The organism is Streptomyces sp. 130 (assembly GCF_007096885.1).
Classification (GTDB): domain Bacteria; phylum Actinomycetota; class Actinomycetes; order Streptomycetales; family Streptomycetaceae; genus Streptomyces.
On sequence record NZ_VJNO01000038.1, the window covers coordinates 1 to 55,418 of the forward strand.

General features: G+C 72.2%; 53 protein-coding genes and 2 pseudogenes (1 of these 55 running past the window's edge). 23 read left to right on the plus strand and 32 right to left on the minus strand.

Annotated elements, in window-relative coordinates; genetic code table 11:
* Positions 1-277: 277 nt before the first annotated feature.
* On the minus strand, positions 278-1,546 hold the full coding sequence (locus FKN01_RS25975) for an acetyl-CoA C-acetyltransferase (RefSeq protein WP_185992988.1): 1,269 nt from the start codon (positions 1,544-1,546) through the stop codon (positions 278-280).
* An 85-nt stretch (positions 1,547-1,631) separates the two neighbouring features.
* On the opposite strand from FKN01_RS25975, the gene FKN01_RS25980 reads away from it, so the two are divergent.
* A complete protein-coding gene (locus tag FKN01_RS25980) occupies positions 1,632-2,951 on the plus strand; it encodes a 3-oxoacyl-ACP reductase (RefSeq protein WP_143624709.1) in 1,320 nt (439 codons plus the stop codon).
* 4 nt (positions 2,952-2,955) lie between these two features.
* Positions 2,956-3,834: a MaoC/PaaZ C-terminal domain-containing protein gene (locus tag FKN01_RS25985; protein ID WP_143624711.1), complete on the plus strand. Its 879-nt coding sequence runs from the start codon at positions 2,956-2,958 to the stop codon at positions 3,832-3,834.
* On the opposite strand, the gene FKN01_RS25990 is transcribed toward FKN01_RS25985, so the two are convergent.
* The 6 genes from FKN01_RS25990 to FKN01_RS26015 form a co-directional block, all read right to left on the minus strand.
* Positions 3,824-4,444: a TetR/AcrR family transcriptional regulator gene (locus tag FKN01_RS25990; protein ID WP_143624812.1), complete on the minus strand. Its 621-nt coding sequence runs from the start codon at positions 4,442-4,444 to the stop codon at positions 3,824-3,826. The two genes, FKN01_RS25985 and FKN01_RS25990, sit on opposite strands and share 11 nt — an antisense overlap.
* Before the next feature lie 170 nt (positions 4,445-4,614).
* Positions 4,615-5,961, minus strand: coding sequence for a dicarboxylate/amino acid:cation symporter (locus FKN01_RS25995; protein ID WP_143624713.1), 1,347 nt, complete (start codon positions 5,959-5,961; stop codon positions 4,615-4,617).
* Between the two features lie 410 nt (positions 5,962-6,371).
* Entirely contained in the window at positions 6,372-6,626 is a 255-nt protein-coding gene (locus FKN01_RS26000; RefSeq protein WP_143624715.1) for a DUF4229 domain-containing protein, read from the minus strand.
* Between the two features lie 132 nt (positions 6,627-6,758).
* Positions 6,759-7,283: a GNAT family N-acetyltransferase gene (locus FKN01_RS26005; RefSeq protein ID WP_185992989.1), complete on the minus strand. Its 525-nt coding sequence runs from the start codon at positions 7,281-7,283 to the stop codon at positions 6,759-6,761.
* A gap of 130 nt (positions 7,284-7,413) precedes the next feature.
* Positions 7,414-8,577 carry an aminofutalosine synthase MqnE gene (gene mqnE / locus FKN01_RS26010; RefSeq protein WP_143624717.1) on the minus strand — a complete coding sequence of 388 codons (1,164 nt, stop codon included), beginning with the start codon at positions 8,575-8,577 and terminating at the stop codon, positions 7,414-7,416.
* A gap of 47 nt (positions 8,578-8,624) precedes the next feature.
* The gene (locus FKN01_RS26015; RefSeq protein ID WP_143624719.1) at positions 8,625-9,080 is read right to left on the minus strand and encodes an Lrp/AsnC family transcriptional regulator; all 456 of its coding nucleotides are present in this window, start codon (positions 9,078-9,080) and stop codon (positions 8,625-8,627) included.
* Between the two features lie 132 nt (positions 9,081-9,212).
* Between FKN01_RS26015 and FKN01_RS32640 the strand changes: the two genes are divergently transcribed.
* On the plus strand, positions 9,213-9,350 hold the full coding sequence (locus tag FKN01_RS32640; RefSeq protein WP_185992990.1) for a hypothetical protein: 138 nt from the start codon (positions 9,213-9,215) through the stop codon (positions 9,348-9,350).
* Between the two features lie 63 nt (positions 9,351-9,413).
* Here FKN01_RS32640 and FKN01_RS26020 read toward each other — a convergent pair whose 3' ends face one another.
* The 3 genes from FKN01_RS26020 to FKN01_RS26030 are packed head-to-tail and all read right to left on the minus strand — an operon-like array spanning position 9,414 to position 12,493.
* Complete coding sequence (locus FKN01_RS26020; RefSeq protein WP_143624722.1) at positions 9,414-10,079, minus strand: UbiX family flavin prenyltransferase; 666 nt, start codon at positions 10,077-10,079, stop codon at positions 9,414-9,416.
* Between the two features lie 42 nt (positions 10,080-10,121).
* Positions 10,122-11,039, minus strand: coding sequence for a menaquinone biosynthesis prenyltransferase MqnP (mqnP, locus tag FKN01_RS26025; RefSeq protein ID WP_143624724.1), 918 nt, complete (start codon positions 11,037-11,039; stop codon positions 10,122-10,124).
* The gene (locus tag FKN01_RS26030) at positions 11,036-12,493 is read right to left on the minus strand and encodes a menaquinone biosynthesis decarboxylase (RefSeq protein WP_143624725.1); all 1,458 of its coding nucleotides are present in this window, start codon (positions 12,491-12,493) and stop codon (positions 11,036-11,038) included. The genes mqnP and FKN01_RS26030 overlap by 4 nt, the downstream gene beginning before the upstream one ends.
* Positions 12,494-12,833: 340 nt before the next feature.
* Between FKN01_RS26030 and FKN01_RS26040 the strand changes: the two genes are divergently transcribed.
* The gene (locus FKN01_RS26040) at positions 12,834-13,220 is read left to right on the plus strand and encodes a PLD nuclease N-terminal domain-containing protein (protein WP_143624727.1); all 387 of its coding nucleotides are present in this window, start codon (positions 12,834-12,836) and stop codon (positions 13,218-13,220) included.
* On the opposite strand, the gene FKN01_RS26045 is transcribed toward FKN01_RS26040, so the two are convergent.
* The 8 genes from FKN01_RS26045 to hemL form a co-directional block, all read right to left on the minus strand.
* A complete protein-coding gene (locus FKN01_RS26045) occupies positions 13,217-14,119 on the minus strand; it encodes an aminoglycoside phosphotransferase family protein (RefSeq protein ID WP_143624729.1) in 903 nt (300 codons plus the stop codon). The two genes, FKN01_RS26040 and FKN01_RS26045, sit on opposite strands and share 4 nt — an antisense overlap.
* Positions 14,120-14,196: 77 nt before the next feature.
* Positions 14,197-15,279, minus strand: coding sequence for a c-type cytochrome biogenesis protein CcsB (ccsB, locus tag FKN01_RS26050; RefSeq protein WP_143624731.1), 1,083 nt, complete (start codon positions 15,277-15,279; stop codon positions 14,197-14,199).
* The gene (locus FKN01_RS26055; protein WP_143624733.1) at positions 15,276-16,997 is read right to left on the minus strand and encodes a cytochrome c biogenesis protein ResB; all 1,722 of its coding nucleotides are present in this window, start codon (positions 16,995-16,997) and stop codon (positions 15,276-15,278) included. Before FKN01_RS26055 ends, ccsB begins: the two co-directional genes overlap by 4 nt.
* Positions 16,998-17,003: 6 nt before the next feature.
* Entirely contained in the window at positions 17,004-17,744 is a 741-nt protein-coding gene (locus tag FKN01_RS26060; RefSeq protein WP_185992994.1) for a cytochrome c biogenesis protein CcdA, read from the minus strand.
* A gap of 25 nt (positions 17,745-17,769) precedes the next feature.
* A complete protein-coding gene (locus FKN01_RS26065) occupies positions 17,770-18,378 on the minus strand; it encodes a TlpA disulfide reductase family protein (RefSeq protein WP_143624737.1) in 609 nt (202 codons plus the stop codon).
* 67 nt (positions 18,379-18,445) lie between these two features.
* Complete coding sequence (locus FKN01_RS26070; protein ID WP_143624739.1) at positions 18,446-19,717, minus strand: hypothetical protein; 1,272 nt, start codon at positions 19,715-19,717, stop codon at positions 18,446-18,448.
* A 162-nt stretch (positions 19,718-19,879) separates the two neighbouring features.
* Entirely contained in the window at positions 19,880-20,569 is a 690-nt protein-coding gene (locus tag FKN01_RS26075) for a histidine phosphatase family protein (protein WP_143624741.1), read from the minus strand.
* Positions 20,566-21,882 (minus strand): glutamate-1-semialdehyde 2,1-aminomutase, encoded by a 1,317-nt coding sequence (gene hemL, locus FKN01_RS26080; protein WP_143624816.1) that lies wholly within the window; start codon positions 21,880-21,882, stop codon positions 20,566-20,568. The genes FKN01_RS26075 and hemL overlap by 4 nt, the downstream gene beginning before the upstream one ends.
* Positions 21,883-22,012: 130 nt before the next feature.
* On the opposite strand from hemL, the gene FKN01_RS26085 reads away from it, so the two are divergent.
* Entirely contained in the window at positions 22,013-22,609 is a 597-nt protein-coding gene (locus FKN01_RS26085; protein WP_143624743.1) for a hypothetical protein, read from the plus strand.
* Between the two features lie 81 nt (positions 22,610-22,690).
* Positions 22,691-23,638, plus strand: a complete 948-nt coding sequence (locus FKN01_RS26090; RefSeq protein WP_143624745.1) for a helix-turn-helix domain-containing protein — start codon at positions 22,691-22,693, stop codon at positions 23,636-23,638.
* 59 nt (positions 23,639-23,697) lie between these two features.
* Here FKN01_RS26090 and FKN01_RS26095 read toward each other — a convergent pair whose 3' ends face one another.
* Positions 23,698-27,375, minus strand: coding sequence for a S8 family serine peptidase (locus FKN01_RS26095; protein ID WP_260697013.1), 3,678 nt, complete (start codon positions 27,373-27,375; stop codon positions 23,698-23,700).
* 242 nt (positions 27,376-27,617) lie between these two features.
* Between FKN01_RS26095 and FKN01_RS32645 the strand changes: the two genes are divergently transcribed.
* From FKN01_RS32645 to FKN01_RS26115, 5 genes are read left to right on the plus strand one after another with little or no spacing between them, the layout of a single operon-like run.
* Entirely contained in the window at positions 27,618-27,776 is a 159-nt protein-coding gene (locus tag FKN01_RS32645) for a hypothetical protein (protein WP_185992991.1), read from the plus strand.
* 11 nt (positions 27,777-27,787) lie between these two features.
* A complete protein-coding gene (locus FKN01_RS26100) occupies positions 27,788-28,618 on the plus strand; it encodes a helix-turn-helix domain-containing protein (protein WP_143624746.1) in 831 nt (276 codons plus the stop codon).
* Positions 28,619-28,658: 40 nt separating this feature from the next.
* Positions 28,659-29,198, plus strand: coding sequence for a GNAT family N-acetyltransferase (locus tag FKN01_RS26105; protein WP_143624748.1), 540 nt, complete (start codon positions 28,659-28,661; stop codon positions 29,196-29,198).
* 36 nt (positions 29,199-29,234) lie between these two features.
* Positions 29,235-29,429 (plus strand): hypothetical protein, encoded by a 195-nt coding sequence (locus tag FKN01_RS26110; RefSeq protein WP_143624750.1) that lies wholly within the window; start codon positions 29,235-29,237, stop codon positions 29,427-29,429.
* Between the two features lie 42 nt (positions 29,430-29,471).
* On the plus strand, positions 29,472-30,206 hold the full coding sequence (locus FKN01_RS26115; RefSeq protein ID WP_143624752.1) for a Mut7-C RNAse domain-containing protein: 735 nt from the start codon (positions 29,472-29,474) through the stop codon (positions 30,204-30,206).
* 13 nt (positions 30,207-30,219) lie between these two features.
* Here FKN01_RS26115 and FKN01_RS26120 read toward each other — a convergent pair whose 3' ends face one another.
* Entirely contained in the window at positions 30,220-30,702 is a 483-nt protein-coding gene (locus FKN01_RS26120) for a MarR family winged helix-turn-helix transcriptional regulator (protein WP_143624754.1), read from the minus strand.
* 121 nt (positions 30,703-30,823) lie between these two features.
* Here FKN01_RS26120 and FKN01_RS26125 point away from each other — a divergent pair, with 121 nt between their 5' ends.
* From FKN01_RS26125 to FKN01_RS26135, 3 genes are all read left to right on the plus strand, one after another.
* Positions 30,824-31,159: a YnfA family protein gene (locus FKN01_RS26125; protein ID WP_143624756.1), complete on the plus strand. Its 336-nt coding sequence runs from the start codon at positions 30,824-30,826 to the stop codon at positions 31,157-31,159.
* A gap of 69 nt (positions 31,160-31,228) precedes the next feature.
* Positions 31,229-31,987: an SDR family NAD(P)-dependent oxidoreductase gene (locus tag FKN01_RS26130; RefSeq protein ID WP_143624758.1), complete on the plus strand. Its 759-nt coding sequence runs from the start codon at positions 31,229-31,231 to the stop codon at positions 31,985-31,987.
* A gap of 160 nt (positions 31,988-32,147) precedes the next feature.
* Positions 32,148-33,008 (plus strand): hypothetical protein, encoded by an 861-nt coding sequence (locus FKN01_RS26135; protein WP_143624760.1) that lies wholly within the window; start codon positions 32,148-32,150, stop codon positions 33,006-33,008.
* Between the two features lie 39 nt (positions 33,009-33,047).
* Here FKN01_RS26135 and FKN01_RS26140 read toward each other — a convergent pair whose 3' ends face one another.
* The gene (locus FKN01_RS26140) at positions 33,048-34,241 is read right to left on the minus strand and encodes an RtcB family protein (protein ID WP_143624762.1); all 1,194 of its coding nucleotides are present in this window, start codon (positions 34,239-34,241) and stop codon (positions 33,048-33,050) included.
* A gap of 171 nt (positions 34,242-34,412) precedes the next feature.
* On the opposite strand from FKN01_RS26140, the gene FKN01_RS26145 reads away from it, so the two are divergent.
* The 3 genes from FKN01_RS26145 (at position 34,413) to FKN01_RS26155 (ending at position 37,639) form a co-directional block, all read left to right on the plus strand.
* On the plus strand, positions 34,413-35,225 hold the full coding sequence (locus FKN01_RS26145) for a DUF3558 domain-containing protein (RefSeq protein ID WP_143624764.1): 813 nt from the start codon (positions 34,413-34,415) through the stop codon (positions 35,223-35,225).
* A 190-nt stretch (positions 35,226-35,415) separates the two neighbouring features.
* Positions 35,416-36,273, plus strand: coding sequence for a DUF3558 domain-containing protein (locus tag FKN01_RS26150; protein ID WP_143624766.1), 858 nt, complete (start codon positions 35,416-35,418; stop codon positions 36,271-36,273).
* 142 nt (positions 36,274-36,415) lie between these two features.
* Positions 36,416-37,639 carry a DUF2637 domain-containing protein gene (locus FKN01_RS26155; RefSeq protein ID WP_143624768.1) on the plus strand — a complete coding sequence of 408 codons (1,224 nt, stop codon included), beginning with the start codon at positions 36,416-36,418 and terminating at the stop codon, positions 37,637-37,639.
* Positions 37,640-37,701: 62 nt separating this feature from the next.
* On the opposite strand, the gene lysS is transcribed toward FKN01_RS26155, so the two are convergent.
* On the minus strand, positions 37,702-39,462 hold the full coding sequence (gene lysS / locus FKN01_RS26160; RefSeq protein ID WP_143624770.1) for a lysine--tRNA ligase: 1,761 nt from the start codon (positions 39,460-39,462) through the stop codon (positions 37,702-37,704).
* 132 nt (positions 39,463-39,594) lie between these two features.
* Between lysS and argS the strand changes: the two genes are divergently transcribed.
* Positions 39,595-41,364, plus strand: coding sequence for an arginine--tRNA ligase (gene argS, locus FKN01_RS26165; RefSeq protein WP_143624772.1), 1,770 nt, complete (start codon positions 39,595-39,597; stop codon positions 41,362-41,364).
* Positions 41,365-41,412: 48 nt separating this feature from the next.
* Here argS and FKN01_RS26170 read toward each other — a convergent pair whose 3' ends face one another.
* Complete coding sequence (locus tag FKN01_RS26170) at positions 41,413-41,841, minus strand: hypothetical protein (protein ID WP_143624774.1); 429 nt, start codon at positions 41,839-41,841, stop codon at positions 41,413-41,415.
* A gap of 233 nt (positions 41,842-42,074) precedes the next feature.
* Between FKN01_RS26170 and FKN01_RS26175 the strand changes: the two genes are divergently transcribed.
* Entirely contained in the window at positions 42,075-42,446 is a 372-nt protein-coding gene (locus FKN01_RS26175) for an ATP-binding protein (protein WP_143624820.1), read from the plus strand.
* Positions 42,447-42,453: 7 nt separating this feature from the next.
* On the opposite strand, the gene FKN01_RS26180 is transcribed toward FKN01_RS26175, so the two are convergent.
* A complete protein-coding gene (locus FKN01_RS26180) occupies positions 42,454-43,680 on the minus strand; it encodes a phosphatidylserine/phosphatidylglycerophosphate/cardiolipin synthase family protein (protein WP_143624776.1) in 1,227 nt (408 codons plus the stop codon).
* Positions 43,681-43,993: 313 nt separating this feature from the next.
* On the opposite strand from FKN01_RS26180, the pseudogene FKN01_RS26190 reads away from it, so the two are divergent.
* Together FKN01_RS26190 and FKN01_RS26195 are read left to right on the plus strand one after the other, a co-directional pair.
* A pseudogene (locus FKN01_RS26190) lies at positions 43,994-44,089 on the plus strand (DUF397 domain-containing protein); the annotation flags it as partial.
* Positions 44,090-44,218: 129 nt separating this feature from the next.
* Positions 44,219-45,475 carry a choice-of-anchor A family protein gene (locus tag FKN01_RS26195; RefSeq protein ID WP_143624778.1) on the plus strand — a complete coding sequence of 419 codons (1,257 nt, stop codon included), beginning with the start codon at positions 44,219-44,221 and terminating at the stop codon, positions 45,473-45,475.
* A 42-nt stretch (positions 45,476-45,517) separates the two neighbouring features.
* On the opposite strand, the gene FKN01_RS26200 is transcribed toward FKN01_RS26195, so the two are convergent.
* Complete coding sequence (locus FKN01_RS26200; protein ID WP_260697015.1) at positions 45,518-46,489, minus strand: transcriptional regulator; 972 nt, start codon at positions 46,487-46,489, stop codon at positions 45,518-45,520.
* 654 nt (positions 46,490-47,143) lie between these two features.
* Positions 47,144-47,338: pseudogene (locus FKN01_RS33625) on the minus strand (helix-turn-helix domain-containing protein); the annotation flags it as partial.
* Positions 47,339-47,672: 334 nt separating this feature from the next.
* On the opposite strand from FKN01_RS33625, the gene FKN01_RS26210 reads away from it, so the two are divergent.
* Positions 47,673-48,383 carry a DUF4232 domain-containing protein gene (locus FKN01_RS26210; RefSeq protein WP_143624780.1) on the plus strand — a complete coding sequence of 237 codons (711 nt, stop codon included), beginning with the start codon at positions 47,673-47,675 and terminating at the stop codon, positions 48,381-48,383.
* Here FKN01_RS26210 and FKN01_RS26215 read toward each other — a convergent pair.
* Positions 48,377-48,790: a DUF3224 domain-containing protein gene (locus tag FKN01_RS26215; protein WP_143624782.1), complete on the minus strand. Its 414-nt coding sequence runs from the start codon at positions 48,788-48,790 to the stop codon at positions 48,377-48,379. The two genes, FKN01_RS26210 and FKN01_RS26215, sit on opposite strands and share 7 nt — an antisense overlap.
* 77 nt (positions 48,791-48,867) lie before the next feature.
* On the opposite strand from FKN01_RS26215, the gene FKN01_RS26220 reads away from it, so the two are divergent.
* Positions 48,868-49,677, plus strand: a complete 810-nt coding sequence (locus tag FKN01_RS26220) for a HEAT repeat domain-containing protein (protein ID WP_185992992.1) — start codon at positions 48,868-48,870, stop codon at positions 49,675-49,677.
* Positions 49,678-49,754: 77 nt separating this feature from the next.
* Here FKN01_RS26220 and hemB read toward each other — a convergent pair whose 3' ends face one another.
* From hemB to FKN01_RS26245, 5 genes are all read right to left on the minus strand, one after another.
* Positions 49,755-50,750, minus strand: a complete 996-nt coding sequence (hemB, locus tag FKN01_RS26225) for a porphobilinogen synthase (protein WP_143624783.1) — start codon at positions 50,748-50,750, stop codon at positions 49,755-49,757.
* A gap of 123 nt (positions 50,751-50,873) precedes the next feature.
* Entirely contained in the window at positions 50,874-52,541 is a 1,668-nt protein-coding gene (locus tag FKN01_RS26230) for a uroporphyrinogen-III synthase (RefSeq protein WP_143624785.1), read from the minus strand.
* Positions 52,538-53,500 carry a hydroxymethylbilane synthase gene (gene hemC, locus FKN01_RS26235; protein WP_143624787.1) on the minus strand — a complete coding sequence of 321 codons (963 nt, stop codon included), beginning with the start codon at positions 53,498-53,500 and terminating at the stop codon, positions 52,538-52,540. The genes FKN01_RS26230 and hemC overlap by 4 nt, the downstream gene beginning before the upstream one ends.
* Positions 53,497-54,891 (minus strand): glutamyl-tRNA reductase, encoded by a 1,395-nt coding sequence (locus FKN01_RS26240; RefSeq protein WP_143624789.1) that lies wholly within the window; start codon positions 54,889-54,891, stop codon positions 53,497-53,499. The genes hemC and FKN01_RS26240 overlap by 4 nt, the downstream gene beginning before the upstream one ends.
* A protein-coding gene (locus FKN01_RS26245; RefSeq protein WP_143624791.1) for a redox-sensing transcriptional repressor Rex crosses the window boundary here: on the minus strand, positions 54,888-55,418 show its 3' portion. 237 nt of this gene lie beyond the right edge of the window; 531 of the gene's 768 nt are visible here — the last part of the coding sequence; its start codon lies off the right edge, out of view; the stop codon is at positions 54,888-54,890. The genes FKN01_RS26240 and FKN01_RS26245 overlap by 4 nt, the downstream gene beginning before the upstream one ends.

Sequence of the window (55,418 nt, forward strand, 5' to 3'; positions counted from 1 at the left end):
GGCCGTCGGACGCCCGGCGCATCGAGGCCACGGGCTGGACCGCCTCGGCCGGCTGACCGCCCCCCGGAACGCGGGGGGGGGGGGGCCCGCCCCCCCCCCCCCCCCCGCCCGCCCCGCCCCGGGGCGGGGGGGGGGGGGCCCCCCGGGCCGGCCCCCCCCCCCCCCCGGGGGGGGGGGCGCCGGGGGGGCGGGGGCCCCCCCCCCCCGGTTTCGGGAAGGGGCGCGGCGGACACCGCCCGGAGAACGGGCCCCCTCCGCGCCGCCCGCCGCGCCCCGCTCACACGCGTTCGAGGATCGCCGTGACCCCCTGGCCGCCCGCCGCGCAGATCGAGATCAGCCCCCGGCCCGGGGCGTCCCGCTCCGCGAGGAGCTTCGCGAGGGTGGCGACGATGCGGGCGCCCGTCGCGGCGAACGGGTGGCCGGTGGCGAGCGAGGAGCCCGCCACGTTCAGCCGGTCCCGGTCGACGGGCGCGAGCCCCTGCTTCTCCCAGGCGGCCAGCGTGGCCAGCACCTGGGAGGCGAACGCCTCGTGGATCTCGAAGAGGTCGAAGTCCTCGGTCCCGAGCCCGGCCCGCTCCAGCAGCCGGGGCACGGCGTACGCGGGCGCCATCAGCAGCCCGTCCTCGCCCTTCACGTAGTCCACCGCGGCGGTCTCGTACAACGAGAGGTAAGCCTGCGGTTCGAGCCCGTGCGTCTCGGCCCACTCCTCGCTCGCCAGGAGCACCGTCGCGGCGCCGTCGGTGAGCGGCGTCGAATTGCCCGCGGTCATCGTCGCGCCGGGGCGGTCCGTGCCGAAGACCGGTTTCAGTGTGGCGAGTTTCTCCACCGTGGAGCCGGGGCGCAGGTTCTGGTCGCGCTCCAGGCCCTGGTACGGGACGACGAGGTCGTCCAGGAAGCCCCGTTCGTACGCGGCGGCGAGCCGCTGGTGGCTGGTGGCGGCGAGGCGGTCCTGCTCGGCGCGGCCGATGTTCCACTGGCGGGCGGTGAGCGCCGCGTGGTCGCCCATCGAGAGACCGGTGCGGGGTTCGGCGTTGCGCGGGATGTCCGGGACGAGGTGCCGGGGGCGTACGCCCGTGAGGGCCTTCGCGCGGGCGCCCGCCGACTTCGCGCGCCGGACGGAGAGCAGCAGCCGGCGCAGTTCGTCGTTGACGCCGAGCGGGGCGTCGCTCGTGGTGTCCGTACCGCCCGCGATCGCGGAGTCGATCGCCCCGAGCATGATCTTGTTGGCGGCGGCGATCACCGCCTGGAGGCCCGTGCCGCACGCCTGCTGGACGTCGTACGCGGGGGTGCGCGGGTCGAGCCGCGAGCCGAGGACCGTCTCGCGGGCCAGGTTGAAGTCGCGGCTGTGCTTGAGGACCGCGCCCGCCGCGAACTCGCCGACGCGCTCGCCGTGGAGCCCGAAGCGGTCGACCAGTCCGTCGAGCGCGGCGGTCAGCATCTGCTGGTTGGAGGCCCGGGCGTAGGGGCCGTCGGAGCGGGCAAAGGGGATGCGGCTGCCGCCGATGACCGCGACGCGGCGCGGCTGCGGGAGTGCGAGGGGAATCATCTCGACCAACTCATCTCGACCAGCTCCTGACTCTTGAGTAACCTTACTCCAGAGTAAATCTACGACCGAGCAGGGAGTCTGGACAATGGCCGACCGCTATCTGCACCTGACCGGCACGGCACCCGGCAAGTTCCTCACCCGGAAACTCGGTCTCCCGCAGCCCGCCCGGCTGCGCCGCTGGACCCTGGAGACGCCGGCGCTCACCGGCCCCGTCGTCCACCTCACCGCCGGGGCCTCCGCCGTCACCGAGGAGCTGGCCGCGGCCCTCACCGCCACCGGCCTGGAGGTCGTCGCCCGCGCGGACCGCCCCGCCGCCCTGGTGCTCGACGCCACCGCCGTGGACACCGCCGCCGGGCTCGGCGCCGTACACGCCGCCCTCCACCCGGTCGTCCGCTCGCTCGCCCCCGGCGGCCGGGTCGTCGTCATCGGGGTGCGGCCCTCACCGGAGGACCACCACCAGGCCGCCGCCCAGCAGGCCCTGGAGGGCTTCACGCGCTCGCTCGGCAAGGAGATCGGCAAGGGCGCCACCGTGCAGCTGGTCCGGATCGCCCCGTCCGCCGTCGCCTCCGCCGAGTCCACCCTGCGCTTCCTGCTCTCGCCCCGGTCCGCTTACGTCAGCGGCCAGGTCATCGAGGTCACCGACGCCGCCCCCGACCCGGTCCGCGACTGGGCCGCCCCGCTCACCGGCCGGACCGCCCTGGTCACCGGCGCCGCCCGGGGCATCGGGGCCGCCGTCGCCTCGGTCCTGGCCCGCGACGGCGCCCGGGTCATCTGCCTGGACGTCCCCCAGGCCCAGGAGGACCTGGTCCGCACCGCCGACCGCCTCGGCGCCACCGCGCTCCCCCTCGACATCACCGCCGGGGACGCCGCCGACCGCATCGCCGCCGCCGCGCCCGACGGCCTCGACGTCCTCGTCCACAACGCCGGCATCACCCGCGACCGCCGGCTCGCCAACATGGCCGCCGACCGCTGGGCCCAGGTCATCGACGTCAACCTGGACAGCGTCCTGCGCACCACCGACGCGCTGCTGAAGGCGGGCACGGTCAACCGGGGCGGCCGGATCGTCGCCACCGCCTCCATCGCGGGCATCGCCGGCAACAACGGCCAGACCAACTACGCGGCCAGCAAGGCCGGGGTCATCGGCCTCGTCCGCTCGCTGGCCCCGCGCGCCGCCGCCGACCACGGCGTCACGGTCAACGCCGTCGCCCCCGGCTTCATCGAGACGAAGATGACCGCCGCCGTCCCGCTCTTCATCCGCGAGGCCGGCCGCCGGATGAACTCCCTGTCACAGGGCGGCCTCCCGGTCGACGTCGCCGAGACCACCGCCTGGTTCGCCCAGCCCGCGTCCGCCGCCGTCAACGGCCAGATCGTCCGGGTCTGCGGCCAGAGCCTGCTGGGGGCGTGACCCGATGAGCCTGACCCTCTCGCTGGCCCGGGGCGCCGTCACCTCGCCCTTCAAGCGGGCCGGACGCCCCGGCGCCACCCTCCCCGCCGGCCGCCTCCGCCTGCCCGCCGCGCCCCTCGCACCCGGCCGCCTCGCCGCGTACCGCACGGTCTGCGGCTTCCCGGCGACCGGGCCGCTGCCGGTGACCTACCCGCACGTCCTGGCGTTCCCGCTGGCCATGCGGCTGATGACCCGCCGCGACTTCCCGCTCCCGGTCACCGGCCTCGTCCACACCTGGATCGAGATCACCGCCCACCGCACCCTCCGGCCGGAGGACCTGCTCGAACTCACGGTGTACGCCGAGAAGCTGACCCCGCACCGGCGGGGCACCGAGGCCACGGTGGTGACCGAGGCGCGCCTCGCGGGCGAGCTGGTGTGGGAGTCCCGCAGCGGCTATCTGTCCCGGCACGCGACGCGCACCGAAGCGGCCACGCCGGGACCGGGGGCGGGGGCGGGGGCGGGGGCGGGGGCGGGACCCGGAAAGCCCTCCGCGCCGGGACCCGGGGAGCCCACCGCGCCGCTCCCCGTCGTCGCCGAGTGGCGGCTGCCCGGCGACCTCGGACGGCGGTACGCGGCGGTCTCCGGCGACCGCAATCCGATCCACCTCCACCCGCTGACCGCCCGCCTCTTCGGCTTCCCCCGGGCCATCGCGCACGGCATGTGGACGGTCGCCCGCTGCCTGGCCGAAGCCCCCGACCCGGCCACGCTCCGCACCGTACGGGCCGACTTCCGGGCCCCGGTCCTGCTGCCCGCCACCGTCACGTACGCCGCCGAGGGCACGGCGTTCGAACTGCGCGGCGGCGGGGACGGGGCGCGGGTGCACCTCACCGGCACTACGGGCTAGGCACCTGCCACGGGCGGCCGTGCATCAGGTTCTCCAGGCCCGCCCAGGAGAAGTTCATCAGGGTCGCCGCCGCCTCCCGGGCCGAGACGCCCGGGGTCTCGTTGGCCCAGCCGGCCAGCGACTCGGCGGCGCCCACCAGGGCCTGCGCGAGGCCCGCCACGTCCCGGTCCGGGAGCGCCGGGTCGTGGTGCGCCTCGCGGGCGGCGGCGCCGATCAGGCCGGTCACGAACGCGACGATCTCCTCGCGCATCACGTTGACCTCGGTGGCGAACGGCTCCCCGTGCGTCCGCGCCTGCCGGTACAGCACGGCCCAGCCGTCCGGGTTCTGCGCGGTGTGCGTGAAGAAGGCCCGCAGCCCCTCCCAGAGCTGCCGGTCGGCCGGGAGCCCGGGCTCGACGGCCCCCTGCACGGCGGCCAGCAGCGCCCGCGCCTCACGCCGGATGCACGCGGTGAACAGCTCGTCCTTTGAATTCAGGTAGAGGTAGACCAGGGGCTTCGACACCCCGGCCAGCTCGGCGATCTCGTCCATCGAGGCGGCCCGGTACCCCCGCTGCCCGAACGTCTGCACCGCGGCGTCCATCATCTGCTGCTCGCGCACGGCGCGCGGCATCCGCTTGTTCCGCACAGCACCCACGTCGACTCCCTCCCGCCCCCGCAGCACTACTCCCCGGTAAGGGTACGGGGCCCGCGCGCGGACCCCGTCGTACCCCGCGACGCCGAGGGCCCCTCCCTCCGCGCGGGCGAACGCGGGAGAAGGGGCCCTCGGGCGGCACGGAGCGGTCAGGCGGCGACCGGGACGCGCTCCGGCTCGGTGTCGCGGGTCTTCTCGTCCTCGTCCACCGGGGAGGCGGAGGCCGAGTTGTAGGCGTCGTGGTCCAGGATCTTCTCGCGGGCCGAGACGATCACCGGGACGAGCGCCTGGCCGGCCACGTTGGTGGCGGTGCGCATCATGTCCAGGATCGGGTCGATGGCCATCAGCAGGCCGACGCCCTCCAGCGGGAGGCCCAGGGTCGACAGGGTCAGCGTCAGCATGACCGTCGCGCCGGTCAGACCGGCGGTGGCCGCCGAACCGATGACCGAGACGAACGCGATCAGGATGTAGTCACCGACGTCCAGCTGCACGTCGAAGATCTGCGCGATGAAGATCGCGGCGAGCGCCGGGTAGATCGCGGCGCAGCCGTCCATCTTGGTGGTGGCGCCGAACGGGACGGAGAAGGAGGCGTACTCCTTCGGGACGCCCAGGCGCTCGGTGACCTTCTGGGTGACCGGCATGGTGCCGACCGAGGAGCGCGAGACGAACGCCAGCTGGATCGCGGGCCAGGCGCCCTTGAAGAACTGGAGCGGGCTCAGCTTGGCGACGGTGGCGAGCAGCACGGGGTAGACGACGAACAGCACCAGGGCGCAGCCGATGTAGACGTCGGCGGTGAAGGTCGCGTACTTGCCGATCAGATCCCAGCCGTAGTCGGCGATCGCGTAGCCGATGAGGCCGACGGTGCCGAGCGGGGCGAGGCGGATGACCCACCACAGGGCCTTCTGGAGGAGTTCCAGGACGGCTTCGCTGAGGGTGAGGATCGGCTGCGCCTTCTCGCCGAGCTGCAGGGCGGCAATGCCGGCGACGGCGGCCATGAAGACGATCTGGAGGACGTTCAGCTCCGCGAACGGCGTGATGACGTTGTCCGGGACGATGCCGGTCAGGAAGTCGAGCCAGGAGCCGGCGTGCTCGGGGAGCTTGCCGTCCTTCGGGGTGAGGCCGGTGCCGGAGCCCGGGTTGGTGATCAGGCCGATCGTGAGGCCGATGGCCACGGCGATCAGCGAGGTGATCATGAACCAGAGGACGGTGCGGCCGGCCAGCCGGGCGGCGTTGTTGACCTTGCGCAGGTTGGTGATCGACACGACGATCGCGAAGAAGACCAGGGGCGCGACGGCCAGCTTCAGCAGCTGGACGAAGATGTGGCCGACCTTGTCGAGCGTGGTGTACAGCCAGTCGATGTCCTGGCTGCGGGCGAGCCAGCCGAGCAGGACGCCGAGGACCAGACCGGCGACGATCTGGGCCCAGAACGGGACCTTGGGTATGCGGAAGCCGGAGCCCGCGGGCTTCTCGGCGGTGGACGCGGGGTTCGCGGACACGGACACACTCCAGATGTGACGCATCGGGACGCACGGGGGCGCCGTGCGGGGGACGGGGGTGCGGCGCCCGCGTCGGGGGCGGCGCCGCTGCATGGTGCCGGAATCAGACGTTGCGGCAACAGACCGCGGACATACAGCGGCAGAGATCGACATGAAGGCGCTCCACGAGCGGGACGCTCGTGGCAGATCGGAGGCGCACATCAGTCTTCATGCCGAACACGTTAACACTTGAACTTTGAGGACCTCAAAGGACTTCTTTGGTACGGGAGAGCGTCCCGCACCACGCCCCCGGACACCCGGAATCCTCAACTCCGCCCGGAGACACGAAAAACCCCAGTACAGGAGCGACTGCTCCCGCGCTGGGGTTCGACGGAAAAAGGGTGCGGGGTGTGAGGAAGCTTACGTTCCCTTTACGGGGTCACGCCGTCCTCGCGCGTCCGGTTGGCCTCCAGGCGGGCCTTGGCGCGGTCCACGGAGGAGACGATCTGCTGGGACATCTCGTCGCGCTGCTTGCGCAGCAGGACGAAGCTGAGCGGCGCGGACAGCACCAGGGCGAGCAGGATGACCCAGACGACGTTGGACCCCCCGACCCCGGACGGCACCAGCCCGAAGTGGACGGCGACGGCGGCGACGACGAAGCAGCCGACGAAGATGCTGAGACGCATCGCGGTGTACCGGATCGTTGCGCTCGGCTTGGCAGCGGACACAGCTGGCCTTCTCTCTACGTACGACAGTCCTGCCCGACCAGTGAAGCATGCCCCGCAATCGATCGATTCGGTGGGCCGCGTCCCGGGCGCTCAGCCCAGCGGCAGCAGCATGTAGACGTCGTCCCGGTCGTCGCCCTCGGCCACCCGGATCGCGCCGGGGACGCGCCCGACCTCCTTGTAGCCGCAGGCGGCGTAGAAGCGGTCGGCGCCGGTGCCGCCCCGGCAGGTGAGCCGGATCGCCTCGATGCCCTCCGTCGCGCGCGCCGCGTCCGCGACGGCGGCCATCAGGTCGCGGCCGTACCCCTTGCCCTGGTGGCGGGGGTGGACCATCACGGTGTACGCCCACAGCCAGTGCCGCATCAGCCGGTGCGTGTTGCCGGTGAGGAACGCGGTCGCGGCGACCCGCCCCTCCTCGTCGCGGCCGACGACCAGCCGGGCCCGCCCCTCGGCCAGGGCCGCCTGGTGCTTGAGCAGTTCCGGCCGGACGTCCTCCTCCGACACGGGCGGCACGAAGCCCACCGCACCGCCCGCGTTGGAGACGTCGACCCAGAGCGCGACGATGCCGTCGCGCACGGCACGGTCGAGCACCGGAACCACTTCGAACGTAAGAGCCATGGCTGCAGATTAACGATCCACCGGAAGGGGGCGGGTGCCCGGCCGGTGTCCGGGACGCGGGAAAGCTCCGGCCGGGGACGGAGGCCGGAGCTTTCGTACGCGCGGCGTCGCGAGCGCGGCGCGCGCCGGGTCAGACCCGCATCGGCTGCGGCGACTCGCGCCGCTCCGCGTCCGGGCCCGGGTACTCGCGGATGATCTCGTACCGGGTGTTGCGCTCGACGGGCCGGAAGCCGGCGTCCCGGATCAGGCCGAGCAGGTCCTCGCGGGTCAGCTTGTTCGGCGTGCCGTAGTTGTCCGCGTCGTGCGTGATCTTGTACTCCACGACCGAGCCGTCCATGTCGTCCGCGCCGTGCTGGAGCGCGAGCTGCGCGGTCTGCACGCCGTGCATCACCCAGAACACCTTGACGTGCGGCACGTTGTCGAACAGCAGCCGCGAGACGGCGAAGGTCTTCAGCGCCTCGGCGCCGGTCGCCATCGTGGTCCGCGCCTGGAGCTTGTTGCGGACCTTGCCGTCCTTCATGTCCACGAAGTCGTGCTGGTAGCGCAGCGGGATGAAGACCTGGAACCCGCCGGTCTCGTCCTGGAGCTCACGCAGCCGCAGCACGTGGTCGACGCGGTGCCGGGGCTCCTCGATGTGCCCGTACAGCATGGTCGCCGGCGTCTTCAGCCCCTTCTCGTGGGCGAGCCGGTGGATGCGCGACCAGTCCTCCCAGTGGGTGTCGTGGTCCACGATGTGCCGGCGGACCTCCCAGTCGAAGATCTCCGCGCCGCCACCGGTCAGCGATTCGAGACCGGCCTCGATCAGCTCGTCCAGGATCTCCGACGCGGAGAGCTTGGAGATGGTCTCGAAGTGGTGGATCTCGGTGGCGGTGAACGCCTTCAGGGAGACCTGCGGCAGCGCCTCCTTGAGCGCGCTCAGCGACCGCGGGTAGTAGCGCCACGGCAGGGAGGGGTGCAGCCCGTTGACGATGTGCAGCTCGGTGAGGTTCTCGCCCTCCATGGCCTTGGCGAGCTTCACCGCCTCCTCGATGCGCATGGTGTACGCGTCCTTCTCCCCCGGCTTGCGCTGGAAGGAGCAGTACGCGCACGAGGCGGTGCACACGTTGGTCATGTTGAGGTGGCGGTTGACGTTGAAGTGGACGACGTCGCCGTTCTTGCGCGTACGCACCTGGTGGGCCAGCCCGCCGAGCCACGCCAGGTCGTCGGACTCGTAGAGCGCGATCCCGTCCTCGCGGCTCAGCCGCTCACCGGCTTCGACCTTCTGCTCCAGTTCGCGCTTGAGTCCCGCGTCCACCGTGCTCCTCGCAATTCCTCGCCGTACCGATCCCCGCCACCGTACGCCTACTGCTCCTCGGGGAGGTCTCCGACCCGGTTCTCCCACTTGGTGGAGAGCACGATGGTGGTACGGGTGCGCGAGACGCCCTTGGTGGAGCTGAGGCGGCGGATCGTCTTCTCCAGGCCGTCCACGTCACCCACGCGGACCTTGAGCATGTACGAGTCGTCGCCCGCGATGAACCAGGCGTCCTCGATCTCCGCGAGGTCCTTCAGCCGGTGCGCCACGTCCTCGTGGTCGGCCGCGTCGGAGAGCGAGATGCCGATGAGGGCCGTGACCCCGAGGCCGAGCGAGGCCGCGTTGACGGTGGCGCGGTAGCCCGTGATGACACCGGCGGATTCCAGCCGGTTGATGCGGTCGGTGACGCTGGGCCCGGAGAGCCCGACGAGCCTCCCGAGCTCGGCGTACGAGGCCCTGCCGTTCTCCCGGAGGGCCTGGATGAGCTGCCTGTCCACCGCGTCCATGTGACTGAAACCTTCCATTGTTCAGCAGTATCGCAAGTCTACGTGTAGAATCCAAGGCGCGCAGGCATTGAAGCCTGCAAATCTTCTCGCACAGCCAACAAACGCTTACGAATCTTCAGGAGTGACGACACCGTGTACACGATCGAGATGGCCTACGCCCGGATGCGCGAGCTTCAGGACCTGGCCAACCGCTCGCGTGCCCACCACCCCGCCGCCGCCCTCCGGGTCGACCGCGTCCGCGGCCCCCGGCGCGCGCCCAAGAAGCGCTGACCGCTTCCGGGACCGGCCCGTATCAGGCCGGATCAGCCCGGATCGGGCCCCATCAGGCCCGGATCAGCCCGGGGAACCACCCCCCAGTTCCCCCTCCCAACGGCGGTACAGCCGGTGCGGCACGCCCGCCGCGTCCAGCACCCGCCCCGCGACGAAGTCCACCAGATCCTGGATGTGCGTCGCCCCCGCGTAGAAGCCCGGCGAGGCGGGCAGCACCACCGCGCCCGCCTCGTCCAGGGCCACCAGCTGCTTCAGCGTCTGCCCGCTCAACGGCGTCTCCCGGACCGCGACGACCAGCTTCCGCCGCTCCTTGAGCGTCACGCTCGCCGCCCGCTGCAACAGGTCCTTCGACAGCCCGAGCGCCACCCCCGCCACGCACGCCGTCGAGGCCGGGACGATCAGCATCCCCTTGGCCGGATACGACCCCGAGGACGGCCCCGCGGCCAGATCACCGGCCGCCCAGTGGCGTACGCCCGACAGGTCCACGTCGAAGGTCTCCGGCTTCCCGTCCGCGCCCCGCGCCAGCCAGGCCGCCAGGTCCTCGCGCCAGTGCGCGTCGCGGTAGCCGATCCCGGTCTCATCGAGCACCGTCAGCCGCGACGCCCGGCTCACGACCAGGTCCACGCTCTCCCCCGCCGCCAGCAGCCCGCGCAGCACCGCGGCGGCGAAAGGGGTGCCCGAAGCGCCGGAAACCCCGACAATCCAAGGCATCCGCTGCTGTTGACTCACTGAAGTCCCGGAATCCACACCCCCGAGCCTATCCGGCCCCGCTCACACCGTGAGCCCGCGCACCACCAGGTCCAGCAGCGCGCACACGAAGAGCGCGATCCCGATGAAGCCGTTGACCGAGAAGAACGCCCGGTTCAGCCGGGACAGGTCGTGCGGGCGCACCACCCGGTGCTCGTACACGAAGGCGACCGAGACGATCACCATGCCGATCCAGTAGAAGACCTCCGCGTCCGTGGCCAGACCGAACCAGACCAGCAGGCCCGTCGTCACCACGTGGCACACCCGCGCGCCCCACAGCGCGGCCGGGATGCCGAAGCGCGCCGGGAAGGACAGCACCCCGTGCGCCCGGTCGGCCCGCACGTCCTGGCAGGCGAAGATCAGGTCGAAGCCGCCGATCCAGACGCCGACGGCGAGCCCCAGGATCACCGCGTCCCCCGACCAGCTGCCGGTGACCGCGATCCAGGCCCCGACCGGGCCCATGGCCTGGGCGAGCCCCAGGATGGCGTGCGGGAAGTTCGTGAACCGCTTGCCGTACGGGTAGACGACCATCGGGATCACCGCGACCGGCGCCAGCGCCAGGCAGAGCGGGTTCAGCAGGGCGGCGGCCCCGAGGAACACGACGACGGCGACGAGCGCGCCCGTCCACGCCGACCTCACCGACACCGCACCGGTCACCAGCTCACGGCCGGCGGTGCGCGGGTTGCGGGCGTCGATCTCGCGGTCGATGATCCGGTTCGCGGCCATGGCGAACGTCCGCAGCCCGACCATCGCGACGGTGACGAGCAGCAGCGTGACCCACTGGATCTCCCCGCCGTCGAGGAACATCGCGGTCAGGGAGGCGATGTACGCGAAGGGCAGCGCGAAGACGGAGTGCTCGATCATCACGAGCCGCAAAAAGGCTTTCACCCTGCTGTTCGGTTGTGCGGGCCCCGATCCCAGGGTCGCTTCGGCGGCGCTCACAGCCCGTACTCCTTCCACCGGCGGTCCACCAGGGCCGCCGTCCGCGGGTCCGACTCGACCATGTCCGGCCAGCCCCCGTCACGCGTGTACCCCTCCTCGGGCCACTTCCGCGTCGCGTCGATGCCCGCCTTGCCGCCCCAGAACTGCTGGTACGAGGCGTGGTCGAGGTGGTCCACGGGGCCCTCGGTGACCATCAGGTCACGGGCGTAGTCCGTGTTGCCGAGGGCCCGCCAGGACACCTCGTGCAGGTCGTGGACGTCGCAGTCGGAGTCCACGACGACGATCAGCTTCGTCAGCGACATCATGTGCGCGCCCCAGATCGCGCTCATCACCTTCTGCGCGTGCTTCGGGTACTTCTTGTCGATCGAGACGATCGCGCAGTTGTGGAAGCCGCCGGACTCCGGCAGGTGGTAGTCCACGATGTCCGGGACGATGATCTTCAGGAGCGGCAGGAAGAACCGCTCGGTGGCCCGCCCGAGCGGCCCGTCCTCGGTCGGCGGCCGGCCCACCACGATGGACTGGAGCAGCGGCTTCTTCCGCATGGTCACGCAGTCGATGGTCAGCGCGGGGAACGGTTCCTGCGGGGTGTAGAACCCGGTGTGGTCGCCGAACGGCCCCTCGGGGAGCATCCTGCCCGGCTCCAGCCACCCCTCGATGACGACCTCGGCGTGGGCCGGGACCTGGAGCGGCACGGTCTTGCAGTCGACCATCTCGATCCGCTTGCCCTGGAGGAACCCGGCGAACAGGTACTCGTCGATGTCCTCGGGCAGCGGCGCGGTGGAGGCGTACGTGACGGCGGGCGGCGCGCCGAACGCGATGGCGACGGGCAGCCGCTCCCCGCGCCGGGCGGCGACCTGGTAGTGGTTGCGGCTGTCCTTGTGGATCTGCCAGTGCATCCCGATGGTCCGCCGGTCGTGCCGCTGGAGCCGGTAGAGCCCGAGGTTGCGGATGCCGGTCTCGGGGTGCTTGGTGTGGGTGAGCCCCAGGTTGAAGAAGGAGCCGCCGTCCTTGGGCCAGGTGAACAGCGCGGGCAGCCGGTCCAGGTCCACGTCGTCGCCGGTGAGGACGACCTCCTGGACGGGCGCGTTCTCGCCCTTCACCTTCTTCGGCGGCACGTGCACCATCGACCCGAGCTTCCCGAAGGCCTCCCGGACTCCGACGAAGCCGTGCGGCAGCTCGGGCCTGAGCAGCCCGCCGATCTTCTCGCCGATCTCGCCGTAGGACTTCAGCCCGAGCGCCTTGAGCAGCCGCTTGTCGGTCCCGAAGACGTTCATGGCCAGGGGCATCGAGGACCCCTTGACGTTCTCGAAGAGCAGCGCGGGCCCGCCGGCCTTGTTCACCCGGTCGACGATCTCACCGACCTCCAGATAGGGGTCGACCTCGGCCTTGATGCGCTTGAGCTCGCCCTCGCGCTCCAGAGCCCGGAGGAGGGATCGAAGATCGTCGTAAGCCATGAGGTCAAGTTTGACATCCTCCCCGGCGACGGCCGCCGGGGCTCCCCGCGTCAGCCGTCGACCGGCGTGGTGCTACGCCGGTGGACCGACGCCCCGGTCGACGCGTCACGGCCCCGCCCGACGCCTGGCCCCACGCCCTGTAACCGGCCATGCCCGGCGGGCTCGTCGCCGCAGCCGGCGTCAACCGCTGCGCCGCGCGCATGGCCGAACCGCACCCGGATCCGCTCGCCGCCGGTTCCCACCTGCTCGCCGTGGGGCGTGAACGGCACCCGCTACTCTGGGCCCTTCACCGGGGCGGGGGGAATGCCCCGCCCACTCTCCTCGGGGGGACTTTTCCACCATGCTCCGGGCCTTGATCTACCTTCTGCCGCTGGCGCTGACGATCTTCGCTTTCATCGACTGCCTGAACACCCCGGAGGACGAGGCAAGGCACCTGCCGAAGATCGCCTGGGTCTTCATCATCCTGCTGTTCTGGATCGTCGGCCCGATCGTGTGGCTGGCCGCGGGCAAGGTCCGCCAGGCGCCCGCCGGAGGCCGTACGCCCTCCGAGTGGCACCGCAACCACCGCCGGCAGTGGGTGGCGCCGGACGACAACCCGGACTTCCTGAAGTCGCTGAAGGAGGAGAACAAGAAGGACGAGGCGCTCCTCAAGGACTGGGAGGCGGACCTGCGCCGCCGCGAGGAGGAGCTGAAGCGCCGCGAGAACGGCACCGAGGGCGCCTCCTAGGCGGCGCCCGCCGGGTCCAGGAGGCGGGCCAGCGTGCGGCGGCCCAGGGCGCTCATCGGCGGATTGCTCTTCGCGTAGTACCAGACCAGGCCCATCGCCTGCTCGAACGCCCACGCCCTGCCGCGCTCCCACTCCAGCTCGTCGCAGCCCAGCGCTCCCCGGAACACCTCGCGCGGGCCCGGGCCCAGCAGGTGCCAGGCGCCCACCAGGTCCAGCGCCGGGTCGGCCGGGCCGAAGCCGCCGGTGTCGAGGACGCCGCCGAGCCGGCCGCCCTGGACCAGGACGTTGCCCGGGATCAGGTCGCCGTGGCACATCACGTCGGGGCTCGTACGCGGCAGCTCCCGGAAGCCGGTCCACAGCGTGCGCAGCCGGGCCACGTCGAGCAGGCCCTCGCCCCTCTCGAAGCACGTGGCCATCCAGCCGTCGTGGTCGGCGATCACCCCGCCGCGCCCCTGCCCGCCGAAGGACCGGCCCCGCACGTTGGCGTCCCGGAGGCCGGCGACGAAGTCCGCGAGGTCCCGGGCGAAGGCGTCGGAGCCGCCCGGATCGGCCTCGAAGGCGTTGGTCCCCGGCAGCCAGGTCTGGACGGCCCAGGGCATGGGGTAGCCGGCTCCGGGCGCGCCGAGGGCGACCGGCTCCGGGACGGGGAAGCGGGTGGCCCGTGCCAGCTCGACGGCCGCCCGGGCCTCCTGTTGCAGGGCGGTCAGTGCCTCGGCGGGGGTGGCCCGGTGCAGCGGGAAGCGGGCGGAGAGGCGGTCACCGATGCGGAAGATGGTGTTCATCGTGCCGGTGGAGGCCAGGGGGCGGACGGCCTCGCCGGCCCACTGCGGGAACTGGTCGCGGATCAGGGACGCGACGGTCTCCGTGGTCACGTCCACCTGGTCGTCGTGCATGGTCACGTGCTGCCCCTCCCCCGGGGAACGACCGCTGCCCGCCCCGGCGGACCGGTGGCGGGCAGGCGGTGCAGCGGTGTGCGTCAGACGCCGGCGTACGAGTGCTTGCCGGTGACGAAGATGTTGACGCCGTAGTAGTTGAAGATCCAGCAGGCGAAGGCGATCAGGGCCAGGTAGGCGGCCTTGCGGCCCTTCCAGCCGGCGGTGGCGCGGGCGTGCAGGTACGCGGCGTACGCGACCCAGGTGATGAAGGACCAGACCTCCTTGGGGTCCCAGCCCCAGTAGCGGCCCCAGGCGTCGCCCGCCCAGATCGCGCCCGCGATGATCGTGAACGTCCACAGCGGGAAGACGGCCGCGTTGATCCGGTACGAGAACTTGTCGAGGGTCGACGCGGACGGCATGCGGGAGAGCACGGAGTGGGCGAAGGAGCCCGGCTCCCCGCCGTTCGCGAGCTTGTTCTCGTAGCTGTCGCGGAAGAGGTAGATCAGCGTGCCGATGCCGCCGATGAAGAAGACCGCGCCGCAGATGATGGCGGTGGAGACGTGGATCCACAGCCAGTACGAGTGCAGCGCGGGCACCAGCTGGTCGCTGGAGGTGTAGAGCACCGTGGTCGCGAGGCCGAGGTCCAGCAGGATGGCCGTGACCAGGATCAGGCCCATCCAGCGGACGTTCTTCTTCAGCGCGAGCAGGACCAGGTACGCGCCGACCGCCACCGTGGAGAAGGTGATGGAGAACTCGTACATGTTGCCCCAGGGGGCACGCTGCACGGAGAGCGCGCGGGCGACGACACCGGCCGCCTCGACCAGGAACGCGAGGACGGTCAGCGAGACAGCGATCCGCCCGTAGAGGTCGCCCTTGAAGGTGCCGCCGGCGGCGCCGGGCCCGTCCGGGACGTCCCGCGAGCCGGTGGCGGACCGGGTGATGACCTTGGGCTTCTCCAGGACGGCGGTGCCGCCGCCCTTGGTGGCGACCTGGACCTTCACCGTGCCGGCGGAGCCCTGCTCGGCGGTCAGCTCGGCGGCGGTGCGGCCGACCTTGCTGCGGCTGCCGAACACCCACTCCGCGATGTGCGCGAAGAAGGCCAGGGTGTAGACGGCCATCGAGGAATAGACCAGCACATTGCTGGTGTGCGCCAGGTTCTCGTTGGTTGCGGCGGCGAGATTCACTTCTCAGCCCCTTCGGCGGGTTCTACGGAGGACGCCTCGGCGACGTCGCTGTCGGTGCCGGGCGCGGTGGGCGCCTCGGCGTTGAGCGTGACCGCGAGGTCGGCCAGCTCCTCGGGAAGCTTCGCGGACTCGCTGCGGCCGAGCCCGGCCATCTCGACCACGGTGACGCCGTCGGCGCCGCGTACGGCCCGGATCCAGACGCGTCGGCGCTGGATGAACAGGGAGCCGGCGAGTCCGGCGATGGCGGCCACGGCGCCGGTGAGCGCCCAGCCGCTGGCGGGCTGCTCGGAGATCTGGAAGCTCGCCCACTCCTGGAGGCCCTCGAAGGTGATGGAGCCGGCCCCGTCGGGCAGCTTCATCGTCTCGCCGACGAGGAGGCGCTGCTTGAGCTGCTTGCCGTCGGCGTCCTTGAACTCCTTCATCTTGCTCGTGTCCAGCTGGTACACGTTCTGCGCGATGCCGGAGTCGACCCCGATCGAGCCGTGGTAGCCGTTGAGCGCGAGGACGGGGAAGTCGGCGGCCGGGAACTGGGAGAACATCGTGCCCTTGCCGTTGCCGGCGAAGGTCGGCACGAAGAACGCCTGGAAGCCCAGCTGCTCGGTCTTGCCGTTCTTGTCGCGGTAGCCGTCGAGCACCTTGATGGCGCCGCTCGACGTGACGTTGTTGTCCAGGGGCAGCAGCGGGACGGCGGCCTTGTAGACCTCCTTGCCCCGGCCGTCCTTGACGGAGACGACGGGGGCGTAGCCGTGGGCGTTGAGGTAGACCTTGGTGCCGTCGACGACGAGGGGTTCGTTGACCTTGATGACCTTCTTCTGCGGCTTGCCGTACGCGCCGTCGGAGAAGGTCACGCGCGCCTCGTACGTGCGCGGGGTGCCGATCTGCGGCCCCTTGCGCTCGTACGTGCCGATGAAGTCGTCCAGGGTGAAGCTGAACGGGGTCAGCTCGTCGTCGTCGTAGAGCGAGCCGGACTTGAAGTTGTCGTACTGGGTGGTCGTGTTGGAGAACCCGTCGCCCTCGACGACCAGCTTGGCGCCCTCGTACTTGAAGAGCTGGCCCCAGGCGAAGGCGACGAGCATCACGATGAGCGCGATGTGGAAGACGAGGTTTCCGGCCTCGCGGAGGTAGCCCTTCTCGGCGGCGACGGCGTCCCCGGCGAGGTGGGCCCGGTAGCGGCGCTTGCGGACGATCGCGAGCGCGGCCTCGTGGACCTGCTCCGGCTCGGCCTCGGTGCGCCAGGTGGTGTACGCGGGCAGCCGGGTGAGGCGCTTGGGCGCGCCCGGCGGGCGGCTGCGGAGCTGGCCGACGAAGGTGGCGGTGCGCGGGACGATGCAGCCGATGAGCGAGACGAACAGCAGGATGTAGATCGCGGAGAACCACACCGAGCTGTAGACGTCGAAGAACTGGAGCTTCTCGTAGATCGGCGTGACGAAGGTGTGCGCGTCCTTGAACGTCTGCACCTTCAGCTCGTCCACGCTGTTCTGCGGGATCAGCGAGCCGGGGATGGCGCCGAGCGAGAGCAGGAAGAGCAGGATCAGCGCGACCCGCATGGAGGTGAGCTGGCGCCAGAACCAGCGGAGCCAGCCGATGACGCCCATGGCGGGGAGGTTGGCCAGGGGCTCCTCGCGGGGGGCGGTGGAGAGCTGGGAGCCGGCGGCGCCGAGCTCAGCTGCGTTCTCCTGGTCCCGCTCCTGGGAGGGGTTGGACGTGGTGTTGCTCATTGGTACTCAGATCCCCACCTGGAAGCCGGCCGACCAGCCCTGTAGTTCCTGCATCATGCTGCCCCACGCGCCGGTGAGCAGGAGCAGCCCGGTCACGATCATCATGCCGCCGCCGATGCGCATCACCCAGGCGTAGTGGCGCTTGACCCACCCGAACGCGCCGAGCGCCTTGCGGAAGGCGACGGCGGCGAGCACGAAGGGGATGCCCAGGCCGAGGCAGTAGGCCACGGTCAGTACGGCGCCGCGTCCGGCGGTGCCCTGGTCCATCGCGAGGATGGACACCGAGCTGAGCGTGGGCCCCAGGCACGGGGTCCAGCCGATGCCGAAGAGGGCGCCGAGCAGCGGGGCGCCCACCAGGCCGGTCACCGGCTTCTTGTGGATACGGAATTCGCGCTGCGTCATCCACGGCATGAGGCCCATGAAGAAGACGCCCATGAGGACCATCAGCACGCCGAGCACCTTGGTGAGGGGCCCGCTGTTGGCCTGGAGGGTGTCGCCGAAGTAGCCGAAGAGGGCGCCGCCCGAGACGAAGACGGCGGTGAAGCCGACGACGAACAGCGAGGCTCCGGCGACCATCCGGCCGCGCCGGGCCTCGGCGAGGTCGGCGCCGCTGACCCCGGTGACGTAGCTGAGGTAGCCGGGGACGAGCGGCAGGACGCAGGGCGAGAAGAAGGAGACGAGCCCGCCGAGCAGCGCGATGGGCAGGGCGACCAGCAGGGCACCGTTCATGACGGTGTCGTTCTGCATGGCGGCGGCGAGGGTGCTCACCTGATCACTTCTCCGCGATCAGCGGGTCGAGCATCTTGTGCAGATCGGTGTCGTCCATCGGGCCGACGAAGCGGGCGGCGAGCTTGCCGTTCCGGTCGATGACGACGGTCGACGGGATGGACTGGAGCCGGAAGGTGCCCTTGGGGAAGCGGAGCAGGAGCTTCCCGGTCCGGTCGTAGAAGCTGGGGTAGGGGGTCTGGTGGCTCTCTTCGAACTGCACGGCGTTGCTCTTGGAGTTGTCGCGGGTGTTGATGCCCACGAACTGCACGCCCTTGTCCTTGGTGGCCTCGGCGACCTTCTTGAAGTACTTCGCTTCGAGCCGGCAGGGGGCGCACCACGAGCCCCAGACGTTCAGGACGATGATCTTGCCCTTGTAGTCGGCGAGGTCGAGCTGCTTGCCGTCCACGGTCTCGCCCGCGAGGTCCGGTGCGTCGACGCGCTCGTCCTGGGGCGCGGTGGCGATTCCGCCGGTGCCCGTGACGAAGTTGGTGTCGCCGCCGCCGGTGGTCTTGTCGCCGGAGTCGCACGCGGTCAGCGTCAGTGCGAGCGCGGCGGCCGCCAGGGGGGCGGCGAGCAGCGTGAAGCGGCGTCGGGGTGCGCGGCCATGGCTCATGTGAAAAGTTTCGCATGGCCGTTCCGGGGATCTTGGGCACCCCCCTCGGTGCCCGTAAAGCCCGTTGTCAGGCTCGTTTAAAGAAGGCGTTCCAGCCTCCCGCGGGTGCTTCGCCGACCTGGAGTGTACGGAGCTTGGCGAGGACCGCCGGGTCCTGGGCGTCGAGCCAGTCGACGAACTGCCGGAAGGAGACGAGGCGCACATCCGGTTTCCCGGCGATGTGCTTGAGGGTTTCCTCGACGGCGTCCATATAGATGCCGCCGTTCCACTCCTCGAAGTGGTTTCCGATGTAGAAGGGCGCGCGGTTCGTCTCGTAGGCGCGTTTGAATCCGCTGAGGTAGGACTGTGTGGCTTGTTCGCGCCAGCCGGGATAGCGGGAGGTCATTCCCTTGGTGGAGTTGTGCGACTGGTTGGCGAGGATGTTGTAGTCCATGGAGAGGACTTCGAAGGTGTGCCCGGGGAAGGGGATGCCCTGGAGCGGGAGGTCCCAGACGCCCTGGCGTTTGACGGGCCAGACCTGGGTGCCGCCGGGCGAGCTGGCGTCGTAGCGCCAGCCGAGCTTCCTGGCGGTGGGCAGCAGGTTGTCCTGGCCGAGGAGGCAGGGGGTCCGGCCGCCGACGAGTTCCTTGCGGTAATCGAAGGGGAGCGATTCCTCGCCGTCCCAGCCGGTGTTGGTGCGCCATTGGGTGACGAAGGAGATCGCCTGGTCGATTTCGCTCTGCCACTGGGCGGGGGTCCAGCGGGCGACCGATCCGGAGCCGGCGCAGAAATGCCCGTTGAAGTGGGTGCCGATCTCGTGGCCGTCGAGCCATGCCTGCCGGACGTTCTTCAGCGTTTCCTTGAGGTGGCCGTCGGTGAGATAGCCGATGTCGGAGGCGCCGACGGGGTTGTTCGGCGGGCGGTAGAGCGTTTTCTTCGATTCCGGCAGGAGATAGAGGCCGGAGAGGAAGAAAGTCATCGACGCGTCGTGTTCCCGGGCGAGTTCCAGAAAGCGCGGGAAGAGCCCGTTGCCGACTTCGCCGGCCCCGTCCCAGGAAAAGATCACGAACTGCGGCGGCTTCTGCCCGGGTTCCAGGGGCACGGGTGCCTGCGGCTGCTTGGGCTGCTTCCCGGTATAGGCGGTGGAACCGTCGCCGATGGCGCGGACGTTCTTCTTGTTCCCGGTGCCCTTCGAGGTTCCGCCGGCCGCCTTCTGTCCGGTCGCGCCCTGGTCCGGGCCCGGGCTTCCGTCTCCGGTGCCTGGGCCGGAGGAGCCGGTGGTGCCGCACCCCGCCATTCCGGCGGCGGCCGCGGCACCGAGACCGGCTCCGAGCAATCCCCTTCGGCTGATCTCACGCATGCGGCTTCCCATCTGCGGTCGTTTTGCCTTAAGTACATACAAACTGGCAAACGCTTAGATGGGAGGAGCCACACGGGGGTTCCCCCGGATAGCACAAAATTCTTTACGAAACCAGACCCGACGATGATCGAACGTAAGTGCTGATTTCGACCCGCAGGGCCGCTACGCCCCGAACCCCTTCGACGCGCCCTTCACCGGCTTGGCGCCGGCCCGCAGATGCGCGGGGACCAGATCGCGGGCCGGCTCCGAGTAACCGACCGAGACGATCTTGTCGCCCCGGTACGTGAAGCTGGTCAGCGAGGCGAGGGTGCACTGCCGCTTGCGCGGGTCGTGCCAGAGCCGGCGCCGCTCCACGAAGCTGCGGACGATCCAGATCGGGAGCTGGTGGCTGACGCAGACCGCCTCGTGGCCCCGCGCCGCGTCCTTCGCCGCGTCGAGCGCGCCCATCATGCGGACGACCTGCTCGATGTACGGCTCACCCCAGGACGGGCGGAACGGGTTCGTCAGGTGCTTCCAGTTGTCCGGCTTGCGCAGCGCGCCGTCGCCGACGCCGAAGGTCTTGCCCTCGAAGACGTTGGCGGCCTCGATGAGCCGTTCGTCCGTGGCGAGGTCCAGGCCGTGCGCCTTGGCGATCGGGGTCGCGGTCTCCTGGGCGCGCTCCAGCGGGGAGGCGACGGCGTACGTGATGTCGCGCTTCTCCAGGTGCTCGGCGACCCGGTCGGCCATCCGCCGGCCCAGCTCCGAGAGGTGGTACCCGGCCCGGCGCCCGTACAGCACGCCCTCCGGGTTGTGCACCTCGCCGTGGCGCATCAGGTGGACCACGGTGATGTCGTCGGGGTTCTTCTCGCTCATGCGGTGGCCTCCGAGGCGGCGCGGGCGGCGGCGGGCAGGGCGGCGGCGATGCGCTCGACGGCCTGCGCGTCGTGCGCGGTGGACACGAACCACGACTCGAACGCGGACGGCGGGAGGTAGACGCCCTGCGCCAGCATCGAGTGGAAGAACGGGGTGAAGCGGAAGGCCTCCTGCCGCTTGGCGTCCTCGTAGTCGCGGACGGGCCCGTCGGTGAAGAAGACCGAGAACATGTTGCTCGCCGCCTGGACGGTGTGCGCGACGCCCTCCTTGTCCAGGGCGGCACTCACCAGGCCCCGGATCTCCGCGGAGACCGCGTTCACCTTCGCGTACGCGGCGTCGTCAAGCAGTCGCAGCTGCGCGAGCCCGGCGGCGGTGGCGACCGGGTTCCCGGACAGCGTGCCCGCCTGGTAGACCGGGCCGGCCGGGGCCAGGTGCGCCATCACGTCCGCGCGCCCGCCGAACGCCGCGGCCGGGAAGCCGCCGCCCATGACCTTGCCGAAGGTCATCAGGTCCGGCCGGACCCCGTCGACGCCGTACCAGCCGGCCTTCGACGTACGGAAACCGGTCATCACCTCGTCCGAGATGTACAGCGCACCGTTGGCGGCGCACAGCTCCTTGAGCCCCGCGTTGAACCCGTCCAGCGGCGGGACGACGCCCATGTTGCCCGGCGACGCCTCGGTGATCACGCACGCGATCTCGCCGGGGTGCGCGGCGAACGCGGCGCGCACGGCCTCCAGGTCGTTGTACGGCAGCACGATGGTGTCGCCCGCCTGCGCGCCGGTGACCCCGGGGGTGTCCGGCAGCCCGAAGGTCGCGACGCCGGACCCGGCCGACGCGAGCAGGGCGTCCACGTGGCCGTGGTAGCAGCCGGCGAACTTCACGACCTTGGCCCGGCCGGTGAACCCGCGGGCGAGGCGGATCGCGGACATCGTCGCCTCGGTCCCCGACGACACCAGCCGCACCTGCTCGACCGGCTCGACGCGCGCGACGATCTCCTCGGCGAGCGCGACCTCGCCCTCACCGGGCGTACCGAACGAGGTGCCGCGGGCGACGGCCTCCTGGACCGCGGCGATCACCTCGGGGTGGGAATGGCCGAGGATCATCGGCCCCCACGAGCACACGAGGTCGACGTACTCGCGCCCGTCGGCGTCGGTCAGGTACGGACCGGTACCGGACACCATGAAACGGGGCGTACCGCCCACGGCCCGGAAGGCTCGGACAGGAGAGTTCACGCCGCCGGGCGTCACGAGGGACGCGCGGTCGAAAAGCGTCTGCGAAACTGGGGCGTCATAGGGAAAGCTCACACATGCCATGGTGTCAGAGCCACGGACGGTCTTTGCGGACAGGTGTTTCACCGCACGCCCGTGGGGGAGGTCACTGACACGATGATCGGGTCGCACGGCGGGGGCCGTGCCTCCCAGTGAGCAGTCGGGTGGATGAGATATGCATCGCGGTGGCGGAGTGGGCGAAGGGACGGACGGCCCGGGGCCCGAGCCTGCCCGGCGCGGCCGGCACCGGCGGCGCGAGACCGAGCACACGCAGGGCATACAGGCGGGTGAGGCGCGGACGGGCGGCGGAGCCGGGAGCGGGAGTGGTGGCCGGGTGGGGGTGACCTACAAGTATTTCGGTGCTCCCGACGGAGCCACCGCGGCACGCGTGCCCATCTCCATGCGCCCCGAGGAGCTCGGCGGCGACGAGCTCGGCATGGGCGGCATGTTCACCAAGATCAAGCCGGAGACCGTGGCCGCGATGGTCCTCACCGGCATCCAGGGCATACCTCTGCACCGGGTCCCCCCGCTGGAACTGGTCGTCCTGCACCCCGACTACGCGGTGGTCAAGCTCCCCATGACCGTGGTCGACCCGCTGCGCGGCGTCGGCGAGGAGTCGGTGGGCGCCGCCGCCTTCATCTGGTCCACGGTCCCGGACCGCGGCGGCCCGAGCGACGCGTTCAACGTCTACCAGCTGCTCCACGAGTGGCAGGACTTCAGCCACCGCCTGCACGACGCCGGCCACCAGGCGTACTGCCTGGTCTGGCCGTGACGGGACAGCCGCGAAGACGGCCTGCGACACTGCTGACCCGCCGGTTCGACACGTGTAAGCAGCGCAGAAGTGGGGGCCGCCATGGGCCTGGAGGATCTCGGCCTGGCCGTCGATGAGGCCGCCGTCTACCAGGCGCTGATCGCGCTGCCCTCGTCCGCCCGCCCGGAGCTGGCCCGCGCGGCCGGGGTGAGCGAGGAGCGGACGGAGGAGGTGCTGCTGGCCCTGGTGGGCCGGGGGCTGGTCCTGCGCGTCTCCGACGGGCGGCGCTATGCCGCGGCCCCGCCCGCCGTCGCCCTCGGGGCCGAGCTCGCCGCCCGGCGCGAACGCCTCCAGCGCGCCGAGCTGACCGTGGCGCGGCTCGCGGAGACGTACCGGACGACGACAGCCGACCGGGCCCAGCGCGACCTCGTGGAGATCGTCGAGGGCACCGAGGCGATCCGTACCCGCTACCTCCAGCTCCAGCTCTCGGCACGCAGGACCATCGACATCTTCTCGGCGGGCACTCCTCAGGCGGTCACCCCGGCGGACAGCGCGGAGGTGACGGCGATCTCCCGGCGGGTGCGGGTGCGGGCCGTCGTGGACCAGGGGTTCCTGAGCGAGCCGGGCGCGTCGGACGAGGTCGCCCAGTCCCTCGCCGACGGGGTCGAGGTGCGGACGGTCACCGAGGTCCCCTACAAGCTGATCCTGTGCGACGGCGCCGTGGCCATGCTGCCGCTGCACGGGCGCGCGGCGGACGTGGACCCGGCGGTGGTCCTGCGCGGCGGCCTGGCGCATGTGGCGCGGGAGCTGTTCGAGCAGGTGTGGCAGCGTTCCCGGCCCTACCAGGAGCAGCCGCACGCCGACATCGACACGGTCGACGCCCACATCCTGCGGCTCCTGCTCGCCGGTCTCACGGACACGGCGGTGGCCGGCCAGGTACGCCTGTCGGTCCGCACCGTGCAGCGCAGGCTCCAGGCGCTCATGGCCCGGGCCGACGCGACGACGCGCCTCCAGCTCGGCTGGTACGCGAGGGACCGGGGCTGGGTGTGACGGGGGCGGGGGCCGCCCGGTGTGCCGGACCGCCCCCGCCCCCGTGTCCCCCGTCCGGTTCAGCGCAGCGTGACCGCCCGGACGACGTCCTGCCGGACCGAGAGGCCGCGGGGCGCCGTGGCGGCGGCGCGCAGCGAGAGCGCGGTGGCGTCGCGCGGGGTGCGGAGGTCCGCCGTCCAGCGGCCGTCGCCGGTGCGCTTCAGCTCGGCGTCGCTCCAGGTCGCCCCGTCGTCGTAGGAGACCTGGAGGGTGGCCGTGCGCGCCGTCACGTCACCGGGGAACGTGGCCGCGCTCAGGCCGAGCGCGAGGCGCTTGCCCGCCCGGGCCGTGCCCTGGAGGTCCGTGTCGACGTCGTAGCCGAGGTTCAGCAGCGGCAGGTCCGCGCGGCCGGGCCCGTCGGCGGACAGCGGCGCGTAGTCGAAGCCCCAGGTGGTCTCCGTGCGGACCGAGGTGGTCCAGGGCGCGGCGGGGCGTTCACCGGTCACCGTCAGCTCGTAGGAGCCCGCCGCCAGGTTCGACGCGCGGCCGGACCGGGAGTTGGACGCCGCCACCTGGACGCCGTCGCGGGTCAGCCGGGAGCGGGCCGTGCCGCCGAAGCCGGTGTGGCCGTCACCGCCGCCCGACAGGACCGGGATGTTCCAGTTCAGCAGGGTGCGGTTCTGGTAGACGCCGAAGTCCTTGCCGGCGCGCGGGGCCTGGACCGGCTTGAACCACGCTCCGTCGTACGGCTTCCCGGCGGAGTAGGACGCGGCGTAGCCGCTCTCGCGGTAGCCGGCGGCCGGGCCCAGGCCCTCGTGCTGCTCCCACCAGGTGCCGAGGGCCTGTGTCCCCGGGGTGACGTACTCGGTGACGGTGCGTCCGTAGCGCTCGTAGCTGTCGCCGCCGAGGGCCGGGCCCCAGGCCGGCACGAAGTAGCGCCCGCCGAAGCCGGGCGTGCCGGCCGGCGCGTAGAAGCTGTTGTCCACGCGGGCGAGCTCGTGGTCGTGCGGCCGGTAGACCATGGCCTTCGTGGAAAGGCCGCCCTGGAACTTCTGCACCATGTCGTAGGTGTAGTCCGGGAACTGCCGCTGAGTGGTCTTCAGCTTCTTCCGGCCGGTGCGGGCCTCGGCGATGAGCGTGGCCCCCGGTGTGCGCTCCACCGTGGCGACCGTGACGTCACCGCCTCCGGTGTAGGACTGGTACAGCCTGCCCGGCGCGTCGTTGACGATCAGCAGCATCGCGGCGCCCGCGTCGGCGGCGGCCTGCGCCCGCGCGTTCGCCGTGACCGCGTCGCTCCGTTCGATGACGACGGCCTTGCCGCGCGCGTCGAGCCCCGCGTAGTCGGCGGCGGCGCCCTGTCCCGCGTACACCAGGGGCAGGTTGCGCGTCCCGTCGTGGTAGGCGGTGTCCGACTGGGCGAGCAGGGCGATGTCCGGGCCGCCGCCCGTGCGGGCGTCGAGCGTCTTCTGCCGCATCCGCCAGTGCAGGAACCCGTCCAGCGAACCGTCGGCGGGCTTCGGCGTGGGCGTCAGGTAGACCGAGTCGTAGGCGACCGGCAGCTGCATGGAGCTGGACCAGTCGTGGTCGGCGGCCCCGGGGTAGTCGCGGGCCAGGCCGAAGACCGCCGAGACCGTCTCGCTCTCCCGCTGCGGCACCGCGTACGCCTTGCGGGCCTCGCTCGCGTCGAGGGTGACGGCCGCGCCCGGGTGGTCCGGGCCGAGCGACACCTCGGGCGCGAGCAGGAACGCCGTGCCGAGCGAGTCGGGGCCGTCGCCGGGGACGTCCATGTACGACGAGGCCGTGTAGCGGCCCGGCGGCAGGCGCAGCGTCCGCTCGCCGTCGACGTCGAAGTACTCGGGTGTGGTGGAGGTCGGGTCGTAGAGGACGACCGAGTCCGAGGCGGGCTTGCCGTCGCGGTCCCGCACCTTGATGGTGAAGTCGTACATCTCCCGCTCCTTGAACAGAGCGAACCCGGTGTGGGCGACCACGGCGCCGGTGGCGGCGTCGGTGGCGGCGACCTGGCCGGAGTACGTGGTGCCCGCGGGGACCTTCGACGGGTCGAGGGTCAGCGTGACGTCGGCGGTGGAGCCGGCGGGGAGCCGGAGCCGCGACGCCGACAGCGTGTAGGCGTCCTCGTCGGTGCCGGTGGTGAGGTCGAGCGTGACGTCCCGGTCGCCGTCGTTGCGGTAGGTGATCGTGCGGACGGTCGGCTTCGCGTCGGCGTTCGGCCAGTTGTACGCGGCGGCCTCGACCGAGCCCGTCGCCTCGGTCACCGAGTCCAGGGCGGCGGCCGTGTCGATCCGGCCGGTGCCCACCTCGTAGGGGCTCTCCGCGGTCCGCTCGGAGGTCGTCATCAGCGCGGCCTTGACGCGCTCGCCGCTCCAGTCGGGGTGGCGCTGCTTGAGGATCGCGGCGGCGCCGGAGACGAGCGGGGTGGCCATCGACGTACCGCTCATCGTCCGGTAGAGCCCGCCGGTCCAGCCCGGCACGGACTGCGAGGCGGCGGCCGTGACGTCCACGCCCGGCGCCGACACGTCCGGCTTCAGGCGGTGGCTGCCGTCCAGCGGGCCCTGGCTGGAGAACGCGGCCCGCTCGTCGTGCCCGTCGACGGCTCCGACCGTCAGCGCGGCGGACGCGGCGCCCGGGGCACCGATGCTGCCCGGGTCGTAGGCGTTGCCCGCGGCGATCACGTAGAGCGGGCCGCCGTCCGCCGAGAGGGCGTCCACGGCCAGCGACATCGGGTCGTCCCCGTCGGACGGCTCGGGCGAGCCCAGGCTCATCGAGACGATGTCCGCGCCCTGGGCCTTCGCCCACTCCATGCCCGCGATCGTGTCGGAGTCGGCGCCGGTGCCCGCGTCGGCGAGGACCTTGCCGACCAGCAGCCGGGCGCCGGGCGCCGCGCCCTTCTCCGTGCCGCCGGACGCGGCGCCGGTGCCCGCGATGGTGGACGCGACATGGGTGCCGTGCCCGTTGCCGTCGTCCACGGCCTCACCGTCGACGAAGCTCCGGGACGCCTCGACCTGGCCGGCGAGGTCCGGGTGGTCGAGATCGGCGCCGGTGTCGAGGACGGCGACCCGGACCCCCTTGCCGTCGTAGCCCTTCTGCCAGGCGGCGTTCGCCTTGATCTGCGCGGTGTCGTCCGCGAGCGAGGCCGTCACCCGGCCGTCGAGCCAGAGCTTGCCGATGCCTCCGGCCAGCGTGTCCGGGGCGGCGCCGGGGGCCACGGCCTTCCAGAAGGTCCGGGCGCGGTCCTTGTCGGCGTGCAGCGCGCTCGCGTCGATCGAGCCGAGCGTGCGCACCCGCGCCGCGCCCTCGGGCACCGCCGGGGGCCGGGCCGACCGGCCGCGCCCGGAGGCCGTCGCGATGAGCGGGACGGAACCGGCGCGGGCGTCGTCGTAACCCATCGCCACCAGACCGGTGACGTCGAACAGGCGGGGGTCCAGCCGGTCGGCGGCCAGCAGCGGCATGGCCCGCTCCGGCACCACGAAGGTGTGCCCGCCCTGGGTCTGGACCTGTACGCCGCCCGAGGCGCCGTCCGCGGGATCGACCGTCACGATGTCGTGGTCGCCGGGCAGATCGGTGAAGTGGACGACGTCACCGGTGACCAGGGTGATGTCGTACGACGCACCGGTGGAACCGCTCGCCGCCGGGGTGGCGACGGGCTCGGCAGCCGCGGCCGGCACCCCGGCCCATCCGGTGAGCGCCATGGTCAGCGCTGTGGCCGCCGGAAGGTACCGGCGCCTGGGTATGGATCTCATGACACGGGTTTAACGAGCGGGGCCCCGCCCTGCACAGGGGTGACCGGTGTCGGATCGCCGTCATGGCGGAAACCGGACGGTTGCCCGAAGGGGTACGCGTCACCGCCCCCACCTGCGCTCACGTGCTCGAAGGACACCTGTCGGCCGGCCGGTTCCGGCCATGGAATGGCCAAAGAATGATCTTCAGCCGGGCCGCCCGACGTGCCGATGCAGGAGGCACCGCCCTCCCGAAGGAGGCTGCCATGGGCGACACACTCCTGACCCTGTCCATCCCCGCGCTGCTCCTCGCCAGCGGCCTCTACACGGTGGCGAGCACCTGGTGGCGGCGCAGGCGTCCCGCGCCGCCCTCCCCGTACACACAGCAGGCCGCGCGACTGGCCGAGGGCCGCGAGCGCTCGTAGGATCTGCCGTCGTGGCCGCTCACGGAGGCCCCCGGCGCGACACCCGGGGCATCGTCGACGCGCCCGAACTGTTCGCGCACGTGCGGTTCCGGCGCCGCGAGCCCGCGCCCGGGCTGCGCCGGTATCTGGAGCACTACTGGCTGATCGACTGGGACCTCACCCAGCCGTACGCCTCGCATCTCGTCCCGCACCCGAGCGTCAACCTCGTCTTCGAGCGGTACCCGGGCTGCGGCGACGAGGACGCGGGGTACGCCGAGGTCTCGGGCATCGGCCTGGAGCTGTTCACGCAGAAGCTGGAGGGGCGCGGGCGGGTCTGCGGGGCGCAGTTCCGGCCGGGCGGCTTCCGGCCGTTCGCGCCCGGCGCGCCGGTCTCGCGGTGGACGGGCCGGCGCCTCCCGGCGGCCGACGTGTTCGCGCCGGCGGCGCCGCCCGCGCCGCCCGCCGCCGTGCTGGACCCGGCGGCCGAGGACGACCGGGTCGCCGCGCTCGACGCGTACCTGCTGGCGCTCGGCCCCGAGCCCGACCCGCGCGCCGATCTCGCGATGGACCTGGTGGACCTGGTGCGCACCGACCGCACCGTCCTGCGCGTCGACGGGCTCGCCCGCGCCGAGGGCGTGTCGGCGCGCTCGCTGCAACGGCTGTTCGCCGCGTACGTGGGGGTCGGCCCCAAGTGGGTCATCCTGCGCTACCGCATCCACGAGGCGCTGGAACGCGCCGGCGCGGACCCGGACGTGGACTGGGCGGCCCTCGCCGCCGACCTCGGCTACAGCGACCAGGCGCACCTGGTCCGGGACTTCACGGCGACGCTCGGCGTCCCGCCGACCGCGCTGGGCGCCCGCTGAAGGCCGCCTCCCTGTCGGTGCCGGGTCCTACAGTGCGGCCATGACCTCTGTGCAGCACGCCGCGGCGCCCTCCGTACGCATCGAGCCCTGGTCCGACGACGACCTGGACCTGCTCCGCCGGGCCAACGCGCCGGAGCTGATGGCCCACCTGGGCGGGCCGGAGACGGAGGCGCAGCTGACGGCGCGCCATGCCCGTTACGTCGCGCTCAGCGCCGACCGGACGGGCCGGGGCCGGATGTTCCGCGTCGCCCTGGCCGGCGGGGCGGAGGCCGTGGGCACCATCGGCTTCTGGGAGCGGCCCTGGCGGGACCGGGAGGTGTACGAGACGGGCTGGACGGTCCTGCCGGAGTTCCAGGGCCGGGGCATCGCCTCGGCCGCCACGCGCGCGGTGGCCGACGCGGCGCGCGCCGCCCACAAGCACCGCTATCTGCACGCCTATCCGTCCGTGGAGAACGGCCCGTCGAACGGCGTCTGCCGCAAGGTGGGCTTCACGCTGCTCGGCGAGTGCGAGATCGAGTACCCGCCGGGCCGTCCGCTCCTCACCAACGACTGGCGGCTGGACCTGCGCGCGGACGCCTGACCCACGCGTTTGACGGGTGACGCCCCCTCCGGGACATTGACCTGCGTAGCGCGATGCACGCACGACGCGCTCACCCATGGCGGGGGCGGCGGGAGGCCCATCCCCACGCTCGTCACCGGCTGCCGCGGCCGCGTCGGCACCGCGCTCACCGCCCTCCCGCACCGGGGCGGCCGCCCCGCCCGCGCCTTCGCCACCCGGGCCGCCGAGCACGCCGCCGCCCTCCGGCCCTGAAATCCATGGTCACCGCGGGACCCCCGATGGCATCCTGACCGGGTGAACGGACCGGAGATCCACCTCGAAGTCGCCCCCGAGCTCAGGCTCTTCGTGGCCCACGGGCGCCGGCAGGGGCGGACACCGGTGGCCACCGACGGCGCGTCCACGCTCGGCCATGTCGTCGAGTCCCTGGGCATCCCGCTCACCGAGGCCGGCGAACTCCTCGTGGACGGCCGCCCGGCCCCCGCCTCGCACATCCCGGCCGCCGGGGAGCTGGTCGAGGTCCGCCCGGTGCACCGCCCGCAGCACGTGCCGGGGGCGCCCCTGCGCTTCCTGCTCGACGTCCACCTCGGGACCCTCGCCCGCCGGCTGCGGCTGCTCGGCGTCGACGCCGCGTACGAGAGCGAGGACATCGGCGACCCCGCCCTGGCCGCGCTCTCCGCGAAGGAGCGGCGCGTCCTGCTCTCCCGGGACCGGGGGCTGCTGCACCGCCGCGAGCTCTGGGCGGGGGCGTACGTCTACAGCGACCGGCCCGACGAGCAGCTGCGGGACGTGCTGGAGCGGTTCGCCCCGGCGCTCGCCCCGTGGACCCGGTGCACCGCCTGCAACGGCCCGCTGACGGCGGCCGACAAGGACACGGTCGGCCCGCACCTGGAACACGGGACGCGGCGGACGTACGACGTGTTCGCGCAGTGCGTGGAGTGCGGGCGGGTCTACTGGCGCGGCGCTCACCACGCCCGGCTGGAGGCGATCGTCGCGGAAGCGGTCCGCGACTTCGGCCCGGTGGCGGGCTGAGAGCGGCGCCCGGTCAGGCGTCGCCGTCCCGGAGCCGCGCGATCTGCGTCGTGCTCAGCTCCACGGTCCGCCGCATGTGGCCGAGCAGCAGGGCGACCTCCTCGTCGTCGTACGCGTCGAACAGCGCGTCCCAGCCGGCGTTCAGCCGCTTCCACACCGCGCCGAACTCCGCCATCCGCTCGGGCACGGTCGCCACGAGCACCCGCCGCCGGTCCGCGGTGTCCCGCGCCCGGGTCACGTAACCGGCCCGCACGAGCCGGTCCACCAGCCGGGTCGCCGAGCCGGTGGTGAGCCCGGTCAGCTCGGCGACCCGGCCCGTGGTGACGGGCGCCGGCTCCAGGCCGAGCAGGTTCAGGCACTGGAGGTCGGTCGGGTGCAGCCCCAGCCGGTCGGCGACGGCCTGGTTGAACAGCGCGTACGCGGCCGTGCAGCGCCGCCGCACGACGGACATCTCGGCCAGCAGGGCGCTGCGGTCGGGGGACTGCTTCGGCGGCATGCGGAGAGTGTACGAAGCCCCGGGGGGCCCGCCCGGCACGCGTACGGGCCCCGCGTGGCCGGCGCGGAGCACCTCGTGTCCGGCGCGTCGCGCGGCGCACCGCCCGTGACACCCTGCTCCCATGTCCGTGCTCCGCTCCGTCGCCCTGTTCGTCCTCGCCGCGCTGTTCGAGATCGGCGGCGCCTGGCTCGTCTGGCAGGGCGTGCGCGAGCACCGGGGGTGGGCCTGGATCGGCGCGGGGATCATCGCGCTGGGCACGTACGGCTTCGTGGCGACGCTTCAGCCGGACGGCGAGTTCGGGCGGGTGCTCGCGGCCTACGGCGGGGTCTTCGTGGCGGGCTCGATCGCCTGGGGCGCGGTCGCCGACGGCTACCGGCCGGACCGCTGGGACGTGACCGGAGCGCTGGTCTGCCTGGCCGGGATGGCCGTGATCATGTACGCCCCCCGCAACCACTGACCCGGGCCCGGCCTGCCTATCCTGGCCCCGTTCGACCGTACCGTTCAGCCGTCCGAGGAGAGCCCGACCATGGCCGCAACCCCCATCGCCGTCGTCACCGGAGCGAGCAGCGGCATCGGCGCCGCGACCGCCCGGCAGCTGGCGGCCTCCGGCTACCGCGTCGTGCTCACCGCCCGCCGCAAGGACCGCATCGAGGCCCTGGCCGCCGAGATCACCGAGGCCGGCCACCAGGCGACGGCCTACGCGCTGGACGTGACCGACCGCGCGGCGGTGGACGAGTTCGCCACCGCCTTCCGCTCCCTGGCCGTCCTGGTGAACAACGCGGGCGGCGCGCTGGGCGCCGACCCGGTCGCCACGGGTGACCCGCAGGACTGGCGCCAGATGTACGAGACGAACGTCATCGGCACCCTCAACGTGACCCAGGCCCTCCTGCCCGCCCTCACCGCGAGCGGCGACGGCACGGTGGTCATCCTCTCCTCGACGGCCGGCCTCTCCACCTACGAGGGCGGCGGCGGCTACGTGGCCGCCAAGCACGGCGAACACGTCCTGGCCGAGACCCTGCGCCTGGAGATCGTCGGCACCCCGGTCCGCGTCATCGAGATCGCCCCGGGCATGGTCAAGACCGAGGAGTTCGCCACCACCCGCTTCCGCGGCGACACGGACAAGGCCGCCAAGGTCTACGCGGGCGTCGAGGCCCCCCTCACCGCCGACGACGTGGCCGACACGATCAACTGGGCGGTCACCCGCCCCAGCCACGTCAACATCGACCTCCTGGTGGTCCGCCCCCGAGCCCAGGCATCCAACTCGAAGGTGCACCGCACCAGCTGACCTCTCCGAGGTCCGTCACCCGTCCGAGGGAAAGCTCCCCGATCGCCGGAAACAGCGCAGATCACCGGCATACGGTCGGTCACAACTTCATACAGAGCGGCTCTCGGCCCGGGATTGCAGCCCGGCCGAGAGCCTGACCACCAAGGAAGTGGAGCTTCCCGTGGCCGAGCACGACCCTAACGCCCTCGCGCTTTTCGACACCGGCCTTCCGGCGCCCCGCACGAGCGGATTCATGGATCTCACCGATCCCGAGTACAGCTACATGTTCGGCTTCGTCCAAGCCGATGGTCACCTGGCCGCCGGAGCAGGCAGGAAAGGCCGCCTCACCGTCGAGATCAACGTGCGGGACATCGCCATCCTCCGCGAGTTCCAGCGGCTCACCCCGTACAACTCCAGCATCAACGAACGCGTCCGGGCCACCAACTTCTCCGAGAGTCACCACTCGGCGATCTGGACCCTCTGCTCACTCGAAGCCCGGACCGTGATGAACGAACTCGGCCTTCCCTACGGCCGCAAGTCTCGACGTATCCAGCCGCCGCGCGTCGACTTCTCCCCACGCGACTACCTTCGGGGCGTGATCGACGCCGACGGTTCGCTCGGCTACACCGCCCAGGGCTTCCCGTTCGTATCGCTCACCACGGCCAGCACGGCCGTGGGCGCGTACCTCTGCTTCTACGCGAAAAAGGTCACCGGCACTCGGCGTTCGATCGCGCGGAACAGCCGGGACGGCGTCTACAACATCCTGTACACGATGGAGGCCGCTGTGACGCTGGCCGAGCACTTCTACTATCCGGGGTGCCTCGCGCTGCCTCGCAAGCGGGCGTCCGCCACGTCCCTCTCCGCCTGGCAGCGTCCGCCAGGACTCAAGCCTCGCGCCAGGAACCGACGCTGGAAGGCCTGGGAGGACGAACTGCTCCTGCGATCGGGAGACGCGGCGGCCGCAGCGGTGGAGCTCGACCGCACCACGGCCAGCTGTTCGGTCCGGCTGTGGCGGCTGAGATCAGGGCAGATCCAGAGCTGAACCGTTGGGCGAAGGCGGGAGGCCCCGGCCTGCCCGCCCTCAGCCCTTCACGCAGATGACCTGCTTCACCTTGGCGACGACCTCCACCAGGTCCCGCTGCTGCTCCATGACCTGCTCGATCGGCTTGTACGCGGCGGGGATCTCGTCCACAACACCGGAGTCCTTGCGGCACTCCACGCCCTGCGTCTGCGCCGCCAGATCCTTCGCGGAGAACCGCTTCTTCGCCGCGTTCCGGCTCATCCGGCGGCCGGCGCCGTGCGAGGCCGAGTTGAACGCCTTCTCGTTGCCGAGGCCCTTCACGATGTACGTGGCCGTGCCCATGGACCCCGGGATGATGCCCAGCTCCCCCGCACCGGCCCGGATGGCGCCCTTGCGGGTCACCAGCAGGTCCATGCCCTCGTAACGCTCTTCCGCGACGTAGTTGTGGTGGCAGCTGACCTCCTGCTCGAAGGTCACCTTCGCCTTCTTGAACTCCTTGCGGATGACGTTCTTCAGCAGCGCCATCATGGTCGCGCGGTTGTACTTCGCGTACTCCTGCGCCCAGAACAGGTCGTTGCGGTAGTCCCGCATCGGCTCGGTGTCCGCGAGGAAGACGGCCAGATCGCGGTCGACCAGGCCCTGGTTGTGAGCCAGCCCCTGCGCCCGGCCGATGTGGAAGTCGGCCAGTTCCTTGCCGATCGCACGGGAGCCGGAGTGCAGCGTGAGCCACACCGCTCCGGACTCGTCCAGCGAGACCTCGATGTGGTGATTGCCCCCGCCGAGCGTTCCCATCTGCTTTGTGGCACGTTCCTGACGGAATTTGACCGCTTCGGCCACCCCGTCGAACCGCCCCCAGAAGTCGTCCCAGCCCCCGGCCGCCAGGCCGTACAGGCCGGACGGGTCGACCGGGTCGTCGTGCATCCCGCGGCCGACCGGGATGGCCTGCTCGATCTTCGAGCGGAGGCCGGACAGGTCGCCCGGGAGGTCGTTCGCGGTCAGCGAGGTCTTCACCGCGGACATGCCGCAGCCGATGTCCACGCCGACCGCCGCCGGGCAGACCGCGCCGTGCATGGCGATCACCGAGCCGACCGTGGCGCCCTTGCCGAAGTGGACGTCGGGCATCACGGCCAGGCCCTTGATCCAGGGCAGCGTGGCGACGTTGCGCAGCTGCTGCATCGCCACGTCCTCGACCGACGCCGGGTCGGTCCACATCCGGATGGGAACCTTCGCACCCGGTACCTCTACATACGACATAACCCCTCGATTCCCCCGTAAAAGTCTGAAAGCGCAAAACCGGCGCCAAGATCGGCAAATGAGTCGGCCGACCGGCGTTCACAGCGGCGCGTGCGATACACATTGTGTCCACCGGCCGCCATCGGGCGGCAACCGTTTTTCGCACGAAGGGAGCCCAGGACCGTGCGACGAATGGCGTACGCGACCGGCGCCGTGCTCATCGCAGCGCTCGCCGCCGGCTGCACCGGCGATTCCGGAAGCGGCGATTCCGATCCCGACGGCAAGCCGAGTACGCCGACCGTCTCCTCCGCTCCCCCGGGCAAGTACCGCACCCTCCCCGACGCCTGCCGCGCCATCCCGCGCGCCACCCTCAAGGACCTCCTGCCCGGCACCGCCGACATGCCCGAGGCCCAGCAGGACAAGGTGTTCGAGGGCGCGGCCACGGTCACGTACGACACCGACCGGCGGATCGGCTGCCGCTGGAAGTCCGACGCCCCCGAGGGCACCCGCGGCATCCACCTGGACTTCGAGCGCGTCGTCTCCTACGACACCGCGGTGAGCGACGACGACCGCGCCCGCGAGGTGTACGCGAAGAAGGAGACCGCCGCCGACCTGCCCGACTCCGGCCTGCCGCCCGAGAGCCCCGACGCCTCCCCGTCCGGCTCCGGCGCCCCGGACGCGGACACGGAGGACCCGGACGGCACCGGCGAGTCCGGGGACGCCGACGGCACCGGCGGCGCCGGCGCCGGGAGCCCCGCCGACAGCCTCCAGCCCCGGCTGCTGGACAAGCTGGGCGACAGCGCGTTCCTGGACGACGCGCTCAGCCGGGCCGGCTCCCCCGCCCGCCACCGCACCGTGAGCGTGGTGTTCCGCACATCCAACGTCATCGTGACCGTCGAGTACACCGCCCAGCCGGCCATGCCCACCGATGTCCCCGACAGCAAGGAACTCCAGGAGAAGGCCCAGGCACTGGCCCGCCAGCTGGTCGACTCGTTCAACGACTGACGCCTCCGGCGCCCCGCCGGGGCCGCCCGCGCACCGCTCCCCGCGCCCGCCGGCGAAAGCGGCATCCGGTCGCCGTCCGTCGTACCGTGGCCCTCCGGAGCCACCGGCGGCCGATCGCCGCGGCCTGTCTCCGCCCGGCTACCGCCGCACCCCCGTCCCCCGACCGCCGCGCCATCCGAGTGAAGGAACCATGCACCGATCAGCCCCGCGACTCACCCGCATACTCGCCTGCGCCGCCGTCCCGGTGATGCTCGTCGTCGCCGGCTGCTCGTCGGACTCCGACGACAAGAAGGAGGCGGACTCCTCCGCCTCCGCCTCGCCGGAAGCGACGAAGTCGGAACCGGCCGTCGAGCCGGCGAAGTTCGCCGAGCTGCCCGACCCCTGCAAGGCGATCGAGGCGAAGACCGTCAAGTCCCTGGTCCCCTCGGCCAAGAGCAAGAACGGCACCCGCAGCAAGTCCAGCGACACGTCCGTCCGCGGCGGCTGCTCCTGGAACGGGCTGGCCGACAAGGGCGTCAAGGGCTCCCAGTACCGCTGGCTGGACGTGGGCTTCACCCGCTTCGCCTCCGACCAGACCCTGGGCAGCGGGGCCGCCCGCGCCGGCGAGGAGTTCGACAAGCAGATCAAGAGGACCGAGGCGACCGACGGCGCGAAGAACGTCGCGACCGGGTCCGTCAGCGGCATCGGCGACCAGGCCACGAAGATCACGTACGACCAGTCCAAGACGGACGAGGACTTCCGGTTCACGACGATCGTCGCCCGTACGGGGAACGTCGTCGTGGTCGTCAACTACAACGGCGCCGGTTACGCCGGTTCGAAGACGCCGTCCGCCGAGACCATCCTGAAGGGCGCCACGATGGCCGCCGAGGACGCGGTCGCGGCCGTCGCCGACGCGAACGCCGGCGGCGCCGGCAGCCCGAAGGCGACCGGCAAGGCAACTGACAAGGCGACCGGCGCGGCGACCGACAAGGCGACTGACGAGGCGTCCGACGACTCCTCCAAGAAGTCGCCCCAGAAGCCCAGTTCGCCGGCCAAGACCAAGTCCTGACAGCGACACCCGCGACCGCCCCGCCCCTCCCCCCGCGACACCTCTCGCACACATGTGCCAGGCTGTGCCCGCCGGAAACAAGCCCCCGGCGACGAGCACGGACGAGGACAAGGGAACAGGGAGGGGATGGGGGGTGGCTGCCATGCAGCTGACGCGCACGCATCGGGTGCTGATCGGTCTGGTCGTGGCCGGCGCGGTGCTGATCGCCGCGATCGGTTTCGCCGGTTCGTACGCGGCGGTGCGCGAGCTGGCCCTGAGCAAGGGGTTCGGCGACTTCTCGCTGGTCTTCCCGATCGGCATCGACGCGGGCATCTGCGTCCTGCTCGCCCTGGACCTGCTCCTCACCTGGCTGCGCATCCCGTTCCCGCTGCTGCGCCAGACGGCCTGGCTGCTGACGGCCGCGACGATCGCCTTCAACGGCGCCGCCGCCTGGCCCGACCCGCTCGGCGTCGGCATGCACGCGGTCATCCCCGTCCTCTTCGTCGTCGCCGTCGAGGCCGCCCGCCACGCCGTGGGCCGGATCGCGGACATCACGGCCGACAAGCACATGGAGGGCGTCCGCCTCACCCGGTGGCTGCTGTCGCCGGTCCCCACCTTCCGGCTCTGGCGCCGCATGAAGCTGTGGGAGCTCCGCAGCTACGAGCAGGTCATCAAGCTGGAGCAGGACCGCCTGATCTACCAGGCCCGCCTCCAGGCCCGCTACGGCCGCTCCTGGCGGCGCAAGGCGCCCGTCGAGTCCCTGATGCCGCTGCGCCTCGCGAAGTACGGCGTCCCGCTCGCCGAGACCGGCCCGGCCGGCCTGGCCGCCGCCGGCATCGAACCGGCCCTCCTGCCGCCGGCCCCGCAACCGGCCGACCCGGAGCCCAGGCCCGCGCCCCTGCCGGAACCGGTGCCCGCCGCGCCCGCCGTGGAGACGGCCCAGCAGCACCCGGAGCTGCCGCTGACGGCGGCCCCGGAGCAGCCCGCCGCCGACGACAACCCCTGGTTCCCGGCCCAGGCCACCGCCAAGGTGTACGAGGGCGGCTACGACCCCACCTTCGACCCGTCCCTCGCGGCGCCCGCGCCGGAGCCGGAGCCGGAACCGGTGCCCGCGCCGGCACAGGAGCCGGAGCCCGTCCAGGACCCCGCGCAGCAGTGGACGCAGGAGTGGACGCGGGAGGACGAGGAGTTCGCGGAGATCGCGTACGAGGTGTTCTCCGCGTTCATCGCCGAGAACAACGACTACCCGAGCGTCGCGGTCCTCGACATACACCTGACGGACGGGCACAACGTCCGCCACCCGCGCAGCGAGGCGCTGATCCGGCAGCTGATGCCGGCCTTCAAGCAGCGGTACCACCAGGAGCTGGAAGCCGAACACATCGCCTGAGCGCGCGAACGCACGAGGGGCCGCCTCCCACGCGGGAGGCGGCCCCTTCGGCGTATCCGCGGTTACGCGCCCAGCAGCCGGCGCACCCGGTCCGCCCCCACCGCGAGCAGCAGCGTGGGCAGGCGCGGGCCCGTGTCGCGGCTGACGAGCAGCCGATAGAGCAGGGCGAAGAAGGACCGCTGGGCGGTCTTCAGCTCGGGCGTCGGCTTGGCGTCGGGCTCGAGCCCCGCGAGGACCTTCGGCACGCCGTAGACGAGCGTGGTCAGGCCGTCGAGGGACCAGTGCGTGTCCAGCCCTTCCAGGAGCAGGCGCAGCGACTCGCGCCCCTGGTCGTCGAGCGAGCCGAGCAGCTCCTTGTCCGGCTCGTCGCGCACGATGGTGCGGGCCTCGGCCGGGACCTGGGTGGTGATCCAGCTCTCGGCGCGGTCGAGGCGCGGGCGGGCCTCGTCCAGCGAGGTGAGCGGGTTCGCCGGGTCCAGTTCGCTGAGGATGCGCAGCGTCTGGTCCTCGGCGCCGGCGGTGATGTCGGCGACCGAGGCGAGGGTGCGGTAGGGCAGCGGGCGCGGCGTGCTCGGCAGCGGGCCGGCGGCCGTGCCGGTCGCGCGGCTGTAGGCGGCGGCGTCGGCCGGGAGGACCGTGCCGTCGGCGACCTTGCGGGCCAGCGAGTCCCACTCGTCGTAGAGCCGCTGGATCTCCTGGTCGAAGGCGATCTTGAAGGACTGGTTGGGCTTGCGGCGGGCGTAGAGCCAGCGCAGCAGCGGGGCCTCCATGATCTTCAGGGCGTCGGCGGGGGTGGGCACGCCGCCCTTGGAGGAGGACATCTTCGCCATGCCGGAGATCCCGACGAAGGCGTACATGGGCCCGATCGGCTGGACGCCGTCGAAGACCTCGCGGACGATCTGGCCGCCGACGACGAAGGAGGAGCCGGGCGAGGAGTGGTCGACGCCGCTGGGCTCGAAGACCACGCCCTCGTAGGCCCAGCGCATGGGCCAGTCGACCTTCCAGACCAGCTTGCCCCGGTTGAACTCGCTGAGCCGGACGGTCTCGGCGAAGCCGCAGGCGGTGCAGGTGTAGTTCAGCTCGGTGGTGTCGTCGTCGTACGAGGTGACGGTGGTGAGGTCCTTCTCGCAGTTGCCGCAGTAGGGCTTGTACGGGAAGTAGCCGGCGGAGCCGCCGCTGCCGTCGTCCTCACTGGCCGCGCCGGATCCCGCCTCGGCCTCCAGCTCGGCCTCGTCCACCTTCTTCTGCTGCGGCTTCTTGCCGCCCTTGCCGGCCGCCGCGGGGTCCTTCTTGGTGCGGTAGCGGTCGAGGATGGCGTCGATGTCCGCGCGGTGGCGCATGGCGTGCAGGATCTGCTCGCGGTAGGTGCCGGCGAGGTACTGCTCCGTCTGGCTGATCGGGTCGTACTCGACGCCCAGCTCGGCCAGGGACGCGGTCATGGCGGCCTTGAAGTGCTCGGCCCAGTTCGGGTACGCGGACCCGGCCGGGGCGGGCACCGAGGTCAGCGGCTTGCCGATGTGCTCGGCCCAGGACGCGTCGATGCCGGGGACGCCGTTCGGCACCTTGCGGTAGCGGTCGTAGTCGTCCCAGGAGATCAGGTGGCGCACGGTGTGGCCGCGGCGGCGGATCTCGTCGGCGACCAGGTGCGGGGTCATGACCTCGCGGAGGTTGCCCAGGTGGATCGGGCCCGACGGGGAGAGGCCGGAGGCGACGACGACCGGTTTGCCAGGCGCACGACGCTCCGATTCGGCGATGACCTCGTCCGCGAAGCGGGAGACCCAGTCGGTCTCGGTGCTGCTCTGACTCTGAGCCACGGTCGGCACGTCCTTCTCTCGTGTAGGACTCGTAGGGGCACCTCCCATTCTCCCAGGTGCGGGCCGCGACACGAAAACGGCTTTACGCCCCGTGGAATACTGGACTGATCCTTTGTCCTCTACCGAAACGGCAGCCGGCTCATGGCCTCGGTCACTTCCCTCGCTTCCACGCTCCAGCAGCAGCTGGCGGACGCCCTGACGGCAGCGCTGCCGGAAGCCGGCACCGCCGATCCGCTGCTGCGCCGAAGCGACCGGGCCGACTTCCAGGCCAACGGCATCCTGGCGCTCGCCAAGAAGCTCAAGGGCAATCCGCGCGAGCTGGCCGCCAAGGTCACCGGCGCGCTCCCGGCCTCGGAGCTGATCAAGGACGTCGAGGTCTCCGGCCCCGGCTTCCTGAACGTCACGCTGACCGACCGGGCGATCACCGGGACGCTGGCCGCGCGCGCTGCGGACGGCGACCGGCTGGGCGTCCCGGCGAACGGCGCGGCGGGCACCACGGTCGTGGACTACGCGCAGCCCAACGTGGCCAAGGAGATGCACGTCGGCCACCTGCGGTCCGCGGTGATCGGTGACGCGATGGTGCGGATTCTGGAGTTCACCGGCGAGACCGTGGTCCGGCGCCACCACATCGGCGACTGGGGCACGCAGTTCGGCATGCTCATCCAGTACCTCGTGGAGCACCCGCACGAGCTGGACCACGAGGGCGGCAAGGAGGACGGCGAGGCCGCGATGTCCTCGCTGAACCGGCTCTACAAGGCGTCGCGGGCCCTGTTCGACTCGGACGAGGAGTTCAAGGCGCGCTCCCGGGACCGGGTGGTCGCGCTCCAGGCGGGCGACGCGGAGACGCTGGCCATGTGGCAGCGGTTCGTGGACGAGTCGAAGATCTACTTCTACTCGGTCTTCGACAAGCTGGACATGGAGATCTCCGACCCCGACATCGTCGGCGAGTCCGGTTACAACGACATGCTGGAGGAGACCTGCCGCATCCTGGAGGAGACGGGTGTCGCCGTCCGCTCCGAGGGTGCGCTGTGCGTCTTCTTCGACGACGTGCTGGGCCCCGACGGCAACAAGGTCCCGCTGATCGTCAAGAAGACGAACGGCGGTTACGGCTACGCGGCGACCGACCTCTCCGCGATCCGCGACCGGGTGCAGGGCCTCAAGGCGGACACCCTGCTGTACGTGGTGGACGCGCGGCAGTCGCTGCACTTCAAGATGGTCTTCGAGACGGCCCGCCGGGCGGGCTGGCTGAACGACGACGTGAAGGCGCACCAGCTGGCGTTCGGCACGGTGCTCGGCAAGGACGGCAAGCCGTTCAAGACCCGTGAGGGCGTCACGGTCCGGCTGGAGGACCTGCTGGACGAGGCCGTCGAGCGGGCGACCGCCGTGGTCCGGGAGAAGGCCGAGAAGGTGGGCCTGTCCGAGCAGGAGATCGTGGAGAACGGCCGGTACGTCGGCGTGGGCGCCGTGAAGTACGCGGACCTGTCGACCTCCGCCGTGCGGGACTACAAGTTCGACCTGGACCAGATGGTGTCGCTGAACGGCGACACGTCGGTGTACCTCCAGTACGCGTACGCGCGCATCCAGTCGATCCTGCGCAAGGCGGGCGACGCGAAGCCGGTGGCGCACCCGGAGCTGGAGCTGGCCCCGGCGGAGCGGACGCTGGGCCTGCACCTGGACCAGTTCGGCGAGGTGCTGGCCGAGGTGGCCGCGCAGTACGAGCCGCACAAGCTGGCCGCGTACCTCTACCAGCTCGCGTCGCTCTACACGACGTTCTACGACCAGTGCCACGTGCTGAGCGAGGACAATCCGGCCGAGGTGGTCGAGAACCGGCTGTTCCTCTGCGACCTCACCGCGCGCACCCTGCACCGGGGCATGGCGCTGCTCGGCATCCGGACGCCCGAGCGGCTCTGAGGAGCGGCTCGGTCACGGGGCGGGGCCCGGCGGCCCCGCCCCACCCTTCTATTCGGGGCGCCCCAGCGTCCATCCCGAGACGTCGGACAGCCGGCCGCGCCACAGCGGCAGCCGCAGCGGGGTGGCGCCGCCGCAGACGAGGGTGGCGTCCCGCAGGTGAATCCACCGGGGCAGGAGGGGGATGTCCTCCTCCGCCCGCGCCTCCTTGACCCCCTGGTCCACCGTCTCGGGGAACTCCGCCAGGAGGTTCGCCCCCTCACCCTCCACCTGGCGCAGGCTGCGCGCCCATTCGGCCTTCCACGCCTCGTGGCCGATCACCTCGCCGTGCAGGACCCCGGCGGGTACGGCCAGTGTCAGCGGCAGGCCGGAGCGGGGCTCGCGGTCGAGCAGCCGGAGCAGCATCTGCAGCTGCAGGTCGGGCACCGGGTGGGTGACCAGCGCGGGTGCGTCCCGGACGGGGTCGGCGGAGTCGGTCATCTGCTGTTCCCTTCGGCCACGGCCTTGTTCCGGTGCCCTGGCGGGCCGGAAATTTCCCTGCCCCGTCTTCCCGCGATCCGGCGTGTTCAGTCCCCTGCCCCCGTACGGGAAGAAAGCCGGATACGCCTGGAAGCCGAGGGAAGAAGAAGAATTCAGACCGTTCGACGATCATTTCTCCGGGGGAGAAGATGACTGACCTCGACTCAGCGACGGTGTCTCCCTCGCCGCACGCGATGACCGTGACCGAGCCACCGCCGTCCAAGGCGGCCGACGCGCGGGCGGCGGCCAAGGCGTTCGTGGCGACACTCGACCCACGGCCGGCGGCGACGACCCTTCAGGACCTGCTGCTGCTGGTGTCCGAACTGGTGACGAACGCGATCCGGCACGCGGGCGCGGTGACCGCGCTGGCCTTCGGGGCGGACGCGGACACGCTGTACGTGCAGGTCGCCGACCCCAGTCCGGACCGGCCCCAGCAGCGCACCCCCGACCTTCGCGGGGGCACGGGGGGCTTCGGCTGGCCCCTGGTGCTGAGGCTGTCCAAGAAGACCGACATCCGCGACCACCCGCCGCAGGGCAAGGTCATCCTCGTCGCGATGGCGCGCTGACGCCGGCTCACAGGAAGCGGCGCAGCGGTCGTACCGACGTCTCGCGGAGCCGCTGCGCGAGGGACCTGCGCCGCCACCTCCGGCCCTCGATGCGCTCGCTCACCGCCAGGTCCTCCGAGAAGTGGCCGTCGAGCGTCGCGGTGAGTTCCCGGTCCAGGACCGCCAGCATGACCTCCTCGTCGTGGTCGAGGGAGCGGCGGTTGATGTTCGTGGAGCCGATGAGCGCGGCGACCCGGTCGACGGTGACGACCTTGGCGTGCATCATCGTCGGCCGGTACTGGTAGATCTTCACACCGCACGCCGTCAGCCGCTCGTAGTACAGCTGCCCGGCGAGCTGGCAGACCCGCTTGTCGGTGTGCGGGCCCGGCAGCAGGATCTCGACCTCGACCCCGCGCCGCGCCGCCGCGCACATCAGCTCCACGAAGAAGGCGTCCGGGGCGAAGTAGGCCGTGGCGATCCTGACGCGTTCCTCGGCGGTCTCCAGGACGACCCGGAGCAGGGTCTGCATGTCCTGCCAGCCCATGCTGGCCGAGCCGCGCACCACCTGGACGACGGCGTCGCCCCGCGGCGGGATGTTCCGGAACCGGTCGCGCGCGTCGAAGAGTTCGTCGTGGCACTCGGCCCAGTTCTGCGCGAAGGCCGCGGCGAGCCCGTCGACGGCCGGGCCCCGTACGCGGACGTGGGTGTCGCGCCACTCGTTCTCGTTCCGCGCGTCGCCGCACCACTCCTCGGCTATCCCGACGCCTCCGGTGAAGGCGGTCTCCTCGTCCACCACGAGGACCTTGCGGTGGCAGCGGTGGTTCTGCTTCAGGGGCGACAGGTAGAGCGGCTTGCGGAACCACGCGACCTGGACGCCCGCGTCCTCCATGGCCCGCAGCTGGTCCTTCTCTATGAGCCTGCTGCCGAACCCGTCGAGCAGCAGCCGTACGCGGACCCCGGCGCGGGCGCGCTCGGCCAGCGTGACGGCGAACTCCCGCGCGATGTCGCCGCGCCAGTAGACGAACGTCATCATGTCCACGGTGTGCTCGGCGGCGCGGATGCCGGCCAGCATCGCGGCGAAGATCGCGTCGCCGTTCCGCAGCGGGACCAGCTCGTTCCCCTCGGTCGCGGCGATCCCGATGAGCCGTTCCAGCCGCCGTCTGAGCCGGTGGGCGCGCTCCACGAGGACCGCGTCCGCGTGGGTCACGGGGTCCGCGGTCCGCAGTTCCGGTCTGTCGTCGGTGCCGCTGGTCATGTCGTCGCTCCTCGGAGGGTGTGCGGTCGCTCGGGGCAGAGACCGTCTTCCCCGCGACGGGGGCGATATGGCGGACATCGCGCACAGTGAGCACCCGTACACACAGCTTGTACGGGTCGGGCAGGCGTGAAGCGGGTGCCCGGGTGGGGGGAGTGGGCACCGTATGCGAAGCAAGAGCCGTCGGCGCAAGGACGCGTCGATCATGAAGATGACGGGCGCCCTGGTCACCCATTTCCGCCGCATGGCCGGCCTGACCCAGCATCAACTGGCGGACGCGGCGGTCGTACAGCATAGACAGTCTGCTGGGAGAGCAGTGAGCACTGCACTTACGTGGTTCAAGTCCAGCTACAGCGGGAGCGAGGGCGGCGCGTGCGTCGAAGTCGCCGCGCACACCTCTACCGTGCACGTGGGGCGCTGAACTCCGTAACCAATGGGGGCCGATGCCCCCATTGGTCTTGACCAATTTCCCCAAGTATGAGAATCATGGCCGGAGTCGCCACAGAACCTTCATAACCGCTCCGCAGGAGACCCACGCACCATGCGCATACCGACCTCCGCCGCCCTCGCGGCGCTCGGCGGTGCCCTCATTCTCGGGCTCACCGTCGCTCCGGCCGCCCAGGCCGCTCCCGCCTCGGCGGACTGCACCACCGACGCCTTCGGGATCGCCGGGAAGTACGGCGAGTTCGTCCTCGGGGACGACGTCCACTCCCCCGACGCGGAAGGCGCCGTGGCGGTCGGCGGGAACGCCGACTTCAAGGGCGGGTTCAGCGTAGGGAACGAGCTGACGGCGGCCCAGGTGGACGCGCTGCCGGGCCGGGCGTCGCTCGTCGTCCGGGGCAACCTGGAGAACGGCGGTTCGGCCACCGTCGTGATGAAGGGCAACGCCGTCGTCGGCGGCACGGTCAAGGACCGCCCCGTGGATCTGCACAACGGCACCTTCAGCAAGAAGGCCGATCTGATCGACTTCGACGGCGAGTTCGCGAAGCTCCGGTCGTACTCGGACGCGCTGGCCAAGGAGACGGCGACCTCCGGCGCCACCGTGAGCCTGGACGGCAACCGGCTGACGCTGACCGGCACGGACACCGGCCGGAACGTGTTCTCGGTCGAGGCGTCGCAGCTGGAGAAGGCGAAGGAGGTCTTCGTCAAGGTTCCGGCCGGGGCGACGACCATCGTCAACGTCACCGGCCAGACGTACGACATGGCGACGGCCGGCACGACGGGCTTCTTCCTGTCGGGCGGTCAGGACTTCGTCCTGGACGACAAGACGCAGAGCGCGCAGGACGGCGCGATCCGCGCCAAGCTGCTGTGGAACTTCCCGAACGCCACGAAGATCGTCAAGAACAGCCAGGCCGCCTGGCCGGGCAGCGTGCTCGCCCCGTACGCGCACCTGGAGCTCGGCAACGCCGCCCCGGTCAACGGCTCGGTGTGGGTGGCCTCGCTGCACGGCTCGGGCGGCGCGGAGACGCATCACTTCCCGTTCACCGGCTGCCTGCCCGAGGTGCCCGGCACCCCGAAGCCCGGTACGACGCCGAGCGGCACGCCCTCCACGACGCCCCCGGCGTCCCCCACCCCGTCGGCCTCGGTGCCGCCGTCCGGCAGCGCGACGCCGCCCGCCACCCCGTCGGGCACCACGACCCCGGGCGCCCCGGCCCCGTCCGCCAGCCCCTCTCAGCCCGAGGGCGACCTGGCGACGACCGGTAGCAGCAACATGGTCCCGATCACCGTCGGAGGCGCCGTGGTCGTCGCCGCCGGTGCGGGTCTCGTGGTGATGGCCCGCCGCCGCAAGCGCGCCTGATCCGTTTGAGCGGCACGCGGCCCGGGAAGGGCGGCGTGCCGCTCAGCGCTTTTCCCAGACCGAGGTGTCGTAGCGGTAGTAGTACTCCGGGCGCCCGGCGATGCTGCTCGTACGGAACGGCTTGCCGCCGTCGTCCACGCGCAGGGTGCCCGTACGGCCGCCGCTGGACCAGTCCAGCTCCAGGTACCAGCTGACGTCGTGGCCCTCCACGTGCGCGTCCAGGTCGAAGACCTCCACATCGCTGGACGACACCCGGAACGGGAAGTCCTTCGCGGGCACGGTCTCGTCGCCCTGCTGCCCGGCGACCGGCTTGAGCGCCGGGCGGCTGTCGTCCAGGTCCACGTCGAAGGACTGGGGCTCGATGCCGCTGCCGCAACCGTCGCCCATCGAGAACGCCGACTGCCGCAGGGGCGCCCGCTGGCTCAGCACCTTCACCCGGAGCCCGGTCAGGACGACGGCCTGCGCGGAGGTGCCCTGCACGGTCAGCTCCAGCTTCATGGAGCCGCCGTCCACCCCGCCGAGCGCCCGCGCCCAGCCCCGGGTGCTGTTGGGCGACGGCGGGGGCGGCACGGTCGCCGGGTCCTGGCCCAGCAGATAGAACTGCCCGCACGGCTCCTCCCAGTTGTACGAACTGATGGTCACCGTGGGCGGTCGCCCGGTCGCGCCTTCGGGCGCGCCGGTGGTGCGCGAGGCGGACGGCGACGTGCGTGCGGTGGGACTGGCCGAACCGGTGGTCGCGGAGGCGCTGGGCCGCTTCGACGCGCTGACCGAGGGCGAGGGGCTGTACGGGGACGGGGAGACGGCGTCCGCGGCCTTCCCCGCCGTCGTGGCGCTCACACCCGGGGCGCCCCCGGCCACCTCGGAACCGGTCTGCTTGAGCTGACCGATGACGACGGCGGTGGGCACGGTGAGCGCGACGACGGCCGCGGCGGCGAGGAGGACGCGCGTACGAGCGGAGGCCCGGCGCCAACGGGAGGGGGCGGGCCCCTCTTCCCGCACGGGCCCGGAACCCACGGGCTCGTGCGCCACGGCCCCGGGCCCAGCGGCCTCCGACGCTACGGACCCGGGGGCTACGGGCCCGGGGGCTACGGGCCCGGGGGCTACGGGCCCGGGCCCAGCGGCCCTGGGCTCCACGGCCTCCGACGCCACGGACCCCGGCCCACCGGCCACGGGGGCCACGGCCCCGAGCCCAGCAGCCCCAGGCTCCACGCCCTCCGACGTTACGGCCCCCGGCCCACCGGCCCCGGGCTCCACGCCCTCCGGCGCTACACCCCCGGGCTCAACGGACCCGGGCTCAGCGCCCCCGGACTTGACAGCCTCCGGCCCACCCGCCCCGGGGGCTACGGCCCCGGGCTCAGCGGCCCCGGACTCGACAGCCTCCGGCCCACCGGCCCCGGGCTTCACGGCCTCCGGGGCTACGGCCCCGCGCTCAGCGGACCCGGGGGCTACGGCCCCAGGCCCAGCAGCCCCGGGGGCCACGGACCCGGGGGCTACGGCCCCCGGCCCACCGGCCCCGGGCTCCACGCCCTCCGGCGCTACACCCCCGGGCTCGACGGGCGCAGCCCGCACCGGCTTTGCGGCTTCCACCGGAGCAGACGCTTCCGCCTTCGCCCGCCTCCGTGCCGCGTCCGCGATGATCCACCGGCGGTGGATCTCCACCAGCTCGTCGGCGGTCGCCCCGCAGAGGCGCCCGAACCGCTCCACGGGCGCGAACTCGCCCGGGACGGCGTCCCCGTTGCAGTACCGGTGGAGTGTCGACGTACTGACGTGCAGCCGGCCCGCGAGCACCCCGTAGCTGCGCCCCGAACGGTCCTTCAGTTTCTTCAGCAGAGCCGCTAGTTCCTCGGCCTCCGGCGTCGCCACGACGGCGTTCCCCCTCCTGGTCCGTCCCGGAACACCGTTCCAGGGACGTGGAATCTGCCCAGGTCACAGTACGCGCAGGCATTCCAGCATCCCCAATGGTGTGTCGGGCGTTGCGGCCGGAATCCGTCGTGCCACAAGCTCGGACCACACCGCAACGACCACGGGGGCCGACCAGTGCGAACCCTCTTCCGCGTCGAGCTGGCCGATGCGCTGGCGATCGGGGTGGTGATCGTGACGACCGCGATCGTCCTGCTCCTGATCTGCCGCAACTGACCACACCGGCACGACCGAACACCCTTCACCACGAACTCACACACCTACGGGGAGTACCACCATGCGCAGCAACCGCATCCGCACCACCGTCCTCGCGGCGACCGCCGTCCTCGCCGCCCTCTCGCTCACGGCGTGCGGCGGGGAGGACGGCACCGACGCGAAGAAGCCGGCGGCGTCCGTCCAGGCCACGGGCGACGCGGCGTCGGCGGCGCCGGAGAAGGACTCGACGGAGGCCACGGACACCGAACCGGCCGCCGACACCACCGAGCCCGCCGCGAAGCCCGCCGACAAGCCCGCGGAGTCCGCCGCGAAGCCCGCGTCCAAGCCGCAGCCCGAGCCGAAGCCGAAGTCCGCGGTCGCCTGCACCGGCGCGAACACGAAGGTGACCGTCAGCAAGGTGAGCCGCCCGATCAACCACCTGCTGCTCACGGCGACCAACACGGGCGACCGCCCCTGCTACGCGTACCACGCGCCGATGCTCCGCTTCGACGGCGCGCAGGCGGTGTTCCAGGTCCTCGGGTCCAGCAAGCCGCAGGCCGTGGTGACGCTCGCGCCGGGTCAGTCGGCCTACGCCGCCATCGGCCTGACGGGCGAGCCGAACGGCCAGGAGCCCCACGAGAGCAAGCGCCTCGGCGTCACCTTCGCCGACGGCGACAACGGGCCGCTCAACGGCTCCGCGACCGAACTGGCGCTGCCCGCCGGCACCTACTGGGACGACAACGGCTTCGTCACCTACTGGCAGAGCGAGATGGACCAGGCGCTCGCCTACTGACCGCCCAGCTCGAAGTCGAACCAGATCCGATGCGTGCCGTCCTCGTCGACGGCGAGCCCGCCGCCCCCGCTGATCCCGGCGAGGGCGGCGGTCCCGCTCCCCGGCACGACCGAGAAGAACTCGTCGGCCCGGTCGCTGCCGCTGGTGGCGGCCGAGTGCACGAAGTTGAACGTCCCCTCGTGCCCGGCGATCGCCCCCTCGAAGGACTCCATGGCGACGTACGTACCGACCCCGGACTCCTGGTCGAAGGCGGCGGTGAACAGCGTCGTGGACCGCCCCGCCACCTCCCCCTCGAACGTCTTCACGATCGTCGCCACCCCGACGGGCAGCGCGGTGACGACCTCGGGCTCGGGCTTCAGCTCGGAGGGGACGAAGGAGTTGACGGTGAAGGTTCCGGAAGCTCTCATGCGCCCGATCGTAGGGGCCTGGTACGACAGTTGAGGGGCGCGAACCCCGCGAACCCCAGGCGCCTACGATCGGGCCCATGGCCATGTTCGTCCACCTGACGCCCGCCGCGAACGCGGCCCGCATCCGCGGTTCCGGCATACGGGCCGCCAGCCGCGACGGCGACGGCGCCAGGGGCGTGTTCTGCTTCCCGGTCCTGCCCTCGTACACCCTGACCCACCAGTGGCTGCGCGAACTCGCCCGGCACGGCGGCCCGCGCGGACTGGTCGCCGTCCACCTGCGGCTGCCCGACTCCGAGCCCGTCACGGTCGGCCACTACTCCAACCGCCCGGGCCGGGCCCACACCGCCGTGACCGCGAGCGAGGCGGTGCGCAGGACCGCCGCGCTGGAGGACCCGCGCGGCTGGGAGGTGTTCGTGCCCAGGGCCGTCACCCGCGCCGAGATCCACCGCGTCCGGGCCGTCCGCCAGGTGACCGGCTGGCGCTACTTCCCGGACTCCAACGGCAGGGAGCCCTGCACCTGCTCCGGCTGCCGGGTGCGCGGCGAGTACGGCTCGCAACGGCTGCGCCGGAGGCGGCCCCACCCCATCGACGGCCCGGCCCCCGCGACACCCGTCCTGCTCCGGAGGATCGCCGAGGCGGGCGACCCGGGCGACCCCGCCGAGCTGCGCGCCGCCCTCCACTGGCTCGGCATGCGCCGCCGGGGCCCGCTGGCGCGGATCGCCCACCTCGCGGACCACCCCGACCCCACGGTCCGCGCGGCCCTGGCCGAGGCGGTGGGCCCCTGGCGGACCCCCGGCACCGAGCCCCTGCTGCGCCGCCTGGCACAGGACCCGCACGAGGACGTACGCGAGGCGGTCGCCTTCACGGACCGGCTGGGCGACGGCTGAGGGCTGCCCCGCAAAACCTCGCGGGACAGCCCTCGGACACGTCATGGGCCCGGTGGCCCGGGCCCCTCAGGCCCCCGTCAGCCCCGCAGCCGCTGTGCGACCTCCGTCGCCCAGTACGTCAGGATCAGCTGGGCGCCCGCGCGGCGGATGCCCGTCAGGCTCTCCAGGATCGCGGCGTCGCGGTCGATCCAGCCCTTCTCGGCGGCGGCCTCGATCATCGCGTACTCGCCGCTGATCTGGTACGCGGCGACCGGCACGTCCGACGCCTCCGCGACCTTGGCCAGGATGTCCAGGTAGGGGCCCGCCGGCTTGACCATGACCATGTCCGCGCCCTCTTCGAGGTCGAGCGCCAGCTCGCGCAGGGACTCGCGGACGTTGGCCGGGTCCTGCTGGTAGGTCTTGCGGTCGCCCTGGAGCGAGGAGCCGACGGCCTCGCGGAACGGGCCGTAGAACGCGGAGGAGTACTTCACGGTGTACGCGAGGACCGAGACGTCCTCGTGGCCCGTCTGGTCGAGCGCGTCGCGGATGACGCCGACCTGGCCGTCCATCATGCCGCTGGGGCCGACCACATGGGCGCCCGCGTCGGCCTGGACCTGGGCCATCTCCGCGTACCGCTCCAGGGTCGCGTCGTTGTCGACGCGGCCGTCCGCGGTCAGCACGCCGCAGTGGCCGTGGTCGGTGAACTCGTCCAGGCACAGGTCCGACATGACGATGAGATCGTCGCCCACCTCCTCCCGCACCGCGCGCAGCGCGACCTGGAGGATGCCGTCCGGGTCGGTGCCCGCCGTGCCCCGGCCGTCCTTCTTCTCGTCCAGCGGGACGCCGAAGAGCATGATCCCCGAGACCCCGGCCGAGACCGCGTCGACGGCCGCCTTGCGCAGGGTGTCCAGGGTGTGCTGCTGCACGCCGGGCATGGCCGAGACCGCGACCGGGGCGTCGATGCCCTCGCGGACGAACGCGGGCAGGATCAGGTTGGCCGGATCGAGCCGTGTCTCGGCGACCATCCGCCGCATCGCGGGGGTCGTCCGCAGCCGACGGGGCCGCGAGCCGGGGAAGTTTCCGTAGACAGTCATCCTTCGAGCGTAGACCCGCGCGGACCGGGCTCTTACCGACACCGGTGCCGGGAAAGCGACCGGAAACGCGGCGGGCCCGCCCGCCTCACGAAGAGACGGACGGGCCCCGCGCACCGCCCGGGATCAGGTCGTCGTACGCCGCCTGCGCGCGCCCGGACGCCGCTCGCTGGGCCGGGTCACCGGGTCACCGGCCTCCCGCGCCGCGTCCCGGCGCCGCGCGCCGAACTCCGCCAGCGCCTCGGCCAGCTTGTGCACCGAGGGCTCCGGCGACAGGACGTCCACGCGCAGCCCGTGCTCCTCGGCGGTCTTCGCCGTGGCGGGGCCGATGCAGGCGATGACCGTCACGTTGTGCGGCTTGCCCGCGATGCCGACCAGGTTGCGCACGGTCGAGGACGAGGTGAAGAGCACCGCGTCGAAACCGCCGCCCTTGATCGCCTCGCGGGTCTCGGCCGGCGGCGGCGAGGCGCGGACCGTGCGGTACGCGGTGACGTCGTCCACCTCCCAGCCGAGCTCGATCAGCCCGGCCACCAGGGTCTCGGTGGCGATGTCGGCGCGCGGCAGGAAGACGCGGTCGATCGGGTCGAAGACCGGGTCGTAAGGCGGCCAGTCCTCGAGCAGCCCGGCGGCGGACTGCTCGCCCGAGGGCACCAGGTCCGGCTTCACACCGAAGTCGATCAGCGCGGCGGCGGTCTGCTCGCCGACCGCGGCGACCTTGATCCCCGCGAAGGCCCGGGCGTCGAGCCCGTACTCCTCGAACTTCTCCCGGACGGCCTTCACGGCGTTGACGCTGGTGAAGGCGATCCACTCGTACCGGCCGGTGACCAGGCCCTTGACCGCGCGCTCCATCTGCTGGGGCGTACGCGGCGGCTCGACGGCGATCGTCGGCACCTCGTGCGGCACGGCGCCGTAGGACCGCAGCTGGTCGGAGAGCGAGGCCGCCTGCTCCTTCGTACGGGGCACGAGGACCTTCCAGCCGAACATCGGCTTGGACTCGAACCACGCGAGCTGGTCGCGCTGGGCGGCGGAGCTGCGCTCCCCGACCACGGCTATGACCGGCTGGTGCCCCTCCGGCGAGGGGAGGATCTTGCCCTGCTTGAAGACCTGGGCGATCGTCCCGAGGGTCGCCGTCCAGGTGCGCTGGCGCGTCGTCGTGCCGCCGGCCGTCACGGTCAGCGGGGTGTCGGGCTTGCGGCCCGCCGCGACCAGCTCACCGGCGGCGGCGGCCACCGCGTCGAGCGACGTCGAGATGACGCACGTGGCGTCGCTCGCGCCGACCTCGCTCCAGCAGCGGTCGGTGGCCGTACGGGCGTCGACGAACCGGACGTCCGCGCCCTGCGCGTCCCGCAGCGGCACCCCGGCGTACGCGGGCACCCCGACGGCGTTCGCGACGCCCGGGACGACCTCGAAGGGGACGCCGGCGGAGGCGCAGGCCAGCATCTCGGCGGCAGCGTTCCCGTCCAGGCCGGGGTCCCCGGCGACGGCACGGACGACCCGCCTGCCGCCCTTCGCGGCCTCCATGACAAGATTGGCGGCATCCCTGAGAACGGGCACGCCGGCGGGTGCTGACTGCGCGTCAACAACCGCCAGCTCAGGGGTGCTTACCCCTGCCCGCGCATGGCAGCGGACGACGCCGAGAACATCCGGCTCGGCGACGAGGACGTCCGCGCTCGCGAGCGCCTCGACGGCGCGCAGGGTCAGCAGTCCCGGGTCGCCGGGACCGGCGCCGAGGAAGGTGACGTGCCCTGCGGAGTGGACCGGGAAATCGGATGCGGCGGGGCCGGTGGGGCTCAAAGTGCTCGCTCCCCCATAAGACCGGCCGCACCCTTGGCGAGCATGTCGGCCGCGAGTTCGCGACCGATCGCCGCCGCGTCGTCGTGCGACGTGGGAACGGGACCGGTGGTGGACATCTGCACCAGCGAGGCACCGTCGGTGGAACCGACGACACCGCGCAGGCGCAGTTCGTTGACAGCCTGACCGTCGGCCAGGAGGTCGGCCAGCGCACCCACGGGTGCGGAGCAGCCGGCCTCCAGGGCGGCGAGCAGGGCACGCTCGGCGGTCACGGCGGCCCGGGTGTACGGGTCGTCGAGCTCGGCGAGCGCGGCGGCGAGGTCGGCGCTGCTCGCAGCGCACTCGATCGCCAGTGCTCCCTGGCCGGGAGCGGGCAGCACGGTGTCGACCGACAGGAAGTCGGTCACCTCACCGCTGCGGCCCAGACGGCTGAGCCCGGCCGCGGCGAGAACCACCGCGTCCAGTTCGCCGTCGCGTACGAACCCGATCCGGGTGTCGACGTTGCCGCGGATCGGCACGGTCTCGATGTCGAGGCCGTGGCTCCGGGCGTACGCGTTGAGCTGGGCCATGCGGCGCGGGGAGCCGGTGCCGACGCGGGCGCCGGACGGCAGCTCCGCGAAGGTCAGCCCGTCCCGGGCGACCAGCGCGTCGCGCGGGTCCTCGCGCACCGGCACGGCGGCCAGCACCAGGCCCTCGGGCTGCGCGGTCGGCAGGTCCTTGAGCGAGTGGACGGCGAAGTCCACCTCGCCGCGCAGCAGCGCCTCGCGCAGCGCGGCGACGAACACGCCGGTCCCGCCGATCTGCGCCAGGTGCTCCCGGGAGGTGTCCCCGTACGTGGTGATCTCCACGAGTTCGACGGCGCGCCCGGTCACCTCGCTGACCGCATCGGCGACGTGGCCGGACTGGGCCATGGCGAGCTTGCTGCGCCGGGTGCCCAGTCGCAGGGGTGAGTTGTCGGTCATGACCGCCCTCGATTCGGGTCGTTCAGGTCTGCCCGGGAGACGGCGGCGACCGTCTGCGGGTCGAGGTCGAAGAGTTCACGCAGCGCGTCCGCGTACCCGGCGCCGCCGGGTTCGCTGGCGAGCTGTTTGACCCGCACGGTGGGCGCGTGCAGGAGCTTGTCGACCACGCGGCGCACGGTCTGCGTGATCTCGGCGCGCTGCTTCTCGTCCAGGTCGGGGAGGCGCCCGTCGAGCCGGGCGATCTCGTCCGCGACCACGCCGGCGGCCATCGTGCGCAGGGCGACGACGGTCGGGGTGATGTGGGCGGCGCGCTGGGCGGCCCCGAAGGCGGCGACCTCGTCGGCGACGATGGTGCGCACCTGGTCCACATCGGCGGCCATCGGGGCGTCGGCCGACGCCTCCGCGAGCGACTCGATGTCGACGAGGCGCACACCGTCGAGGCGGCCGGCCGCCGCGTCGATGTCGCGCGGCATGGCGAGGTCCAGCAGCGCCAGGCGGTCGGGTCCGGTGGACTGCGCCGGGATGAGGCCGCTCGCCGGGTCGGGCACGTGGCCGAGGCCGAGCGCCCCGGCGACGGCCTCGGCGGTGAGCACGAGCCCGGTGGCGCCGGTGCAGGAGACGGCGATGTCGGCACGTGTCAGCTCGGCGTCGACGTCGGTCATCTCCACGGCCCGGGCGCGCACCCCCGTACCGCCGGGCTGGTTCAGGATCTCGACCAGGCGGTCGGCGCGGGCCCGGGTGCGGTTGGCGACGGCGATCTCGGCGACGCCGGAGCGGGCCAGGGTCGCGGCGGCCAGCGAGGACATGGAGCCGGCGCCGATGACCAGGGCGCGCTTGCCCTTGGTCCAGGCGGCGGTGTCGGGGCCGCCGGCGAGCTGTTCCAGGCCGAAGGTGACGAGCGACTGCCCGGCCCGGTCGATCCCGGTCTCGCTGTGGGCGCGCTTGCCGACCCGGAGGGCCTGCTGGAAGAGGTCGTTGAGCAGCCGGCCCGCGGTGTGCAGCTCCTGGCCGAGGGCGAGCGCGTCCTTGATCTGGCCGAGGATCTGGCCCTCGCCGACGACCATGGAGTCGAGCCCGCAGGCCACCGAGAACAGGTGGTGGACGGCCCGGTCCTCGTAGTGCACGTAGAGATACGGGGTCAGCTCGTCGAGCCCGACGCCGCTGTGCTGGGCGAGGAGCGTGGACAGCTCGGCGACGCCCGCGTGGAACTTGTCCACGTCGGCGTACAGCTCGATGCGGTTGCAGGTGGCGAGGACGGCGGCCTCGGCGGCGGGCTCGGCGGCCAGGGTGTCCTGGAGCAGCTTGGCCCGGGTGTCGGCGGCCAGCGAGGCGCGCTCCAGCACGGAGACGGGGGCGCTGCGGTGGCTCAGACCCACGAGGAGCAGGCTCATGCCGGCATCACGGCGGGCATGTCCCCGTCGGGTCCCTTCCGGCCGGTGGTGGTGGCGCGCACGGGCGGCGCGGCCGGGTCGGGCGCGGTGTCGACGCCGTCCTCACCGGCCTTGCGCTGCTCGTGGAACGCGAGGATCTGGAGCTCGATGGAGAGGTCCACCTTGCGCACGTCGACGCCCTCGGGCACCGAGAGGACGGTCGGCGCGAAGTTCAGGATCGAGGTGACCCCGGCGGCCACGAGCCGGTCGCACACCTGCTGGGCGGCGCCGGGCGGGGTGGTGATCACGCCGATGGAGACGCCGTTCTCGCTGATGATGCGGTCGAGGTCGTCGGCGTGCTGGACGGGGATGCCCGCGACGGGCGTACCGGCCATCGCAGGGTCGGCGTCGATGAGCGCGGCGACGCGGAAGCCCCGGGAGGCGAAGCCGCCGTAGTTGGCGAGGGCCGCGCCGAGGTTTCCGATGCCGACGATGGCGACCGGCCAGTCCTGGGTGAGGCCGAGCTCGCGCGAGATCTGGTAGACGAG

What these genes read in the sequence shown, in the direction of transcription:
- FKN01_RS25975 (WP_185992988.1), bottom strand. Translation starts at nt 1,546, where the DNA reads ATGATTCCCCTCGCACTCCCGCAGCCGCGCCGCGTCGCGGTCATCGGC.
- FKN01_RS25980 (WP_143624709.1), top strand. Translation starts at nt 1,632, where the DNA reads ATGGCCGACCGCTATCTGCACCTGACCGGCACGGCACCCGGCAAGTTC.
- FKN01_RS25985 (WP_143624711.1), top strand. Translation starts at nt 2,956, where the DNA reads ATGAGCCTGACCCTCTCGCTGGCCCGGGGCGCCGTCACCTCGCCCTTC.
- FKN01_RS25990 (WP_143624812.1), bottom strand. Translation starts at nt 4,444, where the DNA reads ATGCCGCGCGCCGTGCGCGAGCAGCAGATGATGGACGCCGCGGTGCAG.
- FKN01_RS26000 (WP_143624715.1), bottom strand. Translation starts at nt 6,626, where the DNA reads ATGCGTCTCAGCATCTTCGTCGGCTGCTTCGTCGTCGCCGCCGTCGCC.
- FKN01_RS26005 (WP_185992989.1), bottom strand. Translation starts at nt 7,283, where the DNA reads ATGGCTCTTACGTTCGAAGTGGTTCCGGTGCTCGACCGTGCCGTGCGC.
- FKN01_RS26015 (WP_143624719.1), bottom strand. Translation starts at nt 9,080, where the DNA reads ATGGACGCGGTGGACAGGCAGCTCATCCAGGCCCTCCGGGAGAACGGC.
- FKN01_RS26030 (WP_143624725.1), bottom strand. Translation starts at nt 12,493, where the DNA reads ATGGCTTACGACGATCTTCGATCCCTCCTCCGGGCTCTGGAGCGCGAG.
- FKN01_RS26040 (WP_143624727.1), top strand. Translation starts at nt 12,834, where the DNA reads ATGCTCCGGGCCTTGATCTACCTTCTGCCGCTGGCGCTGACGATCTTC.
- FKN01_RS26055 (WP_143624733.1), bottom strand. Translation starts at nt 16,997, where the DNA reads ATGAGCAACACCACGTCCAACCCCTCCCAGGAGCGGGACCAGGAGAAC.
- FKN01_RS26060 (WP_185992994.1), bottom strand. Translation starts at nt 17,744, where the DNA reads ATGCAGAACGACACCGTCATGAACGGTGCCCTGCTGGTCGCCCTGCCC.
- FKN01_RS26065 (WP_143624737.1), bottom strand. Translation starts at nt 18,378, where the DNA reads ATGAGCCATGGCCGCGCACCCCGACGCCGCTTCACGCTGCTCGCCGCC.
- FKN01_RS26070 (WP_143624739.1), bottom strand. Translation starts at nt 19,717, where the DNA reads ATGCGTGAGATCAGCCGAAGGGGATTGCTCGGAGCCGGTCTCGGTGCC.
- FKN01_RS26075 (WP_143624741.1), bottom strand. Translation starts at nt 20,569, where the DNA reads ATGAGCGAGAAGAACCCCGACGACATCACCGTGGTCCACCTGATGCGC.
- hemL (WP_143624816.1), bottom strand. Translation starts at nt 21,882, where the DNA reads ATGGCATGTGTGAGCTTTCCCTATGACGCCCCAGTTTCGCAGACGCTT.
- FKN01_RS26085 (WP_143624743.1), top strand. Translation starts at nt 22,013, where the DNA reads ATGCATCGCGGTGGCGGAGTGGGCGAAGGGACGGACGGCCCGGGGCCC.
- FKN01_RS26090 (WP_143624745.1), top strand. Translation starts at nt 22,691, where the DNA reads ATGGGCCTGGAGGATCTCGGCCTGGCCGTCGATGAGGCCGCCGTCTAC.
- FKN01_RS26095 (WP_260697013.1), bottom strand. Translation starts at nt 27,375, where the DNA reads ATGAGATCCATACCCAGGCGCCGGTACCTTCCGGCGGCCACAGCGCTG.
- FKN01_RS32645 (WP_185992991.1), top strand. Translation starts at nt 27,618, where the DNA reads ATGGGCGACACACTCCTGACCCTGTCCATCCCCGCGCTGCTCCTCGCC.
- FKN01_RS26105 (WP_143624748.1), top strand. Translation starts at nt 28,659, where the DNA reads ATGACCTCTGTGCAGCACGCCGCGGCGCCCTCCGTACGCATCGAGCCC.
- FKN01_RS26120 (WP_143624754.1), bottom strand. Translation starts at nt 30,702, where the DNA reads ATGCCGCCGAAGCAGTCCCCCGACCGCAGCGCCCTGCTGGCCGAGATG.
- FKN01_RS26125 (WP_143624756.1), top strand. Translation starts at nt 30,824, where the DNA reads ATGTCCGTGCTCCGCTCCGTCGCCCTGTTCGTCCTCGCCGCGCTGTTC.
- FKN01_RS26130 (WP_143624758.1), top strand. Translation starts at nt 31,229, where the DNA reads ATGGCCGCAACCCCCATCGCCGTCGTCACCGGAGCGAGCAGCGGCATC.
- FKN01_RS26140 (WP_143624762.1), bottom strand. Translation starts at nt 34,241, where the DNA reads ATGTCGTATGTAGAGGTACCGGGTGCGAAGGTTCCCATCCGGATGTGG.
- FKN01_RS26145 (WP_143624764.1), top strand. Translation starts at nt 34,413, where the DNA reads ATGGCGTACGCGACCGGCGCCGTGCTCATCGCAGCGCTCGCCGCCGGC.
- FKN01_RS26150 (WP_143624766.1), top strand. Translation starts at nt 35,416, where the DNA reads ATGCACCGATCAGCCCCGCGACTCACCCGCATACTCGCCTGCGCCGCC.
- FKN01_RS26155 (WP_143624768.1), top strand. Translation starts at nt 36,416, where the DNA reads ATGCAGCTGACGCGCACGCATCGGGTGCTGATCGGTCTGGTCGTGGCC.
- argS (WP_143624772.1), top strand. Translation starts at nt 39,595, where the DNA reads ATGGCCTCGGTCACTTCCCTCGCTTCCACGCTCCAGCAGCAGCTGGCG.
- FKN01_RS26170 (WP_143624774.1), bottom strand. Translation starts at nt 41,841, where the DNA reads ATGACCGACTCCGCCGACCCCGTCCGGGACGCACCCGCGCTGGTCACC.
- FKN01_RS26175 (WP_143624820.1), top strand. Translation starts at nt 42,075, where the DNA reads ATGACCGTGACCGAGCCACCGCCGTCCAAGGCGGCCGACGCGCGGGCG.
- FKN01_RS26180 (WP_143624776.1), bottom strand. Translation starts at nt 43,680, where the DNA reads ATGACCAGCGGCACCGACGACAGACCGGAACTGCGGACCGCGGACCCC.
- FKN01_RS26195 (WP_143624778.1), top strand. Translation starts at nt 44,219, where the DNA reads ATGCGCATACCGACCTCCGCCGCCCTCGCGGCGCTCGGCGGTGCCCTC.
- FKN01_RS26210 (WP_143624780.1), top strand. Translation starts at nt 47,673, where the DNA reads ATGCGCAGCAACCGCATCCGCACCACCGTCCTCGCGGCGACCGCCGTC.
- FKN01_RS26215 (WP_143624782.1), bottom strand. Translation starts at nt 48,790, where the DNA reads ATGAGAGCTTCCGGAACCTTCACCGTCAACTCCTTCGTCCCCTCCGAG.
- FKN01_RS26220 (WP_185992992.1), top strand. Translation starts at nt 48,868, where the DNA reads ATGGCCATGTTCGTCCACCTGACGCCCGCCGCGAACGCGGCCCGCATC.
- hemB (WP_143624783.1), bottom strand. Translation starts at nt 50,750, where the DNA reads ATGACTGTCTACGGAAACTTCCCCGGCTCGCGGCCCCGTCGGCTGCGG.
- hemC (WP_143624787.1), bottom strand. Translation starts at nt 53,500, where the DNA reads ATGACCGACAACTCACCCCTGCGACTGGGCACCCGGCGCAGCAAGCTC.
- FKN01_RS26240 (WP_143624789.1), bottom strand. Translation starts at nt 54,891, where the DNA reads ATGAGCCTGCTCCTCGTGGGTCTGAGCCACCGCAGCGCCCCCGTCTCC.